The following is a 57,671-nucleotide window of genomic DNA, read 5'->3' as shown; positions in this document are numbered from 1 at the left end:
TAATGTCCTGCAGCTTATCGCGGTCCATGTTGTGTGCGGCCCACGCAGCGGGAGTTGCCTCGGAGTAGGCCACCGAAGAGACTACGCCGGCAGACTTTCCCTGCTTCTTCGCACGCTCCGACATGTTTTCTTCCTTCATGCCGTAGTGCGACATGCCGAGGATTCCGTTGTTGGTCTTAACGCCAGTCGCCATAGCTGTACCCGCGGCAGCAGAGTCCGTGATCTTGCCCTCCGTGACATACTCATGGGTCTTCCACGCCTGTTCCGGATCGTAGGAACCACCCATAGGGAACGTTGCCATGGACAGTCGGTTGAACTCCTCATAGGACTGAACCGGCTCGCCGTCCTTCTCTTTAAGTTCCTCATCGCCGAAGTCACCGTCGACGAGTTACTTCGACTGACCTGTCTCATAGAGATTGGTCAAAGCTAGGTGGCCATAGCCCATGCCATCACCAATCATGTAGATGATGTTCTTGGGGCCAGCGTGAGTATCCTCAGCGGCAACCGCTGGGCTCATACCCAGGGCAACAACGGAGGCAGAAGTTACAACTGCCACGGCAGAGGTGGCGAAACGCGAGAGTGTCATCTGTGAAGTTATCCTTGCGAAACGTGACGAGTAATGAACAGCTGGAAGATTAATATTCACGCGTGACAACCGGGCTACTGGTCTGTATATAGAAGACGAATAAATAAATAACAACTATCGCATTGGAGAGCGGAAGCCCCCAACCCCAGGGACGCACAAAGCCCACCTGCTCCCAGTGTATGGGAGCAGGTGGGCTCTGGATGACGCTTCTACGTCAGGTGCTTAGGCAGCCTTCGGAGCGTTGACATCCTCCGGCAGAGCAGCCTTTGCGGCCTCGCACAGTGCGGAGAAAGCCTCGAAGTCATTGACGGCAAGCTCAGCGAGGATCTTGCGGTCGACCTCGATCTCAGCCAGGCGCAGGCCGTGGATGAGACGGTTGTAGGTGATGTCATTCATACGAGCAGCAGCGTTGATGCGCTGGATCCACAGCTTGCGGAACTCGGACTTACGGGCGCGACGATCGCGGTAAGCGTAAGTCATGGAGTGCAGCCACTGCTCCTTGGCCTTACGGTACAGGCGGGAACGCTGGCCGCGGTAGCCCTTAGCGGACTTCAGGATCGCGCGGCGCTTCTTCTTGGCGTTAACTGAGCGCTTTACTCGTGCCACAGTAATACTTCCTTATCTTGATTGTGAGTGTGTGGGGATGGGGAGTTCGGCGCTAACTAGGCGCGGCCGAGAAGGCGCTTGATGCGCTTGGTGTCTGCCTTGGCAACGTCCTCGGTGCCCTTCAGGCGACGGGTGCGCTTGGACGGCTTGCCCTCCAGAAGGTGGCGGCGGTTAGCCTGCTCGCGACGCAGCTTGCCGGAGCCGGTCACCTTGATGCGCTTGGCGGTGCCCTTGTGAGTCTTCTGCTTCATGAGAATTAAATCCTTAAATCCTAAGTGGAGCGTGGTCTACTTCTTGCCCTTGCGGACGGGTCCCAGGACCATGGTCATGTTGCGACCATCCTGCTTGGGGCGCGACTCCACGACGCCGATGTCGGCGACGTCGTCAGCCAAGCGCTCCAACAGGCGGAAACCGAGCTCCGGTCGCGACTGCTCACGACCACGGAACATGATGGTCACCTTAACCTTGGAACCCTTCTCCAGGAAGCGCACCACATTACCCTTTTTGGTCTCGTAATCGTGATCATCAATCTTCGGACGGAACTTCTGTTCCTTCACCACAGTCTGCTGCTGATTCTTACGGGACTCGCGGGCCTTCTGAGCCTGCTCGTACTTAAACTTTCCGTAATCCATGATCTTGGCTACGGGCGGCTTCGCGTTCGGCGCAACCTCGACCAAGTCAAGATCCGCTTCGTACGCAAGCTTGCGAGCATCGTCAGTACGAACGATGCCCACCTGTTCACCACCGGGGCCAACTAGACGGACCTCGGGTACTCGGATGCGCTCATTAATGCGAGCTTCAGCGCTGATTGTGGTTCTCCTCGATTGTGGGGTTAGTAGTGTGCCTACCGTGACCACAAACGAATAAATCCCGGGTGCCACTGGCAACCGGGAGTTTCTAACAAGCACGCACCACTCACGTGGCACCTACTCTTTACCTTTATCCTGCACCTACACAAAGTGTGAAGCGCGGCTTCGGGTGGGAGAAACTCCGCTTGCGGCCCAAGTACCTCCTGGAGGAGGCGCTACGGGCGGTAGTGGGATCAACTCTAACACCCACGAGGCACGGAACCAAATCACCGCGCGGAGGTGCGTGTCGAGGCGGTGCTTGACGACGCCCCCGAGGTCATTGTCACGCTTGACCGAGCCCCCGTCGCCGTCGCCGCGCTGCTCACGGAACTGGTGGCACTCGTGGGTTTCGGTTCACACTCCTCCACTGGTTTCAGCGTACCTGCATCAAGTGCCTCCGTGACCACACGATCAACACCAGCCGCAAGGACGTTCAGGGCTGGGATAGCCTGTTCAGCACTTACTCCTGGCATGGTGACCTCGATTGCCAAGCCCACGGAGCCGCCATTTCCGGTATCGCGCACGCCAAGCTGGCGGTGAGTGTAGCTGTTGTCTTCCTCGGACAGGCCCCAGCCACCCTTGGCGCGCGTGTCTGGAAGTTTGTCCAAACCGTTGTCCTGCCACGCAACAATCTGATCCATCACTTCATAGACGTACTCCGCTTCGGGGATACACGGCAGATGCGACCCAAACACAGCTTGGTCCTTCAACAACCAGGTTGAGTAGCCGAACGGTTCTTCCAGTTCGCCGCGGGAATCGTACTCCGCCAACAGCTTTTTCACGGCTTGCCCGGCGTCTCCCTCGTTCCACCCCACGTGGGACCACAAGGCATACGCCGCGTCGTTATCAGATTCCTTAATGGCCAAGTCAACAAGGTCGGAACTGGCACCATCACGCAGCGCAGCAATGGCAATCGGCACTTTGACTGTGGACCATGTCGGCTCCTCTCCTCGAAGCCCTACCTGCACTGCACCGGTGCTATCAGCCACGGCCACGCCAGCGCGGATCTCATAGTCCTCAAAGTCGGTTTCGACCCCACGGATGACCTCGTTTAGTGCGGCCTTGATGTCATAATCCGAGGCCTGCCCAGTACGCATGACGCTGTGGTCCGTCTCCTCCATCGGCCCAGGCGCATTGTCAGGCCGCGAGCAGCCGGTTACTGCTGCGCATGCAGCAAGACTCACGGCTGTTAACGACGCACCGAGGCGCGGGGGCGTCATGGTGGTTCGGATCACAGCATCTCCTTGAGGAAGCCTCCAGTATAGGAACCTTGGACTTTGGCCACGTCCTCCGGCGTTCCCTGCGCCACGACGGTGCCGCCACCGGACCCGCCTTCCGGCCCCATGTCCACGATCCAGTCCGCCGCCTTGATGACGTCCAAGTTGTGCTCGATGATGATCACTGAGTTGCCCTTGTCCACGAGGCTCTGAATGACGAGCATAAGCTTGCGAATGTCTTCGAAATGCAGACCGGTAGTCGGCTCATCCAGGATGTAGACGGTGCGTCCCTTCGTGCGCTTTTGCAGCTCGGAAGCCAGCTTCACGCGCTGGGCCTCACCACCCGACAAGGTCGTTGCTGCTTGACCAAGACGCACGTAGCCAAGGCCCACCTCCGCCAAGGTGTCGAGGTATCGGTGGATAGAGCTAATCGGTTCGAAGAACTCAGCCGCCTCTGCGATGGGCATGTCAAGGACTTCAGCGATGTTCTTACCCTTATAGAGCACTTCAAGGGTTTCGCGGTTATAGCGCGCACCTTGACAGACCTCACACGGCACGTAGACATCCGGCAGGAAGTTCATCTCAATCTTGATGGTGCCGTCACCCTGGCACGCCTCGCAGCGCCCGCCCTTGACGTTGAAAGAGAAACGTCCTGGTTTATAGCCACGGACCTTGGCTTCCTGGGTCTCAGCAAAGAGGTTACGAATCTTGTCGAAGACACCCGTATACGTCGCTGGGTTGGAACGCGGGGTGCGGCCGATTGGGCTCTGGTCAACCTGCACAAGCTTGTCCAGGTGCTCGACACCTTCCACACGCTTGGCGCGTCCTGGTACCTGGCGGGCACGGTTTAGTTTGTTCGCCAGGGTCTTCGCCAGAATCTGGTTGACAACGGTGGACTTGCCTGAACCTGAGACGCCGGTGACACAGACGAGTACGCCAAGGGGAATCTCTACGTCAATGCTCTGCAGGTTGTTCTCGCGTGCGCCCACGACCTTGAGCATGCGCTCGCGGTCAATCTCGCGGCGCGAATCCGGAACAGCGAGTTCCTTCTTCCCGGACAAGTACTGGCCGGTGAGGGACTCTTCGACATCCTCAATACCTGCGGGCTCACCTTGGTAGACCACCTGGCCGCCGTACTCGCCAGCACGTGGGCCGACATCAACAAGCCAATCGGCTTCGCGGATGGTGTCCTCGTCGTGTTCAACGACAATGAGGGTGTTGCCAATATCGCGTAGGCGCTTGAGGGTCTTGATCAGACGTTGATTGTCGCGCTGGTGCAGACCAATAGAAGGTTCATCCAGCACGTAGAGCACGCCGGCGAGTCCGGAACCAATCTGGGTGGCCAGACGAATTCGCTGCGCTTCACCACCAGACAACGTCGAGGCGCCGCGGTCGAGAGTGAGGTAGTTGAGGCCGACGTCGAGAAGAAAGCGCAGGCGGGCCTGAATTTCCTTCAGAACAGCACCGGCAATGATCTCCTCACGGTGGCCCAGCACCAGCGAGTCCAAGAACTCCGCCGCGTCCTCGATGGACAGCGCGGTCAGACCTGCAATGGATTGCTCGCCGTGGGCAGTCGACGCCAAGCGCACCGCAAGAATCTCCGGCTTAAGACGAGTACCGCCACAGGCATGACACGGCACGCGGCGGGTGTACTGCAGCAGGCGGTCCTTCTGTGATTCAGAATCTGTTTGCTCCAGCTTGCGCTCCAGGAAGCCAATGGCTCCCTCAAACGGCGCGGACCAATTCCGCTGGCGGCCGTAACGGTTCTTGTAGCGCACCGTCACTTCCACATCCGAGCCATAGATCAGCGCGTGGCGCTGCTCCTTGCTGAGCTCGGAGACCGGCGTCTGTGGGTCAAAGCCGAGAGTCTTGGCTAGACCCTCGACAAGCTTGACAAAGTACCGGGCATTCGGGCTCGATGTCCATGGCTGAATCGCCTCCACCGCCGGTGCATCGGGGTCTGGGATAAGAAGGTCCACGTCCACCTCAAGGCGGGTACCCAATCCGTCACAGACGGGGCAGGAACCGAACGGTGCGTTGAAGGAAAATGCGCGCGGCTCATATTCCTCGATCGCCAGCGCATGACCGTTGGGGCAGGCAGCCTTTTCTGAATAGGTATGCGTCAGTTCTTCACGGTCAACGAAATCGAGGGTCACTAGACCGTCCGCTAGTCGCAGCGCCGTCTCCACTGAATCGGTGAGGCGCTGTTTTTGGGACGCCTTGACTTGCAAACGGTCCACCACGACATCAATATCGTGTTTAATCTGCTTCTTGAGCTTCGGCGGATCGCTGAGCTGGTGCAGTTCACCGTCCACACGCACGCGGGAGTAACCCTGCGCGGCCAAGTCCTTAAACAGGTCGACGAACTCACCCTTGCGGCGGCGGACCACAGGGGCCAACACCTGAAATTTCAGCTTCTCCTCATGGCCCAGCACTTCGTCGACGATTTGTTGTGGGGTCTGTCGCTCGATGACCGCATCACATTCCGGGCAATGCGGGGTACCCGCACGGGAAAACAGCAGACGCAGGTAGTCATAGATTTCCGTAATCGTGCCCACAGTAGAGCGCGGGTTGTGGTTAGTGGACTTCTGGTCAATAGACACAGCCGGAGAGAGTCCGTCAATAAACTCGACATCCGGCTTGTCCATCTGGCCGAGGAACATACGAGCATACGAGCTCAAGGACTCCACATAGCGGCGCTGGCCTTCGGCAAAGATGGTGTCAAAGGCCAAGGAAGACTTGCCTGAGCCCGACAGACCGGTAAACACCACCAGTTTATCGCGTGGGATATCGATATCCACGCCCTTGAGGTTGTGTTCACGAGCGCCTCGTACGACCAAACGATCAGCCACTGATTGCTGCCTTCCTACACAAGAGAATGTTCGTTCTAGGGGGTTCTGGATCAGAATCTACCCGTAAGGTGGGACACATGAACAACGCACTCGAGCTTCATAAAATTTCCGTCTCCGAGATGGACAACAATTGCTACCTGTTGTGTGCTGGCGATGAGGCGCTGCTTGTCGACGCCTCCGCCGACGCCCCCGCCCTCCTGTCCCTCGCGGCCGATCACGGCGCTTCTATCACCGCGGTGCTCACCACACACCGCCACTGGGATCACGTCCGTGCACTTGAGGAGGTCCTTGAGAAGACCGGTGCCACGCACTATGCCAGCTTCCTCGACTCCCCTGCCCTGCCGGCGGCTGTCGATGTCGAACTGGAGCATGGTGACACTCTGCCTTTCGCGGGCTATGAGTTTCCGGTCACGATTCTGCGTGGCCACACCCCAGGCGGTGCGGCCATCGCGGCGGACATCGACGGTGTGACCAACCTTTTTGTGGGCGATTCCCTGTTTCCCGGCGGAGTGGGCAAGACCACCTCGGAAGGAGACTTTGTTCGCCTGTACAAGGACGTGACACAAAGACTTTTTGACGTATTCCCTGACGAGGCCATTGTCCGGCCCGGACACGGTGATTCCACCACCCTTGGGGCGGAACGTCCACACCTCGAGGAATGGTGGGAGCGCCGGTGGTAACAGCGATTGCTGGGTGATCCGCGTACTATGGTGTGACGAACGTCTTTACATATCTAATGAATGGAGCACGTCATGATTCGTAAGCTTGCCCGTCCTATGCTGGCCTCCGTGTTTGTCTGGGATGGTGTGGATACCCTCCGCAACACCTCGGAGCACGTCGCGGACACCGAGTCCGTGCTTAAGCGCCTTCGCAAGGTACTGCCCCGTGAGTACGCAGGCTACATCCCGAATGACCCGGAGCTGGTTACCCGTGCACTTGGCGGTGCCAAGACCGCAGCTGGCACGTCCTTTGCGCTGGGCAAGGCTCCACGCACCTCGGCAGCTGTGCTGGCACTGACTCACATTCCGAATCTTGCGGGTAACTCTTTCTGGTCTGCTGATTCCAAGAAGGACAAGGAAGCCCAGCGCACCAACTTCATCACCAACACGGCGCTTCTCGGTGCACTGGCCATTGTCACCCAGGACACCGAGGGCAAGCCGTCCCTGCGCTGGCGCACCGCGAAGGCGTCCGAGCGCGCCAACAAGAAGATCCAGGCTGCCCTCCCGGGCAAGTCCGAGCAGCAGAAGTTCGCGGAGGACGTGTCCAACCGTGCGAGCGACATCTCCTCCGATGTGACTGCAAAGGCCACTGATTGGTTCGAGACTGCCAAGGACTACGTCGAGGACAACCGCGATGATTGGGAGTCCACCGGCCGTGACTTGCTTGATAACGCTCGCTCCTTCGTTGAGGACACCGCTGAAAGCGCCCGCGAGTTCTTCGACGACAACAAGGATGACTGGCTCAACGCCGCCCGCGATAACACCGAAACCGCTCGCAAGGGCCTGGTGAAGGCTGCTGGCAAGGCCCAGGATCGCGCCGATGTGGCCCTGGCCAAGGCAGATTCCATCGACAGCAAGCGTGCCAAGAAGAAGGCTCGTAAGCGCGCCGAGAAGCTGCAGAAGGTTGCGTCCAAGAAGCTGGACAAGGCCTTCAAGAAGTTCGGCGATAGCTTCTAAAAGCTTCCTGTACTGCGGATCTTTCCCGTAGACGCACCGCCAGCAATGAGGGCGGTGGAGAGGACAACGGCTCAGCGACTATGCTGGGCCGTTGTCCTTTTTCTATTACCTCCGTGTCGTCGAGAAGCCTTCACACGCACCCAAGGAGCCTCGTGTCTGATTCCTCTCCCACAACTCACGCCGATACCACGAACGAACTGAACTCTGAGATTGCCAAAGAGCAGGTTTATGTCGACGGCCTGTTTGCGCGCCTCGACAATGAGGTGCAGACGGCGAATGAGCGGCTTAATGAGGTCCAGGCGGCTGTAGATCCACACACACCTGATGCTGATGCGTTGGTGCGCCGCGAGACCGAGTACCACGGCTTGCAAGCCAAACTCGATCGCCTCAATCTTGCTCAACTGGGACTGGTGTTTGGACGTATCGATATCGATGCCCCCGGTGACAACCCCACTCCAGAAGGACTCGATCGCCGCTATATCGGGCGCATGGGCCTTGATGCCCGTGAAGAGGACTACCGCACTCTTCTCTTGGACTGGCGCGCGCCTATGGCTAGGCCTTTCTACCTCGCGACTACAGCACACCCGGAGGGTGTGCACATGCGTCGCCATATCCGAACAACGGGCCGAACCGTCACTGGGGTTAGTGATGAAGTTCTCGATGGCGAATCAGCTGTTGAGGATAGTGACGTGGCCAGTGAATCCGCACTACACCACGTCATGCAGCGCGCACGCACCGGCCACATGCCTTCCATTGTGGAAACCATCCAACGCGAGCAGGACGAGATCATTCGCGATAGCACGCGTGGCGTCATGGTGGTCGAAGGTGGCCCAGGCACGGGTAAGACCGCGGTAGCGTTACACCGCGTGGCCTACCTGCTGTACACCTACCGTGAGCAGCTCGCCGCCACCGGTGTGCTTATCGTGGGCCCCAATTCCACCTTCTTGGAATACATCTCTCGAGTGCTGCCCGAGCTCGGTGAGACCGGCGTGGTTCTGTCCACGATCGCTTCTCTCTTCCCCGGCATCGATGCAACTCACCCCGAATCCTTGCTCGCCCGCGAGATCAAGGGCTCTGAGGCTATGGCTGAGATCCTGAGCAACGCCGTCAAGGATTATCAGTGTCTTCCCGAGGAACCCCGCGTTATCGATATCGACCGCCTTGAGCTCACTGTCACGGCAGACATGGTCAAAGCCGCTCGTACCCGCGCGCGGCGCTCGAGAAAGCCTCACAATGATGCGCAAGGCGCTTTTGCCGAGCACCTCATCGAATCATTGGCTCAGCAGATGGCGGAGCGCATCGGTGCGGACCCACTCGGCGGAGCCAACCTGCTCTCCCGCGCTGACGTCGACCAACTCCACGATGATCTTGCTGAAGAACCGCTCATCACCGATCTCGTCGACGAGTTCTGGCCTCACTTGTCTCCCACCGAGGTCCTCGCAGAGCTGCTCAGCAACCGCGAGCGTATCGACTCCGCGGCGAGTGCCTATGACGAGGAGACACGCGGGGCGCTGTACCGCGTGAATGGTACAGCTTGGGCCGCATCGGACGCAGCGCTTCTCGACGAGCTCGCGGTGCTCATCGGCATGCCCGACCCTGAAGCCGAACGCGCCGCCGAAGACAGGCAATGGCGCGAACAAGTCGCCGAGGCTGAGGACGCTCTGGACATCCTGAGCTCCTCTGACTCGACCGATAATGACGATGACATGTTCGAGGCCGAAATTCTCTCTGCCCACGACGTCATTGACGCCGAGCATCTCGCCCGTCGTCACGAAGTGCGTGACTCCCGCACCACCGCGCAGCGCGCCCGGGAGGATTACACGTGGGCCTACGGACACGTCATCGTTGACGAAGCACAGGAGCTCACCCCCATGGAGTGGCGAATGATTTTCCGCCGCAGCCCGTCACGGTGGATGACTCTCGTGGGCGATACCTCCCAAACCGGCTCCCCCGCCGGCGTGGATGAGTGGGCAGCAACGCTGGAGCCTTTCGTGGGCCAGCGCTTCCGTCAACATGGACTCACGGTCAATTACCGCACCCCACGTCCCGTCACGGAACTAGCAAACCGCCTCCTAGCGGAGATTAACCCGGACGCCACGCCAAGTATTGCGGTGCGAGATGGGGATGATGTCACCTGGCATGCCAGTGCCCCTGATCAGGAGCCTGGAACCTTCACTGGCCCCGACGGACGCCTCCATGCCGTCATCACTGCCGCAAATGTCGAGGAAGTAAAAGGCCTCGAATTCGACCACGTCACGGTGATCAACCCCGACGATATTGTGGCGGCCTCCACGCAAGGTATCCACAACCTCTATGTGGCGCTGACCCGCGCAACCCAGACGCTGACGATCGCTGGGCGCTACTCGGAGGTTTTCGGATAATCTGGTGCGCATGGCACTTTCCGATATCGCCCGTAAGATTGAGTTCACCACTAATTCCGTGACGCTGAAGCGCTCAGCCCGCAAAGGCTGGCAGCCCTCCATTACCGGATATTCCGGGTATGGAAATGAGCATTTCGTCCATGTTTTGGGCCGAGTACTCATGCACGATCCCGAATCACAGGACACTGATACGTGGGCGCAACGCGGCTACCGCCAGTTCTTCACTATCCAGGTTCCACGTCACGAGGTAGAAGTCACCGTTGGCGGAAAGACTGTTGCCGGCACCAGCAATCACAACGGCTACATCGATGTTCTTGTCCATGACCATGGTCTCGAGCCTGGTTGGCACGAAGTCAGCATTCGCGCCAAGGGAGCGGAAGAAGTTACGGCTGAAGTCCTCATCGTGAGTGCGGACACTGAATTCGGCGTGGTCAGCGATATCGATGACACCATCATGGTCACCTGGCTCCCCCGCGCCATGATCGCGGCCTGGAACTCCTGGGTTAAGCGCACCAATACCCGCACTCAGGTAGAAGGCATGGCATCCTTCTACCGTGAGATTGCCGCGGAGCACCCTGGTGTGCCTTTCATCTACCTCTCTACCGGTGCGTGGAACACCTACGACACCTTGGTCACCTTCATGGAGGAGAACGGTTTCCCACGCGGACCGCTGCTGCTCACTGACTGGGGTCCCACTCCTACCGGGCTGTTCCGCAATGGCCAGGAGCACAAGCGCGTGCAACTTCGAAACCTGTTCATTGCCTTCCCAGCGCTGCGGTGGTTACTCATTGGGGATGATGGCCAGCACGATCCGCTGACCTATGCGGATGCTGTGGCCGAGCACCCAGACCGGGTGGCCGCGGTTGCTATTCGAAACCTCTCCCCGCAAGAGCAGCTGCTCGCGCACGGTTCATTGGCTCCACTTGCCAGGGTCAACGACCAAACGTCCTTCAACATCCCCCTTATCCAAGGCGCTGACGGCACGGCCCTCGCGCGTGCTTACCGCAAGCTACGTTTCTGACCCTGAGCCCAACAGACCCCTCGAAAACAAGAACCGCGCGGCCCCGGTAGGGAAACCGCGCGGTGGTTTTGTGGGGCCTAGTTGACCGTGTGAACGATCATGACGTCACAGTCGGATTGACGAGCCACGTCAGCCGGAACGGACCCCAGCAGGCGGCCGGTCAAGGAGTTGATGCCGCGGTTACCCACGACGAGCAGGTCAGCCTGATTGTCGTTGACGATAGACATCAGGGCCTGAACCGGGGTACCCGGGCGGACAGCGGTCTCGACGTTCTTCACGCCAAACTTCTCTGCATGCTCCTTGCCGGAGGTTAGGTTGGCCTGGGCCTTTTCATCACCGAGGATGGTGACGGAATCCTGGCGCAGAGTCTTGGACGCCTGCTCCTGGTTCTCGTAGTAGGCACAGCCGATGATGAGGGTGGCATCGAAGGCTGCAGCGATCTTGGAGGCACGCTCCACTGCGAGCAGGGAAGACTTGGAACCGTCGGTACCGACCACGATCTTGTTGTAATCGCTCATGATGACCTTTCTTCGCGAGCCTCCAATCACGGGAATCTCGCTTGACAATCAATTAAACTTTTCGCGCACCCGCTAGTTTAACAACGCGGGTGCCAACACGTCGATTGGAATCCTAATCTTCGGTCGTGTTGACCACGACCACGTCGGCGTGAGCCTTGCGGGTGAGCTCCGTAGCCACGGAACCAAAGACACGTCCACGCACGGAATGGATGCCCTTATTACCCACAACGAACAGGTCCACATCGTGGTCACGGCCGACCTCGATGAGCGCATTGACGGGGTCACCGGACTTGGCAATGATCTCGATGCGCTGAGCACCTTCGCTGTGCGCGATCTCGGCAGCGTTGTTGAGGTAATTCTCCGACATTTCCTCGCTCACCACGGGCACGCGAGCATCCTCGGCGTTCGGGGCACCCAACATCGAACCGGAGTGATTGTAGAACGCGGAAACAATGATCAGCGTTGCGTCGTAGGCACGTGCCATCGATGCGGCGGACTGCACCGCGCGTAGGGAGGTCTTCGATCCATCAGTGCCGACGGCGATAACGTTGTAGCTCAGCATATTTCTCCTTATAAGTGGTGTTTAATCTGTAAATAGTATGGCACGATACCGCGCTGCAGGCGCGAACATCCCCGCCTAAATTCCAGCTTCCTTAAGGCCGCGCTGTTCCTTCTTCAAATCAGCGATTTCATCGCGCAGACGCCCCGCCAACTCAAATTTGAGCTCACGGGCGGCATCACGCATTTGAGCCGTCAAATCGTCGATAAGCGCCTGCACCTCATCCGCCGCCATGGAGGACACATCGCGCTTTTCGACGATCGCCGTTGGATCGGCGTCCGCCCCTCCCTCGCCGTCCTTGTCAGCATCCTCATAGACCTGGTCGAGGATGTCCGCAATCTTCTTGCGCAGCGGCTGCGGGTCGATGCCGTGTTCGGTGTTATATGCAATCTGCTTCTCGCGGCGGCGCTCCGTCTCCTCGATGGCCTCTTGCATGGAATCAGTGATCTTATCCGCATACATGATGACCTCGCCCGACACGTTACGCGCAGCTCGACCGATGGTCTGGATCAATGAGGTGGTCGAACGCAGGAATCCTTCCTTATCGGCATCGAGGATGGCCACGAGGGACACCTCCGGAAGGTCCAGGCCCTCACGTAGCAAGTTAATACCAACGAGGACATCGAATTCACCCAAGCGCAACTGACGCAGTAACTCCACGCGCTGCAGAGTGTCGATATCGGAGTGCAGGTAGCGCACCTTGATTCCGTGCTCGAGGAGATAGTCCGTCAAGTCCTCCGCCATTCGCTTGGTCAGCGTGGTGACAAGCACGCGCTCTTCCTTGGCGGTACGGGCACGAACCTCATCAATGAGGTCATCGATCTGCCCCTTCGTGGGCTTGACCGTCACCTTCGGATCCACCAGACCAGTCGGGCGAATAACCTGTTCAACGAATTCTCCCCCCGAAGCCGTCATCTCAAAATCGCCCGGGGTGGCCGACATGTAAACGGTCTGCCCCACTCGTTCCTCGAACTCATCAAAGGTCAGCGGGCGGTTATCAACCGCCGATGGCAGCCGGAATCCAAACTCGACGAGGTTCCGCTTACGGGCCATATCACCTTCATACATGCCACCAATCTGCGGCACGGTGACGTGCGACTCGTCGATAATGGTGAGAAAATCTTCCGGGAAGTAATCCAAGAGGGTGGCCGGTGCGGATCCAGCTGGGCGGCCGTCGACATGGCGCGAATAGTTCTCAATGCCCGAGCAGAAACCTACCTGCTCAATCATCTCAAGGTCATATTCGGTGCGCATACGCAGGCGCTGCGCTTCGAGCAGCTTGCCGCGGTTCTCCAAATCCGCCAACCGCTCTGCCAGCTCCTCTTTGATGTCCTCGATCGCGCGTGCCATGCGTTCTGGGCCGGCGACATAGTGCGTCGCTGGAAAGATCCGGACCTCATCAACGCGCTCAATCACCTCACCGGTGAGCGGGTGAATGTAGTAGAGCTCATCCACGTCATCACCAAAGAACTCGATGCGCACCGCGCGTTCCTCATACGCTGGGATAATGTCCACGGTGTCGCCCTTGACTCGGAAGGTGCCACGGGTAAAGCCCACATCATTGCGCTCATATTGGATATCCACGAGAAGGCGTAGGAAGCGATCGCGGTCAATCTCTTCACTTTCTTCCAACACGACCGAGCGATCCAGGTAGGACTGCGGTGTACCCAAACCATAAATGCAGGACACAGAGGAGACTACGACGACATCGCGGCGCGAGAGCAATGCCGAGGTGGCGGAGTGGCGTAGGCGCTCCACGTCCTCGTTAATAGAGGAATCTTTCTCAATGTAGGTATCCGTCTGCGCGATATAGGCCTCAGGTTGGTAGTAGTCGTAGTACGACACGAAGTACTCCACCGCGTTGTGTGGCAGCAACTGCCTAAGCTCATTGGCTAGCTGGGCGGCCAGCGTCTTATTCGGCGCCATGACCAAAGTGGGGCGCTGCTGTTGCTCGATGAGCCACGCTGCGGTGGCAGACTTACCGGTACCGGTAGCACCCATGAGAACGACATCGCGTTCACCGCGGTTGAGGCGCTCGTCCAATTCCGCAATGGCGGCGGGTTGATCACCAGCAGGTTTATACTCAGACTCAACCTTGAATTCAGCCGAGCGGCGCTCGACTTCGCCCACAGGGCGGTGCTCAGAAACTGGCAGGATGGGGTGTTCAGCAGCAAAAGCCATGCCGACCAGTCTAACGCGCTCGTCACGGCATTGCGGCGCGCGTGGTGCGCAGCCAGTCCTCCAACTCGTCGGTGGTCTCCCACAGCGCATATATCGGTGATGAATCCGGCTCCATAGCTTTGTTCATACGCTTGCGAAGCCACGCCCTAGTTTGCGGGGTGCGCAGTATACGAACATCTGCCCCGCACAATCCGCCTGGGAGCTTCTCGAAAGGGGTTGAAGCGAGGGCGCCGAGCGCAATGATGGTTTCGGCATCATCCACATCAATGGGTGCCTCCGCGCAGCTTCGCTTAAAAGTTTCTAGGTCGAAAGAGCCATCACGAAGTTGCGCGAGCACTGCGCGCGCGGCGTGATTGTCGAATGGCCCGACGTCCCAGGTTCCCATGAGGAGTGAGGTTAAGCATCGAACATGAACGAGATGAGAGCGAAAGGTAAATTTTGTCTACCATGTCCTTTAAATGTTGCTGCGCTCCTTTAGAATCATCTGTCATGAAGTTTCGTTCCCTTGCTAGCGCAGTAACCGTTACCGCGCTTCTCCCCGTCGCCCTTGTTGCCCACGCCCCACAAGCCGTGGCCGCGCCCTGTATGCCATACTCCAAATCCGGAAGCTTCACATCGAAGCCGTCCGCGTCCGCCCCAGCCGGTGGTTCCTCACTCGGCGGGCTCAGCGCACTGTTGAGCGGCTCCTCGAAGCCTTCCCAGCCGGAGCGTGCCACTAGCGGTCAGCGCAGCAACTACAACCAGCGCCAGATCACTGGTGGGCCAACACAGATCATGCAGCTCATCACCGGTGCCGGCTCCCCTAACCGTACTGACCTCGACTTCGGTGTCTCGGGCACAGACCTCGGTATTGCTTACGCCGATGGCGCCGGCCACTCCTACTATGTCTTTGGTGACACCATGGACTGCGTCGGCGAGGGCGATGGCTGGCGCTCCAATGTCCTCTTGCGCACGACCGATGAGGACTACGGCGATGGTCTGCGCCTCGATGACGCTCTCACTGCTCGCGGCTGGTCCGCCACTGGCTATGCCAAGGAGTTCATCCCTTCTCAGAAGGTCGGTGACGCTGACATCAACGGCGAGCGCACCACCATTCCCACAGCCGGAATTGTGGTTGACGGCGTGCATTACATCGATTACATGTCAGTGCGTTCCTGGCATGATCCGAAGACCGGATGGTCCACCAACTATGCCGCAACTGTGGCATCGACCGATGGTGGCGTGTCATGGACGCCAGTCCCAGAAGCAACCCGCACGAACGCCAGCCACGGCGCGAACGCCCCAATCCCGGGTGGAGCTAACTATCGCCCGGGATTTGAAAAGCTTCAACAGTCGGCCTACATCGAACACGGAGACTACATCTACCGCTTTACCACCGGGCAAGGCCGCCGCGGTCCGGCATACCTCTCCCGTGCACTGAAGTCGCAGTTTCCCAACGAGAACGCCTTCGCGTACTACGCGGACGGCGGATGGGTCCACGATCCCTCCCAGGCCAGCGTTGTGTTAGATGGCAAAGTCTCTGAGCTCTCGGTGGCGTACAACGACTACCTGGGCAAATTCGTCACCATGTACGGTGTTGAGGGCGAGGGCATCGTCATGCGCACAGCGCCCTCCCCCGAAGGTCCGTGGTCCCCGCGCCGCAAGCTCGTGGACGCTGAAACAGCGAAGGTCATCAGCGGCGAGCCGCTCAATGACACTTACGCTCCTTACGTATTGCCTCATCAGGACGATCAGCACCTGTACTACACACTGACGTCGTGGCGCGACTACAACACCATGCTCATGCGCACGGATCTTGATTTCGTGGGCGAGGACATGGAGAACAACGACCACATCGCTGTCTCCGACGTGGTAGCAACGCGCTAATTAAAGCGGCGCTTTAGCTCTTCGACGACCCTCTCGACCTGCGCATCGAGCGCTTCGAGGGGGCCGTTGTTGTCTATGACATAATCCGCTGCAGCAAGGCGGACATCGTCAGGGATCTGCGCTGCAATGCGGCGGCGCGCGTCTTCTTCATCCAGTCCTCGAAACTCCACGAGGCGGCGTACGCGCTCTTCAATCTCAACATCGACAACGATGGTGACATCCATGCCCTTGTTGAGACCATTGTCCACGAGCAACGGCATGTCATAGACCAGGAACGCTTCGCCCGCCGCGCGCGCAGCCTCGAAACGGGCTTGGGTTTCCTCGTGGATACGCGGATGCGTGATGGAATTGAGCACGTCCGTTTTCTCGCGGCTCGCGAAGGCCCGCGAGGCCAGTAGCCCCCGGTTAAGGGAGCCATCGGCGTTGAGAATGTCCTCCCCGAACGCATCGGCCAACTCGGAGAGAGCCGGTTGGCCTGGTTCGACAATGTCGCGGGCGATCTGGTCGGCATCGACAAGCGCCCAGCCCTGCTCCACCAACAACTGAGCAACCGTGGATTTTCCGCTGCCGATACCGCCGGTGAGTCCAATGAGCTTCATACCCGCCCACGATACGCGAAAGACATGCACAAAGGCCGCCCCTCCCGAATTCAGGAGAGACGGCCTTGAGTACTCAGAACCTCAGGCGCTAACGCGCCCTGAGATTGCGGAGTGTGGCTTAGTTGCCAGCGAGCTTGTCGCGCAGCGCAGCGAGCTGCTCGTCAGATGCGAGGGAACCGCCAACCTCTGCCTCGGTCTCGGATGCCGGAGCTGCATCCTGGGACTCGGAGGAGTAGTTGGAGTTGTTTGCAGCGGACTCAGCGGCCTCAGCAGCTGCAGCACGGTTGCGCTCGATCTGAGCGGTGTGCAGGTTGAAGCGACGCTCGGACTCGGCGTAGCGAGCCTCCCAAGCCTGGCGCTGCTCGTCGAAGCCTTCCTTCCACTCGTTGGTCTCCGGGTCGAAGCCCTCGGGGAAGACGTAGTTGCCCTGCTCGTCGTAGGAGTCAGCCATGCCGTACTTGGACGGATCAAACTCTTCGGTGTAGTCCTCGTCTGCCTGCTTAACAGACAGGGAGATACGACGACGCTCGAGGTCGATGTCGATGACCTTGACCATGACTTCCTGGCCAACGGTGACAACCTGATCCGGAACCTCGACGTGGCGCTGAGCCAGCTCGGAGATGTGGACGAGGCCCTCGATGCCCTCCTCGACGCGAACGAAGGCGCCGAACGGAACGAGCTTGGTGACCTTGCCCGGGACGATCTGGCCCACAGCGTGAGTGCGGGCGAAGACGCGCCACGGATCTTCCTGGGTTGCCTTCAGGGACAGGGACACGCGCTCGCGGTCCAGGTCGACGTCAAGAACCTCGACGGTGACCTCGTCGCCCACGGTGACAACCTCGGACGGGTGGTCGATGTGCTTCCAGGACAGCTCGGAAACGTGAACCAGGCCGTCGACACCGCCGAGATCGACGAAGGCGCCGAAGTTGACGATGGAGGAGACAACGCCCTTGCGGACCTGACCCTTCTGCAGCTGGTGCAGGAACTCGGAACGGACCTCGGACTGGGTCTGCTCCAGGTATGCGCGGCGGGACAGGACAACGTTGTTGCGCTGCTTGTCCAGCTCGATGATCTTGGCCTCGAGCTCCTGGCCGATGTACGGCTCCAGGTCGCGAACGCGGCGCATCTCAACGAGGGAAGCCGGGAGGAAGCCACGGAGGCCGATGTCGAGGATGAGACCACCCTTGACAACCTCGATGACGGTACCGGTGACCGGCTCTTCCTTGGCGTGCAGCTCTTCGACGGCGCCCCAGGCGCGCTCGTACTGTGCGCGCTTCTTGGACAGGATCAGACGGCCTTCCTTGTCCTCCTTGGTGAGAACAAGTGCATCGATCTCGTCGCCGACCTCGACAACCTCATCCGGGTTGACGTCGTGCTTGATGGAGAGCTCGCGGGACGGGATGACGCCCTCGGTCTTGTAACCGATGTCGAGCAGGACCTCGTCGTGGTCAACCTTGACCACGGTGCCCTCGACGATGTCACCATCGTTGAAGTACTTGATGGTGGCGTCGACAGCTGCGAGGAAGTCCTCTGCGGTTCCGATGTCATTGATCGCAACCTGAGGGGTGTTAGAAGTTGGCATGTAGTTATGCTCCGAATAAACGTAGGAGATCGTATTTGGACAGTTACGTGTCTCTTGAAAAGCGTCATTAAGCAGCGCAAAAGCGCAAAACTTAAGATGGATTTCAATCCCGACTCGCGGTCCGGCTGAACCCTCCTACAGTGGCTCAGTGCGTCCCGAGTCATAGACACGCTCGTACCACACTACATTCATGCAGCTACAACGGCAAATGCGCCACGCGAAAGGACCCATGTTTTCTGCCTCACTCGCCAACCGCTCCTATTGGGATTCTGATGCCGATTCCTACCACGCCGCGCACCCGGAGTATTTGTCGTCATTTTACTGGTGCCCGGAGATGCTCCACGAATCCGAAGCGCAGTTGCTTGGCGACGTCTCCTCGGCCACCGTCCTCGAACTCGGCTGCGGCTCCGCGCCGTGCACGCAGTGGCTCCACGGCCACGCAAAGTTCGCTACCGGCTTTGATCTTTCCGCCGGAATGCTGTCTCATGCCGAACCAGGCCTCCCGCTAGTGCAGGCAGATGCTCTGACACTTCCCTACTGTGATAATGCTTTCGACGTCGCCTTCTCCGCCTTTGGGGCCCTTCCCTTCATCGCAGATCTTGACTCCGCACTGGCTGAGGTCCACCGCGTGCTGCGCCCTGGTGGTCGCTTTGTGTTCTCCGTGCCGCATCCCATGCGGTGGGTCTTCCCCGACGACCCTGACAATCTCACCGCCGAGTTGCCCTATTTTGACCGGGCCTACCTCGAGCACAATTCCGCGGGTGAGCTCACCTATGCCGAGTTTCACCGCACAATGGGTGACTGGCTGCGCGCCCTCCAGGTCAGAGGAAACTTCGAGATCCTCGACCTCATAGAGCCGGAGTGGCCGGAGGACCTCGACAGTACGTGGGGCCAATGGTCACCCAAGCGCGGTGCCCTGTTTCCTGGTACGGCTATCTTTGTCTGCCAGGCTACGGCCCCTGCATCTGGAGCCCCCGCTTCAGGGATGCAGCGCCGAGAGCACGTAAGCTGACGTCCATGCTTCTCGAACGCTTCGCAATAGCTTTGCGCCGGGTCGTGGCATGGTGGATTGATGCCTTCCTCGCTGCCGCCATCATTCTGGTGTTTAAGTGGCTCTTTAACTTCGCCACTGATGGCGCGCTCACCGGACGCACGGGCGAAATCTATGACATTACTGCGCTTGCCATAGTGTTTTACGTATACCGCGTGTGGGCAGAAGCGACGAAGAATACGTCTCTAGGCAAGTGGTCCCTCAAGCTCGAGGTCATCGCCCAACGGCCAGGTTTTGCTAGCGCCGCTATCCGCAACAGTTGGCTCCTTCTTACGCTGCTGGCACTAACAGGTCTGCCCATGGTTGAGGGCACAATCCTTACTGTCCTGGGACTTAGCGTTCTCGCATTCGGCCAAACACCTTTCGATGTACTCGCTGGCTGCTTGGTCGAGCGCCGCACGCCCACCGACGACGAGCGTGCAGTGGGCTTGTCCTAAGCGTTCGGGGCGAGCGCGGCCCCAGCGCTTAGTGTGCGGCTGCGTCCCAGTTCTTGCCCTCTCCAACAGAAACTTCGAGCGGCACGGTCAACTCGATAGCCTTGTCCATCTCACGCTCGAGGATGGTGTGAACCTTCTCCGCTTCGCCTGCAGCAACCTCGACAACAAGTTCATCGTGGACCTGCAAGAGCACGCGCGACTTCATTCCTTCGAGTGCCTTGTCCACGCGAATCATAGCTACCTTAATGATGTCGGCTGCAGTGCCTTGAATCGGGGCGTTGAGCGCGGCACGCTCGGCGTTCTCACGGGCAACGCGGTTATCGGAGTTGAGCTCCGGCAGGTAGCGGCGGCGACCGAACACCGTGGAGGTATAGCCATCTTTGCGTGCCTGAACTACGACGTCGTCCAAGTAGCGCTTCACTCCGCCAAAGCGCTCGAAGTAGCTTTCCATGATCTTTTTGGCCTCACCAGCTGGAATCCCCAGCTGCTGCGAGAGACCAAAAGCGGAGAGGCCATAGACCAACCCATACGACATGGCCTTAACTCGACGGCGCAATTCTGGGGTGACCTCATCGACGGGCACATCAAACACGCGCGAGCCGACGTAGTTGTGAAGGTCTTCGCCCTCACGGTAGGCCTCGATCAGGCCCGGGTCCTCCGACAGGTGGGCCATAACGCGCATCTCAATCTGGGAATAGTCCGCGGTGATGAGGGTATCGAAGTCTTCGCCCACCACGAAGGCTGAACGAATCTGACGGCCAGCTTCCGTGCGCACCGGAATGTTTTGAAGGTTGGGCTCCGTCGAGGACAGGCGGCCTGTGGAGGTGACCGTCTGGTTGAAGGTGGTATGAATGCGACCATCCGGTTGAATCGTCTTGATGAGGCCCTCCAGCGTAGTCTTCATCTTTTGGTACTCGCGGTGGGCCAAGAGATGGTCCAGGAAGGGATGCGGATGGCTCGCAGCTAGTTGTTCGATTTCCTTGGCAGCCGTGGAATAGCCCGTCTTGGTCTTCTTTGTCTTCGGCATATCGAAAGTATCGAAGAGCACAGACTGCAGCTGCTTCGGGGAATTCAGGTTGAGGGAGTCATCCCCCGCCAATTCGCGCGCGGCGCGCTCTTGTTCGTTGACCTGCTCGATGAAGGCATCACGCTGGGTTTCCAGAATGTCGCGGTCCACGGCGATGCCGGCGGCTTCCATACGTGCCAGGATTCCCACCAAGGGCAGTTCAAGGTCGGTATAGAGCTCGAAGGAGGCAATGTCCTGCAGCTGCTGTGTCAGCTCCGCTGCCAACTCCATGATGGCGCCAGCCTGATCTGCCAATGGGTTCTCATCGAGGATAGACAGCTGCTCGCTGGCCTGACCTAAAGACTTCTTCAAGTGGCGCTGATAGACATCACTCAGCTCATACGTGCGCTGGCCGGGGCGAAGTAGGTAGGCAGCAAGTGCGGTGTCATGAGCAATGCCGCGCAGCTCGATGCCACGGCCGGCCAGCATGTGGTAGGCGGCCTTGGCCTCGTGGAAGTATTTCGGCGCATCCGAGGACAGCCAAACAGCCAAGGCCGCATCCTCCTCCGCGGACAGGTCCGCGAGTTCGAGGTGGAGGCCTTCGAAGGAGTCGTCGACAAGCGCGATCGCCGCCGCGTCACCCGCACCAGGGGTGCCATCGCCCTGGACATACACCGCAACGTTTTCCTTGCCAGTTAGCCATTCCATCAGGGGCGTGTCGGTGATGCTCACGGATACATCCGGTGTCTCTACTGCCGCTGCAGCCTCCGCGTCAGCATCATGTGGGATAGCACCCAAGACACGCTCTCGCAGATTGGTACCGAACTCCAGCTCATCAAAGCGCGCGGCAACCTCGCTCGCTGCCGCACCTTTGAAGCTCAGGTCGGCCGGCCCCACTTCCAAGTCCATATCGGTCACCATCTGGGTGAGCTGGCGATTCAGCTTGACTTGCTCGATGCGGTCGCGGAAGTTTTGACCCGCCACACCCTTGATTTCGTCCGCGTGGGCAATAAGTTCATCGAGCGAACCATACTGGGTGATCCACTTAGTCGCGGTCTTTTCACCCACCTTCGGAACGTTGGGAAGATTGTCCGACGGGTCACCACGCAGGGCCGCAAAGTCCGGATACTGCTGCGGAGTTAAACCATACTTCTCCTCCACCGCATCCGGGGTAAAACGATGCAGGGTGGACACGCCGCGCATGGGGTACAGGACGGTCGTGGACTCGTTGACAAGCTGCAGATAATCGCGATCACCCGTCACGAGCAAGGTCTCATAGTCAGATCCCGCCTGCGTGGACAGCGTCGCCACAATGTCATCGGCCTCGAAGTTCTCACGGGACAGCGTAGTGATGCCGAGTGTCTCCAGTACCTCGCGGATAAGCTCCACTTGTCCGCGGAACTCTTCGGGTGCTGCTTCTCGCTGCGCTTTGTAATCCGGGAACATCTCCGTGCGGAAAGTCTTACGTCCCACGTCGAAGGCGACGGCGACGAAGTCCGGCTTCTCCTCGGCCAGAATGTTGGCCAACATCGAGAGGAAGCCGTACACGGCATTGGTGTGTTGGCCTCCTGAAGTGGAGAAATTCTCCGCAGGAAGTGCATAAAATGCGCGGAAGGCCATCGAGTGGCCGTCGATAAGCAAAAGTCGGGGCTGAGAAGTAGTCACCCAGCCCATCCTAACGTGTTGTCCGCGGCACCACCGCTCCCCCTCCGCCAGTGTCCCAAGCACTTTCACACCACGCCCTGACAGGCAATTAGGTTAGTGTCGCACCGCTGCGCTAATATCTTTGCCAGTGCGCCCCTGTAGCCCAATTGGCAGAGGCAACGGATTCAAAACCCGTGTAGTGTGAGTTCGAGTCTCACCAGGGGCACAAACCCACCCCACAGCAGAGTACGTTGTGGGGTGTTAGCGTTTTCTCGATCGAAAGGTTTCCCTGACCTATGCGCCGCACCATCATCGCCCTGAGCACTGCTGCTGCTCTTGCACTGTCTGGAACGACCGTGGCCACCGCCGCACAAAAAAGCTCCAACTCCAGCACGGGCACCACCATGTCGTCCAAGGTGGAGGAATCCTCCTACTACCAAAAGATCCGGGAAACTGCAGCATCCTCCGACGACCCCGACCTCAACCGCTTCTACGCCGTGCTACTCGATGGCTTGGTGGGCCTCGCCGCCTTCGCTGTCCTCGGCTCGGTTTATGGTGAGCTAGCCAAGCGCCTGCAGCTCTAGACGCGTTAGCGCATATCCTTCTCCCAAGTGAATAGTTTGCATAGGCCCGTGGTGCAGTGAGAGAATAGGAGTCATCTGCTCACCACCTTCGCCCCTCGGCACGGCATCCCCACCCCAGGGGCAGTCAAGGATAATTTCGGTTTATGCACTTTATTCTTAACGCCATTCGAGGCGCCCTCATTGGCATGGCCGAGCTGGTCCCCGGCATTTCCGGCGGAACCGTCGCGCTCATCGTCGGCATCTATGAGCGCGCCCTGCACAACGCCAATGACCTCATCTCCGGCCGATTCAAGAAGGTCGAATGGGGTTTCCTCCTATCTGTCGCCGTCGGCATGTTCATTGCTGTCTTCGGGTTCTCCACGCTGCTTCACAACTTTGTTGAGGGCCAAGTATCGCTCTCCAGCGCCCTCTTCTTGGGCATGGTGGCAGTTTCTATCATCGTTCCTTTGCGCATGATGTCGCGCTTCTCACCTGCCGCTATCGCCGCTTTCGTCATTGCAACGGTGGCCATCTTCATCGTTACCGGTTTCACGTCCACCCCAGTGGAGGATCCCAACCTCATCGTGGTGTTCTTCGCCGCCATGATTGCCGTGTGCGCCCTGATCCTTCCCGGCATATCCGGTTCACTCATCCTCCTGACTATGGGCCTCTACCAGCCGGTGATCGGCGCGGTCTCAGACCGCGACATGGTCACTGTCGGTGTATTCGCACTCGGTGCTGTGTGCGGCCTCGCGGCATTTGTCAAGGTTCTTAACTACCTGCTGGATAATCACCGCGACCCTACCCTTGCTGCCATGGCCGGTTTCATGCTCGGCTCGCTGCGCGCACTGTGGCCGTGGGGAGCGGACCAGGATGCATCGACCCCGATGATCCTGCTCATGCTCGTCATTGGCGGCGTCATTGTGTCCATTTTCATCGTTGCGGATTGGCGCAAAGCCGCAACCTACCAAGAGAGCTAGACCATGAAGAAAAGCACGGCCATCGTGGGCGCAGCCGGGCTGGCGTGGACCGCCACGCTAACAGCTTGCGTCACCAACGAGGAGCCAGCGCTACCGGAGGGCTGGTCCGCGCCTGATGTGGACGCGGTACCTGAGATCGCGGCCATGTACGACGATGCTGACGGCATCCTCACCGTGGGCACGAACCCTCCGTTTGCGCCCTTTGAGTTCAAAGACTCAGATGGGTCCATCATCGGTGTGGAGATGGATCTGGCGCATGCCGTGGCGCAGGTTCTCGGGCTGGAATTTCGCCCGGTGGAACAGGATTTCTCAATGATCCTCCCAGCCGTCCAGGCAGGCCAAATTGACCTTGGTGCTTCCGGCTTCACAGACACCGAGGAGCGCCGTGAGAACTTTGACTTCATCAACACCCTCTACGCGGGTATTCAATGGGCTGCGCTTGCCAAAGGCCCCCATGACGTCGACCCTTCCAACCCGTGTGGTCTCACCATCGCCGTTCAACGCACCACCGTCTCTGAGACGGATGACCTGCGCCCCAAGCAGGAAGCCTGTGATGGCAACCTGACTATCTTGCCCTATGACACGAGCGACAACGCCGCGTTGGCGGTCCTTATGGGTCGCGCCGATGCGCTGTCGGCCGACTCCCCTGTGTCCGCTTGGTCCGTAAACCGCTCCGATGGACGCATGGAGATGGTCGGCGAGATGTTTGATGCTGCTCCTTATGGCTTTGCCGTTCCCAAGGACTCCGACTTAGGTCCGGCCATAGCCGCGGCATTCCAGCACCTTATCGATACTGGCGTCTATGCAGAGATTCTTGCTCAATGGGGTGTTGACGAAGGCCTCGTCGACCACGCCATGATTAATGAAAGGCCGATCAATGACTAACTCTTCCTCTCCGGCGTCTTCGACCCCGCCGCCCAAGATTGAGGCCCGCCCCCTGCGACACCCGTGGCGCTGGGTTTTCGCCGCTGTTCTCGTGTTGCTGGCCGTGTGGTTCATCATTTCCTCAGCGCGCAACGAGGCCTTCGGGTGGAGCACCTACTTCCAGTACCTCTTCGATACACGCATCGCCACCGCGGCCCTCCACACCATCGCCATTACCATTTTGGCTATGGTTATCGGCGTCGTGGGTGGCGCCGCGCTAGCTGTGATGCGCATGTCCCCCAACCCCGTCCTTGGCGGTGTGTCCTGGGTCTTCCTGTGGCTCTTCCGTGGCACCCCCATCTATGTTCAGCTCGTGTTCTGGGGCCTGCTCTCCGCCCTGTACCAATCCATTAACCTCGGTTTCACGGAGATTTCACTCACTGCCGTGCTGACGAACGCCTTCCTGTTGGCCGTCCTAGGCCTAGGCCTCAATGAGGCGGCCTACATGGCTGAAATCGTGCGCTCCGGCATCTCCTCGGTGCCGGAAGGCCAAAAAGAGGCCTGCAAGGCCCTAGGCATGGGCTGGTGGATGACGATGCGCCGCACGATTCTGCCGCAGGCCATGCGCATCATCATCCCCCCAACCGGCAATGAGTTCATCTCCCTGCTCAAGACCTCTTCCTTGGTGGTGGCCATTCCCTACACTGCAGAAATCTTCGGACGCGCAACCGACATTTCGGCCGCCCTCTTCGAGCCGATCCCGCTGCTCATGGTGGCGGCTACGTGGTACCTCGTCATCACTTCCCTTCTTATGGTGGGACAGTACTTCCTCGAGCGTCGTTTTGAACGCGGTGCTACCCGTGAGCTGACCGGCCGCCAGCTCGCCGCGCTTGCCGACGCCGAAGGCACCATCCCCCGCAACGTTTCCGTCATCCCGGAGGTGAAGAACTAATGGCTACTCCCATGATTTCCGCGCAGAACGTGCACAAATCCTTCGGGCAATTAGAGGTGCTCAAGGGCATTGACATCACCGTCATGCCCGGCGAGGTTGCCTGTCTACTTGGCCCATCCGGCTCCGGTAAATCTACCTTCCTGCGCTGCTGCAATCACCTAGAGAAGGTCACGGCCGGCCGCCTGTACATCGATGGCGAGATCATTGGCTATCGCGAGCGCGACGGCGTGCTGTTCGAAATTTCTGAGAAGGAAGCTGCCGCCCAGCGCCAGGACATCGGCATGGTCTTCCAGCAGTTCAATCTCTTTAGCCACCGCACCGTCCTCGAGAACATCATTGAGGCCCCCATTCAGGTCAAGAAGCAGAACCCAGAACAGGCCAAGAAGAAGGCCATGGAACTGCTCGAGAAGGTTGGACTGGCACACAAGGCGGATGTTTACCCTGTCCAACTTTCTGGCGGTCAGCAGCAACGTGTGGCCATTGCCCGCGCCGTGGCAATGGACCCGAAGCTCATGCTTTTCGACGAACCCACCTCCGCCCTAGACCCCGAACTCGTCGGAGAAGTCCTGCGCGTCATGAAAGAGCTCGCTGCCGATGGTATGACCATGCTTGTGGTCACCCACGAGATGGGCTTTGCCCGCGAGGTTGCAGACAAGATCTTCTTCATGGACGGCGGCACCGTCGTTGAATCCGGCTCCCCGGAGCAGGTCCTAGAGAACCCGCAACATCAGCGTACGAAGGATTTCCTGTCGTCACTGCTCTAGCCCCACGCGACGAGCCCCAAGACAAAACTAAAGGTCCAGCCAGATCACATCGATCGTGGCCGGACCTTTAGTTGTGACTCGGCAGTGAGCGACTTACTCGCTGCCGGAAGACTTCTCAGACGCCTCTGCGGGGACCTCCGCTGCGGTGTCATCGTCTTCGGCGGCGTCCACCCCAGTTGCGGCGTCTGCCTCAGCAGAAGACACCATGGGACTGTCCGCTGACTGGGCTTGGATGACATCATCCAGCACAGCGTGAATGTACGGCGCGGCCTGGTGGTTGGAGTATTCCGACGCCAGCTCCACACCCTCGACCAGGGCAGTGGCGTTCGGAACCTCATCATTGAAGAGGATTTCCCACACCGACACGCGCATGATGGCGCGATCCACAGCCGGGATACGTTCCAGCGACCACTCATCGGAGAGGTAGCGAGCGATGGCCTCATCGATGGCATCGAGCTCCTCCGCAGCACCCGAGACAATCGCACGGGTGTACTCAGCAATGGGAGCAACACCGTTCTCCGGATCGCGGGCCAAGGCCACGCGGTCTTCCACGATGGCTACGGGATCCACGTCACGCGACTCTGCCTCAAAGAGGATATCGGCGGCGCGGCGGCGCGCACGATAGCGCGCCGTGTGGCGCTTATAATTCGGCTCAGGCTGGGTCATCTTAGTTGTTGACGCGGGAGAGGTACTCGCCGGTGCGGGTATCGATCTTCAGGACGTTGCCGATTTCGATGAACAGCGGAACCTGGATCTCAGCACCGGTTTCCAAGGTGGCCGGCTTGGTGCCACCGTTGGAGCGGTCACCCTGCAGGCCCGGCTCAGTGTGCTCGACCTTCAGGTCGACGGAAATCGGCAGCTCACCGAAGAGAGCCTCACCGTCGTGGAAGGAAACCTGCACGCGCATGTTCTCTAGCAGGAACTTGCCGGCGTCACCGAACTTGTCGAAGGGAAGCTCGTACTGCTCGTAGGTCTTGTCATCCATGACCACGTAGTTCGTGCCATCGTTGTACAGGTAGGTCATGTCGCGGCGGTCGACGTTAGCGGTCTCCACCTTGACACCAGCGTTGAAGGTCTTGTCCGTCACCTTGCCAGAGACCACGTCCTTGAGCTTGGTGCGTACGAAAGCGGGACCCTTGCCCGGCTTCACGTGCTGGAACTCAACGATCTGCTGCAGCTTGTTGTCGATCTTCAGAACGAGGCCGTTCTTGAAGTCAGTGGTATCTGCCATGTAATGACTCTCCTGAATACATTGAAATAGAAACTATGAAAACAGTGTCTAAGCATACCGTACGGCAGGCTCACACTGTGGAAAGGGGGTCGGTGCTCGCCGCGCCGACTCCCTCCCTGCGCTAGGCCCGTCTAGAGGACCTGAAGGTCCTTTGGATAGGCGGTGATAATTTTCGGAGCGCCGGAGGTGATGATGAGGCTGTCTTCAATGCGCACGCCACCTTTGCCCGGCACATAGATGCCTGGCTCAATGGTTAGCGTCATGCCTTCTGCTAGTTCGCCCTTACCAGTCTTGGCGGCCGAGGGTCCCTCATGGACGTCGAGACCAATGCCGTGTCCCGTAGAGTGCACGAAGTACTCGCCGTAGCCGGCCTCAGTGATGATGTCGCGGCAGGCCGCGTCAACGTCGACAAGCGCGGTGCCCGGCACCGAAGCCTTAACACCCGCCTCTTGGGCACGCAAGACGATGTCATAAATTTCCTTGGCGAACTCGGTGACCTCACCGATAGCAAAGGTGCGGGTGCAATCAGAGTTGAAGCCGCGCAGATGCGCACCGAAGTCAATGGTGACAAGGTCTCCGTTGCGCAGTTCACGGTCATCGGCACCGTGGTGAGGCTTCGCAGAGTTCTCACCGGATGCGACGATGGTATCGAAGCTCACGCGCTCAGAACCGAGCATGCGCATGCGGTACTCCAAGTCCGCAGCCACCTGGCGCTCGGTGCGACCAGCAGCGATTTCACCATTTTCTACAAGCTCGGTAAGAGCTTGGTTTGCCAATGCCGCGAGTTCCTCGAGCTTCTCCAGCTCAACACGATCCTTGACCAGGCGGATATCCTCTATCACTCCGCTGACTGGCACAAGGGTAACGCCTTCCGGAGCGGCCTTCTCCAGACGCTTGAGTTGAGACACGCTGACATAATCAGCCTCATACCCCACGCGCAACTCACCGGAGAGCTGGCTCAGCAAGTGCGGGCCAACGTCGCGACCGAGAACGGCCTCAATGTCCGGCACTTCCTCAGCGATCTGCGTGGTGTAACGGCCGTCGGTGGCCATGAGCGCGGAGAGGTCCTTGCGCAGCAGGAGGCCGCCGTTGGAGCCAGAGAAGCCCGTCAAATAGCGCATGTGTGTCAGATGCGTAATGACGACGGCGTCAATGCGCTGCCCAGACAACGTGGAGGCGAGCTTGCGACGGCGGTTACCAAAGCGAGTATCAGCTAAAGCCATGTGAGAACCACTCCTATCAATTTTTAGGCGATACTCCATCATAGCTAATCCGCCAGGAAGTACCCCAGAGCCGCGATATAGCCATAAGAGCCTAGACCGGCGATAACGCCGCGTGCGATAGGACTGAGATAGGAGTGCTGACGGAACTCCTCACGAGCATGCACGTTCGACAGGTGAACCTCTACGAAGCCGGCTCCGTCGGCGACCTCTGCCAACGCGTCGCGCAATGCCACCGAGGTGTGAGTAAAGCCGCCAGGGTTGATAATAACTGGCCATCCCTCGTCCGCCGCGCGGTGGACCTGCTCGATAAGTTCGCCCTCGTGGTTGGACTGGAAAAAAATGATCTCCTCCTGCCCCGCAGCCTCTCGAACTCGCTTTTCGACGTCCCCCAGACTCTCACTGCCGTAGATCTCCGGCTGACGTTTGCCCAAGCGGTTGAGGTTGGGGCCGTTGAGGACGAGGATCGTCATGACATTCTCCTGTACGTATGGTGGTTTTAAAGCCTAGGCGCTGAGCTTGGTGTACGCAGCTCGGAGGTCATCATCGGTGGCGTCTTCAATTCGAGTGGTTTCCCCGATTCCCGTGAGCGCTACAAAGCGGATGTGGCCACCGCGGTTCTTTTTATCGTGGCGCATGCCTTCCACCAACTCTTCGAAATGGCCTTGTTCATAGGTGGTGGGAAGCCCCACGGACTCCAGAATCTCGCGGTGGGTCTGCACGAGGTCGGCGCTTATCAACCCACGGGCGTGGGACAGGTGGGCGATGAACATCATTCCTACCGCTACCGCGCGGCCATGGCGCCAGATGTAGCGCTCACGCCGCTCCACTGCATGGCCGAAGGTATGGCCGTAATTGAGAGTTTCTCGCAGACCGGATTCCTTGAGATCCTGGCCCACAACGTGGGCCTTAACCGCGATAGAGCGCTCAATGAGTTCCGGTAGAATCCCGTCTGGATCAAGACACAAGGCTGGATTCTTGATGTAGTGCTCGATGATGACCGGATCATGAATAAATCCTGTCTTGATGATTTCGGCCGAGCCCGCCACGATTTCATCGTCCGGAAGGGTGCGCAAACGCTCAAGGTCCACGAAGACGGAGTCTGGCTCGTGGAAGGCGCCCACTAAGTTCTTGCCGGCAGACGTGTTGATACCGGTCTTTCCACCTACGGCAGCGTCCACCATGGCCAACAAGGTCGTCGGTGCTTGGATAACGGGAATGCCACGCATCCACGTTGCCGCTGCAAACCCCGCAAGGTCCGTGACGGCCCCGCCGCCCAAGCCGATCACCGCATCGCGGCGGCTAAAACCTGCCTGCCCTAGGACATCCCACAGATGGGCCAGTACGTCGAGCTGCTTCGCTGCTTCGGCATCAGGAACCTCTGCAAGAGTGGCCTCCACCCCGCGCTTCTCGGCTGCGGCGGCGAGGGCGTGTGCGGCCGCGAGAAGAGGTGGCTGGTGGATGATAGCCACCTTAGCCGCGCCGATGGACGCGGCGCGCTCCACAATGCTTTCGCTCAGGTCTGTGCCGATGGTCACCTCATAGGGCGAGGGGCCGTTAACCGGGATGATGTGCATGGTCGGGGCGCTCCTAGTGCGGTGAAGAAGGGATAGAACTTACAGGGTTTCGAGGAAGCTGAGGATATCGCCCACCACCTGCTGCGGGGAACGCACGCCGGTACGCACTTTGAGGTCAGCAACCTCCGCGTACAGCGGTCGGCGGGTCTCAAGCAGCTGGGCATAGTGTGCGAGGGGATCGGCCGAGTTGAGCACGGGACGGTTGGCATCCCCCAGCGTGCGAGCCACGCCCTCTTCCGGGGTGATGTCGAGGAAGACGACGGTGAGATTATCCAAAAGCGTGCGAGTGGACTCGGTCAGGACGGCTCCGCCGCCTAGGCTCACCACTCCTGGTGTGGTCAAAGCTTCGCGGACGACTTCAGCTTCAACTTCGCGGAAAGTGGGCTCTCCTAGCGCCGAGAAAACCTCGCCGCAGGGCTTACCTTCTCGAGCCTCAATGAGCTCATCGGAATCCACGAGCTCGCAGTTCAGAGCGCGCGCAAGGCGGCGTCCGATGGTGGATTTTCCGGCGCCGGGCGGGCCAACGAGGACAACGTGCGGGGAACTCATGCGTCACCCCACTCGAGGCGTCCAGCAACGTACTCCTGATAGGCAGAAATATTGCGCTTAGTCTCATCAAGGGAGTCACCACCGAATTTCTCCAGGACAGCGCGAGCCAACACGAGCGCCACCATGGCTTCTGCAACGACACCTGCGGCCGGCACAGCACAGACATCTGACCGTTGATGGATGGCGGTGGCCGCATCACCGGACGCCATGTCCACGGTCTTGAGAGCGCGCGGAACGGTGGAAATCGGTTTCATGGCTGCGCGAAGGCGCAGGGTCTGGCCATTGGTCATGCCGCCTTCAAGCCCACCGGCGCGGTTGCTTTCGCGTTCTACTCCCCCGTCCACGCGCACCATTTCATCGTGGGCCTCGCTACCACGGCGGCGTGCCTCCTCGAAACCATCACCAACTTCCACGCCTTTAATAGCCTGAATGCCCATGAGCGCAGCAGCAAGCTGTGCGTCCAGGCGGTCCTCGCCAGAGGTGTGAGACCCCAAACCGATAGGGAGGCCTTCGACGATAACCTCGACGATACCTCCGAGGGTATCGCCTTGTTTCTTGGCAGATTCGATCTCCGAAATCATCGATTCCTCCGCCGCTTTATCGCAAGCGCGGACCGGTGAAGCATCGATGGATTCGAGGTCAGCGAAGCGTGGGTGCGGACCCTCATAAGGATCAGATGGACCGATGGAAATGACATGGGACAGCACCTCCACGCCAAGAGTCTCGCGCAGGAAGTTGCGCGCAACGGTTGCTGCCGCCACGCGGGCAGCAGTCTCGCGGGCAGAAGAACGCTCGAGGATAGGGCGTGCCTCCTCGTGCCCAAATTTCACCATGCCAGCGAAGTCAGCGTGGCCCGGGCGTGGGCGTGTCAGGGGCGCGCCACGGCCAGAGGCCATGGCCTTGGCTACCTCGGGATCATCGACGTCAAGAGCGTCCGGAGACATGATGGTGGTCCACTTCGGCCACTCAGTATTACCGATCATGATGGCAATAGGGCTGCCCAGGGTCTTTCCGTGGCGAATACCACTAAGCAAGGTCAGATCATCAGCCTCGAACTTCATGCGGGCGCCACGGCCATAGCCCAAACGGCGACGAGAGAGCTGGAGAGCAATGTCATTCTGAGAGACGGGAACCCCGGCGGGCATGTGCTCGATCAGTGCGATGAGCGCTTGGCCGTGGGATTCACCTGCGGTAGTCCAACGAAGCATGCCGACCATTATCGCACGCCAGGTGTACTTTCGGTGCCACTGGGCTATCTATCACACCGTGTTGGTGCTAAACATCACTACAAGTGCGGCTGAGATCAGCATGCCAGGCCCGTGTGCAGGAGCTTTGTCCCTCACCACGATGCCCCACAGCACAGTGCTGAGCGCCGCCCCCATCATCGCCCCCAACACCCCCACCACTCCCCCAACGTGGGCAACCATCATGCCCAGCGGTAGCGCCAACTTCAGGTCACCGCCGCCGATGCTGCCAGTGCGGAAAGTCAGCGCCAACGCTAGGTACATTCCGGGCCACACAAGCCCAGCTGGACTAAACCACCACAGCGACACAGCTGCCGCGGGAAGTGTGAGGAAATTAGGCAGGCGTTTGTACCGCACGTCATAGACAAATAAGGCGCACCCCCACGCCAGGAATATAAGAATCCCCATGGGCCTTGACACTACAGTGCCGGGGCGCCTCGCGCCTGGTGACTAGGACAGCGCGGCGTTGAGAGCCGCAAGCATCTCCTGACGCGGTGCAGTGTGACCAGTGAATTGCTCGAACTGTGAATAGGCCTGGTTAGCCAACATGATGTGGCCACCCACGGTGGCAAAACCATCAGCGGCCGCATACACGGTCAAGGGTGTTGGCCAGGGATCATAAATCACATCAAACACAGGAGCTTGAGCCAGCTGTGAGAGGTGACCCTCAAGTGCAGCCGCGGGCACGGTCGACACGATGAGGTCTGCCGATCGAGTTAAGCCCATGAGGTCCTCGGTGAAGGTGGCGGCACGGAGGGTGATCCCGAGGGCGTCGGCAAGCGGGCTCAACTCGGCACGACGATCGGAACGATTGAGCACCGTAACGTGGGTTACTCCGCGCTGTGCTAGACCCCACAGGACTGGACGCGCGGTGCCCCCAGCCCCGATGAGCAACGCAGTGGCAGGCCTAGTTTCTCCCAACAGCTCCTCCAGCGCACCAAGAACACCTTCAGTGTCGGTGTTGTCCGCACGCCACCCAGAATCCGTGCGCACCAGAGTGTTAGCGGAGCCGATCAGCTCGGCTCGCTCGCTAACGATATCGGCGCACTTCAAAGCATCAAACTTGAGCGGCATGGTGACGGAGAAGCCGCGATAGTCCTCCCCGACCGTCTCCAAGAAGGAGGGCAAATCGGTCACCTCATGCTTGGTGTATCCCCAATCCTCAAGCATCAGCGCGGCATAGCCGGCATTGTGGAGAACTGGGGACAGCGAATGGGCAATGGGACTGCCTAGAACCGCGGCGCGGGGCATGAGCCTACTGCCCCTCAGCCGGTGCATCGGCAGGTGCCTCGTCGGCGCCCTCCGCATCACGCTGGCTATCCAGAATGCCCGAGCGTACTGCCTCATCCACGTTGGCAAGGTGCTCGTCGTAGTTGTCCGTAAATACCGTGGTGCCCTGGCTATCTACGGTAACGAAGAAGAGCCAGTTGCCCTCCACCGGGTTTTCCATAGCCTCAATGGCCTCGTTCGATGGCGACGCAATTGGGGTATCCGGCAAACCATCCTTGGCGTAGGTGTTCCACGGTGTCTCGCGGCCGCGGTCATCATCTGTGGTAGCCAGCTCGACGTCCTCAAGCCCGTAGTTCACCGTGGAATCAAGTTCCAAGCGCATCGGCTCATCGAGGCGGTTAAGGATAACGCGGGCGACCTTATCGAACTCTCCGGCCGGGGACTCACGCTCCACCAAGGAAGCGGAGGTGAGCAGCTCATACGGAGACAACCCAACGGCCTCGGCGCGCTCGACGATGTTCGTGTCGTTGTACTTCTTCGTCGAACGACTAATGAGGTCGGTGAGAATTTCCTGGGCATCCATGTTCGGGTCAAGAACGTACTGGCCTGGTGCGATGAGGCCCTCGAGGCGCTTTGGATCTTCACCACGCGCACGGACGGCATCCAGAGCCCACTCAGGAGCGCCCAACTCTGCAGGGTCTACAGTGGCAGCAATCTTCTCAAGTTCCTCCGCCGAAACACAGCCGCCCTCCTTGCAGGAGACCTGGGAGATCAACGAGTAAATACCGTAACGAACATCGCCGCCGAGCACGTTGACGTCACTCAACGTAGCGCCTCCCTGCACATCCAGGAGATCAACCATGTTGGCATCATCGAGAAGAGCCTCCACGGCAGACTTTGCACTCATCTCCTCTTGGAGACGGTAGAAGCCCGGCTTAACTTGACTCGCGCGGGGGTTACTATTGGCCGCGGAGGAGAAGGCTTCCGCAGTCTTGACCACGTTTCTTTCGGCGAGCTCAGGGGCCAGATGGCTCATGGACGATCCCTCGGGAACTTCAACGAGCTGGACAACACCATTGCCCTGTCCTTCGTAATCCAAACTGCTTCCTCCTCCCAGAAGGCGGAATCCGATGTAACCCAGTGCACCGATGATGAGAACTAGGCTGGCGATAAGTACTGCCAGTCCTCGCTGGCGGCGCTTAACGTGGTGGGGCTCCATCGAGCGTCCAATGCGTGATGGTTTACGGCTCACGTACTTCGTCTCCTAGGTTTGAAGTTTGGTGGCCGTTCAACGCGAAATGGCGCGCATCCAGCCAGGATTGCAAAATTTCCACCGCAGCCGCTTGGTCAATGACCGAGCGGCCACGTTTTTCTGACACGCCGGAGGCTCGCAGCGCGGAGGTAGCCACCACTGTAGTCAGGCGTTCATCCACCAAACGCACGGGCGGAGTTGTCTTCATCGTGTCATCTTTTGCCAAGCGGCGGCGGATACGAAACGCTATTTCCTTGGCATGTTTCACACTCTTTGAGCCATTGCCCTTCAGATCGCGCGGCAGTCCGACGGCCACCTCCACGGCTTCATATTCACGAATGATTTCAAGGATGCGATCAATGTCGCCCTTATCGCGGTCCTTGAAACCGGTTTCGCGTTGCACGGTTTCAACCGGCATGGCCATGCGTGCCTCTCGGTCCGACACCGCCACGCCGATACGCACGGTGCCCACGTCGAGTCCAAGACGACGGCCTGGGCCTGGGTCATCTACTCCTGGCTTATCCGGTTCAACGGCCATGCAGTTCCTCCTCCGAGTGGTCCTCGTTGCTATAGAGCAGAAAGCTCGTCTCGAACAGCGTTGAAGGCCGCATCCAGGCCGGCTGCAGTGGCACCGGAGCCCTGAGCCATATCCGGCTTACCGCCGCCCTTGCCATCAACGTAACCAGAAATAGTCTTGACCAGGTTACCGGCCTTGACGCCTCGCTCATTCGCGGCCTTGGTGGCGCCAACGATGAACGGCAGCTTGCCGCCCTCGTTCTCGGAAGCGAGCACCACGATTCCGGCAGCGTCTCCGAGGCGGTTCTTGATGTCAGAAGCCAACGTGCGCAGGTCACCGCCGTTAACTCCATTCGGCAACTTGGCGGACACCACGGTGAAACCGTTGACGTCGGTCGCCCCCGCAATCATGTCCGCGGTCTGGGACATGAGCTGGGCCTTGTGCAGGTCAGCGATCTGCTTTTCTGCAGCCTTAAGCTTTTCAGTGAGCTGGGCGATGCGCTCCGGCAAGTCTTCTGTCTGCACCTTGAGCTCACGGGATACGCCCTCGACAAGGGCCGTCTCCTTGGAGTAGTAGCGGAAGGCATCCAAACCCGAGTAGGCCTCGATGCGGCGCGCGCCCGAGCCCACGGAGGACTCGCCCAAGACGGAGACCGGCCCGATTTCGGAGGTGTTCGCCACGTGGGTACCGCCACACAGCTCGATGGAGAAGGGGCCGCCCATCTCAACAACGCGGACCTCAGAGCCGTAGTTCTCACCAAAGAGCGCCATGGCGCCCATTTCTTTAGCCTTGTCCAGGGAAGTCTCGATGGTATGAACCGGGAAGTGCTGGTCCACGGCCTGATTGGTAATGAGAGCAATCTCTTCGAGCTGCTCCTGGCTGAGCTGCTCAGTGTAGTTGAAGTCAAAACGCAGGTAACCCGGACGGTTCAAGGAGCCAGCCTGGACTGCGGTGGGGCCGAGCACCTGACGCAAGGCGGCGTGGATGAGGTGCGTCGCAGAGTGCGCCTGGACGGCACCGTGACGCCACTGCTGATCTACCTCGGCGGTTACGCCGGTTCCCAGCTCCAGTCCGCCGGAGGTCACCGTAGCTTTGTGAACCCAGAGCTTCTTGCCCACCTTTTGAACATCGCCGACCTCGAGCAGGGTCTCGCCGGAGATGATGCGGCCACGGTCAGCAGTCTGACCGCCGGACTCGGCGTACAGCGGCGACTGGTCAAGGATGACCTCGACGGTGTCTCCCGCCTGTACCTCGGTGACCTTCTCACCGTCGCGTACAAGGCCAATCACCTTGGCATCGGACTCTAGGGTGTCGTAGCCGGTGAAGACAGTTGGGTTGTTGTCCACCCACTCGCGGTAAATAGAGAGGTCGGCATGACCATGCTTCTTGGCTTGGTTATCAGCCTTCGCGCGGCGGCGCTGCTCGCCCATGGCGGCATCGAAGCCGTCCATATCAACGCTCAAACCTGCTTCCTGGGCCATCTCCAGAGTGAGGTCAATCGGGAACCCGTAGGTATCGTGCAGCTCAAAGGCCTTCGCGCCGGAAAGGACCTTCGGGGTCGCCGCACGCGAGGTGTGCTTGAGCTGGTCCACGGCTTCGTCGAAAAGCTTGGTGCCAGACTCCAAAGTCTTGAGGAAGGCCTTTTCCTCAGCCACGGCGACGCGGAGGATGCGCTCGCGGTTCTCCGCAATCTCCGGGTAGGACGGGGTCATGGTGTCCATAATGGTGTTCATCAAACGCTCCATGGTCTCGCCCTGTGCACCCAGCAGCTTGGCGGAGCGAATGATACGGCGCAGCAGGCGGCGCAGGATGTAGCCACGGCCCTCGTTGCCCGGGGTGACGCCATCCAAAATGAGCATCATTCCGGTACGCGAGTGATCTGCCACCACACGGAATCGAATGAGGTCTTCTTTCGGCGCATCCGGAGTGTACGTGGCACCGGTTAGCTCTTGGGCTACGTCGATGACTGGGCGCAGGAGGTCAGTCTCGTACACATTGTCAACGTCCTGCAGGATGCACGCCACACGCTCGATGCCCATGCCGGTATCAATGTTCTTCTTCGGCAACTCGCCGACGATCTCAAAGTTGCCCTTACCAATGCCTTCGCCGCGCTCGTTCTGCATGAAGACCAGGTTCCAGATCTCCATGTAGCGGCTATCGTCCGCGATGGGGCCGCCGTCCTTGCCGTACTCAGGACCACGATCATAGTAAATCTCGGAGCAGGGGCCGCACGGTCCGGGGATACCCATGGACCAGTAGTTGTCCTCCATGCCGAGGCGCTGGATACGCTCGCGGGGCACGCCGATCTTCTCGTGCCAAATATCGGCAGCCTCGTCATCGTCGAGGTACACAGTGACCCACAGACGCTCCGGATCAAGCCCCAGTCCGCCATCGTCCACCGAGCCCGTTAGCAGCGTCCACGCGTGGGTAATAGCTCCTTCCTTGAAGTACTGGCCGAAGGAGAAGTTACCGGCCATCTGGAAGAAGGTGTTGTGGCGAGTGGTAATACCCACCTCTTCAATGTCCAGCGTGCGCACGCACTTCTGGATGGAGGTAGCAGTGCCGTTGGGGAACGGCGGGTTCTGTTGGCCCAGGAAATAGGGCTTGAAGGGAACCATGCCGGCGTTGACGAAGAGCAGGTTCGGGTCATCCAGGATCAGCGACGCGCTGGGAACGGCCTCGTGACCGTTCTTGACGAAGTGCTGGGTAAAGCGTTCCCGGATCTCATGAGTCTTCACGAGCAAAAGTCCTTCACTGTTGAGTGGTTTCTAGTCAGCGCTCAACTTTACCTGCCACGGGCTACGCTTATCGACGCCGCCCCCGAATGATGTCCCGCAAGCGACCTAAATAGTCACGCACGCGCTTTTCCGCGCCGTGGTCGGTGGGGTGGTAATAGGTGGCGTCAACAAGCGCGTCTGGCAAATACTGCTGCGCCACCACGCCGCGCGGATCATCGTGCGGGTACGCATAGCCCACCGCATTACCTAGGCGCTTCGCACCTTCGTAGTGCCCATCACGCAGGTGTGCCGGCACGTGCCCAATCTTGCCGGCCTGGACATCGGCTTGTGCGGCGTTGATAGCGTTGATAACAGAATTGGATTTGGGCGCTGTGGCCAGGTGGATGGTGGCTTGTGCCAGTGGTATACGCGCTTCAGGTAGCCCAATGAGCGCGGCTGCTTCAGCAGCGGCCACAGCTGTAGGAAGGGCCGTCGGATCCGCCATGCCAATGTCCTCAGACGCATGCACTATGAGGCGGCGGGCAATAAAGCGCGGGTCCTCCCCTGCCTCCACCATGCGGGCCAAGTAGTGCAAGGCCGCATCGACATCGGAGCCACGGATCGACTTGATAAATGCAGAGACGACGTCATAATGCTGGTCTCCGTCACGGTCGTAGCGAACAACGGCCCGGTTGACGTTGGCGGTGAGAATGTCCGTGGTAAGTTCCTCGCCATCGGGAACAGCCTCAGCAGCCGCTTCCAGATACGTCAGAGTGCGCCGAGCATCTCCCCCGGCGAGCAGCACGAGTTGGTCAAGGGCTTCATCACTCGCAGTGATTCTTCCGTTGAGGCCTCGCTCGCTTGCCAGGGCGCGCTCGGCAAGGGTGCGAAGCGCAGCGTCATCGAGTGGCTGCAGATGGCACAACAAGGAACGCGAAAGTAGCGGAGCAACGACAGAGAAGGACGGGTTCTCCGTGGTGGCGGCAACAAGGAGGACAGTGCGGTTCTCTACCGCAGCGAGGAGCGCATCCTGCTGTGTCTTGGAAAAGCGGTGAACCTCATCAATGAAAAGAACGGTGCGGCGTCCCTCAATAAGCTCGCGGCGCGCGTGGGTAATGACTTCACGGACTTGCTTAACACCGGAGTCCAGCGCAGACAAACCCACGAAATTGTCTCCCAGCGAAGCCGCGATGAGGGAAGCCAGAGTGGTCTTGCCGGTACCGGGCGGGCCGTACAAGATAACGGAGGCGTCGCCAGAGCCCTCCACCAGCCGCCGCAGCGGAGTTCCCGGCTCCAGCAAGTGCTGCTGCCCCACCACCTCGTCCAAGCTCTGGGGCCGCATGCGCGCAGCCAACGGCGAACCGGAATGCGTAGCGAACATATCCGCACCGGCGGCAGCTGGAGGTTGGGCGGCGGGCTCATCGCCGAAAAGCGACCCTTGACCCATCAGGACTCCCGCAGACGCCCGGCTACCTGCCGGCCAAACTCAGACACAGAGTCGCAACCATCACTCTGGCACTGTGCGGCAAAGCGCGACAATGCCTCAAACGTTTCATAAAGATCACGACGGATGAGTACTTCATCTTCAGTGAAAGGGCCGTGGTCCGAAGGCCGCAGGAGTGAGCGCTGCGGGTCGTGGTAGACATCCGCATTGCCCTCGGCCAATGCCACCACACCTTCAATACCGCCGGCATACATGGTGGTAACACTGGACAGAGCCCAGCCGATAATGCAGGCGACGATGAGCTCATGCAGCGTCTTTTCATCCGCGAGCTGCGGCCAGACATCCACGATGCGGCGCTGCCAGGCGTGGATAAACACCTCTGCTTCGTCATCCGTGATGGGACGAGTAAAGAGAAACTGCGGGAACCCGGCTACCACGCAGGCGACGTCGAAGCCCACATTCCGAAAGCCTGCCCATTCATAGTCTAGGAACGTCACAGTCTCGCCCACAATGATGTTGTCCGGAGACAAGTCAAAGGGGGTGAAAGCGCGATTTCGGCCGGAGCTCAGGTTCTTCGTCGCCTCGCGGGCACGTTCCAGCACATGTTCCGAGGGCTCAAGGCCTGCCTCGCGGAGGATTTCGGCGCCGATAAGGATGGATCTTTGCAGCGAATCATCCCGCAATGCCTGGTGCTCAGCATATTCCGGATGATGACGCAGCTGACGGTTGAGCAGCGCGTCGTAGTCTTCCTTGCGGCTGGCTGTCCCAGCATGCATTTTGCCCAGCGCACTGCCAAGACCTCGGAGCAGGTCACGACGCTCATCCTCGCCGCTGCGGGCAAGAGTGTCGGCAAAAGTGTCGCCATCACCGGCGTCAGACAGCACGAGAATGCGCTTGTCGACGTCGTGGGCGAGCAACACCGGCCCCGGCCGCACCTCCTCAGACAGAGAGGTGGTGAACTGATATGCCACGACTTCCCGAAGCAGTGCTGCGTCGTCGATGGTGTGGCCAGTGACTGGGTTGTATTTAATAACAACAGAGCGGTACGGAAAGAAAGCACTGGGGGCGGTACGCGCGCGGACCACGACGGCATTACCGGAGCCGCTGAGGGACTCAATATCGCTCAATTCCGGTTCGCCGCCAAAGCGGCGCGAGAGCATCTGCGATGCCTCCGCCACCACGGTACTTTCGACTGATCCCTGCTCCACAGCATTCACTGGCTCGTCTGCCTCCACTTGTCTTTGGCTCATCGATGGTACTCGCCTCACAGCTGACATGTGCGACGCACCTACACATAGATGCGTCGCACTAGCATGGCTCGAGGCCGGCCTCAAGACTTTTGGCTGCTATCGCAGCCTGCCGTCACTTATTCTGCCTTTACCTCTATTGTGCCTCTACCTCGTCCTTTGCGGACTTATCAGCTTTCGCAGCCTTTTCTGGGTTGAAGTCCACGCCGGTTTCCTTGCGCTGCGCCGCCGGGATGGTGCCAGGGGCATCGGTCAGCGGGTCGACGCCGCCGCCGGACTTCGGGAAAGCGATAACGTCGCGGATGGAATCGAAACCACCGAGCAGGGAGACGATGCGGTCCCAGCCGAAAGCGATACCGCCGTGCGGCGGTGCACCGTACTGGAATGCGTCCAAGAGGAAACCGAACTTCTCCTGAGCTTCCTCCTCGCCGATACCCATGACGTCGAAGACACGCTTCTGTACATCCTGGTTGTGAATACGGATGGAGCCACCACCGATCTCATTGCCGTTGCAGACAATGTCATAGGCGTACGCCAAGGCCTCGCCCGGCTCCTTATCAAAGGAGTCCATGTACTCCGGCTTCGGAGAGGTGAAAGCGTGGTGGACAGCGGTCCACGTGGAGTGTCCCAGAGCCACGTCGCCAGAAGCAGTTGCGTCGGCGGAGGGCTCGAACAGCGGGGCATCTACAACCCAGGTGAAGGCCCAGTCGCCGTCCTTGATGAGGTCAAGCTTCTTAGCAATCTCGCCGCGGGCAGCGCCGAGAAGAGCGCGGGAAGACTTGGTGTCGCCTGCGGCGAAGAAAATAGCGTCACCCGGCTTCGCGCCAACGTGCTCAGCGATGCCCTCACGCTCGGCATCGGTGATGTTCTTTGCCACCGGACCGCCCAGGGTGCCGTCCTCAGCGATGGTGATGTAAGCCAGACCCTTAGCGCCGCGCTGCTTGGCCCACTCTTGCCAGGCATCGAACTGGCGGCGCGGCTGGGAGGCACCACCATCCATAACTACTGCGCCAACGTACTCATTCTGGAAGACACGGAAAGTCGTGTCCTTGAAGAACTCTGTGCACTCGGTGATCTTGATGTCAAAACGCAAATCCGGCTTGTCAGAGCCGTAGTACTTCATGGCATCGGCGTAGGTCATACGCGGGATCGGAGTGGTGATCTCGTAACCGATGAGCTTCCACAGGGCAGACACGATTTCCTCTGCCAACGCGATAACGTCATCCTGGTCCACGAAGGACATCTCAACGTCAAGCTGAGTAAACTCCGGCTGGCGGTCTGCGCGGAAATCCTCATCACGGTAACAGCGGGCGATTTGGTAGTAACGCTCCATTCCGGAGACCATGAGCAGCTGCTTGAACAGCTGCGGAGACTGCGGCAAGGCATACCAGCTGCCCGGCTTCAAGCGAGCCGGAACGAGGAAGTCGCGAGCACCTTCCGGGGTGGAACGCGTCAGGGTCGGAGTCTCGATCTCGGTGAAATCGTGGCTGTCGAGTACCTGGCGGGCGGCGCGGTTGGCGGCCGAGCGCAGACGTAGAGCCTCAGCCTGACGCTCGCGACGCAGGTCCAGGTAGCGGTATTTCAGGCGGGTTTCCTCGCCTACCTCACCGGAGGAGGACGGGTCATCGATCTGGAACGGCAGTGCTGCAGACTTGTTAAGCACCTCGAGTTCGGTGACGTTGATCTCAATCTCACCGGAAGCCAGGTTGGGGTTCGCGGAACCTTCCGGACGCGGCTCGACTACACCGGTGACCTTGACGCAGTACTCGGAGCGCAGATCGTGGGCGCGCTCGGCCACGTCAGTCTCGCGGAAAACAACCTGGGCAACACCAGAGCGGTCACGCAGGTCGATGAAGATAACACCGCCGTGGTCGCGACGGCGAGCCACCCAACCCGTCAGCGTGACGGTCTCCCCCGCCATCTCCTTGCGCAGTTCGCCTGCCAAATGTGTACGCAGCACGTTTGTTCAATCCCTTCTCATTGTTGACGCTCATGCCCACCCACGCCACGCGTAAACAGCACGCGCCGAGGAGCACAAGAACTTGAACGGCCCAAGTCTACCGCCCCTACCGGACGCGCTCAGCGCTGGGGGCAGGCGAGGCTAGTGGCGCTGCTCCCCGCGAAGTCCCACTCGGTTGCGTTCCTTGTGGCAAAATCTTGTCCATGACTTTCAAATCTGGCGCAAGTTTTGACGGCAAGCGGGCCAGCTCCGGCGGACGCGGCCGTGGCGGAATGATTGCCACCGGTGGCGGCGTTGGCTCCCTCCTCCTCATCGGTCTCTACCTCCTCCTCGGTGGCGATCCGGGTGCTATCACCGGTAGCCAGTCCCAACCGGACCAAACCCAGGTCGGCCCTGAGGAAAGCGGCGAGGATGCATTCGCACACTGCAAGACGGCGGAAGATGGCAACGAATACGATGACTGCCGCGTGATGTTTGCCGCCCAGTCCGTCGACAAGGTCTGGGAAACTGTACTGCCGGAGCAGGCGGGACTGGATTACGTCGAACCCGGCCGCGTCATTTTCAGCAACACCACGGTGTCTGGCTGCGGCCAGGCCTCCGGCGCAACGGGACCTTTCTACTGCCCAGCCGATGAATCGGCCTACTTCGATACCGCATTCTTTGACCAGCTCCGCAACTTCGGAGGTGAAAACGCTCCGCTCGCACAGATGTACATCGTGGCCCACGAGTTTGGCCACCACATCCAGAAAATCGAGGGCACTCTAAGTCTTTCCAATTACAACGACCCCGGCGAGGACTCTAACGCCGTCAAGATTGAGCTGCAGGCGGATTGCTACGCAGGCCTGTGGGCGCACTATGCCGATAAAGGCGAAGACGCCCTGCTGGAGACCATTACCGAGCAGCAGGTGACGGACGCTGTGAACACCGCCCGTGCGGTGGGCGATGACAACATCCAGCGCCGCTCTGGTGGCGAGGTCCGCCCAGATACGTGGACCCACGGATCCTCCGAAGACCGCGCAAAGTACTTCTTGGCGGGCTATGAGTCAGGCAAGATGGAACAGTGCGATACCTTGGAACGCGGTGTCTACAAGTCTTAAGCAGACTATAAGTCTTAATCATCTGTGAGCGGCTCCCGAGCCACCCACCACCCCAGTGCGCAGCCCCATTCGTGCAGTGCTGCGCACTTTTTTATACCCACAGAGATGGGCGCCACAGCACATAAGTTCGCACAGCGAGCAAAGGGTCAAATACTTAAAAAGTTTAAGGCCCTAGCTACGAGTTGTTCATCTGTTGTCCACTTCGGTTCTTTACGCTATTCGCGGCCCCGCCGAACTGTGGCGGGTACCTCTCTATCTTTAATCACTCAGAAGGGTCTGCGCGCGATGCCGCGACGAGGCTCACTTGCAGAAAGGAACGACGTTTTGAGCACCGCCACACCGACGATGCCGGACCTAGAGAAGGTGAACGGCAAGAACACGGATTGGATCTGGCACCTGTTCTTCGGCATCCTCACCGCCGCCACCCTCGTCTTCTTCATCGTGTGGGGCAACGGAGAGATCGCCGATGGATCCAGCAGCATCCTCCTCGTTACCGCCATTATTTTCGCCCTCTTCATGGCATTCAACATCGGCGGCAATGACGTCGCCAACTCCTTCGGTACTTCCGTTGGCGCCGGCACCCTGTCTATGAAGCAGGCCCTTGCAGTCGCCGCCATCTTCGAGGTCTCCGGCGCCATCCTGGCCGGTGGCGAGGTGACGGATACCGTGCGCTCCGGCATCGTGGATCTCAATGCCATCGACGGCCTCGACCCGATGGAATTCGTCTACATCATGATGTCTTCCCTGCTGGGCGCTGCAATCTGGCTGCTCGTTGCCACCCGCATGGGCTGGCCGGTGTCCACCACCCACTCCATCGTCGGCGGTATCGTCGGTGCTGCGCTTACCGTTGGTTTCATTACCGGCAAGGGCGGCATGGACATGGTTCAGTGGGGCGGCATCGGCAAAATCGCTATCTCCTGGGTCCTTTCCCCGGTCCTTGGCGGTATCGCTGCCTACCTGCTCTTCAAGTGGATTAAGACCTCTATCCTTGTCTACAACGAGTCTGCTGACCAGCGTCTGCGTGAGATTAAGACTCGCCGCGCTGAGCTCCGCAAGGAGCACAAGTCTCGCTTTGAGCGTATGAACGAGCTGCAGCAGATTTCCTACACCAATGCGATGGCCCGTGACGCTGCCCTGACCTCCGAGGAGGACTACGACCCGGAGGCCCTCGAGTCCGAGTACTACCGCGAACTTCACGACATCAACAAGGATTTGGATGATGTCGATGCCCACCGCGCGTTGGAGAACTGGGTTCCGGTGCTCGCTGCATTGGGCGCCATCATCATTTCCGCAATGGTTCTCTTCAAGGGTCTCAAGCACACCGGTGTTGACTTCTCTACCCTGCAGAACCTCCTCGTCATGGGCATGGTGGGTGCCGCAGTCTGGATGGCTGTGTTCATCTTTGCTCGTTCCTTGAAGAAGAAGTCCCTGGATCGTTCGACCTTCCTCCTCTTCTCCTGGATGCAGGTCTTTACCGCATCTGCCTTCGCGTTCTCCCACGGCTCGAACGATATCGCTAACGCCATCGGCCCATTCGCTGCGGTCTTTGACGTTCTGAAGACCAACCAGATTTCTGATGAGGTATCCGTCCCGCTGCCCGTCATGGTGTGCATGGGTATCGCGCTGATTTCTGGCCTGTGGTTCATCGGCCGCTTCGTTATTCAGACCGTGGGTTCTGGTCTGACTCAGATGCACCCGTCCTCTGGCTTCGCCGCTGAGCTGGCTGCCGCCGCCGTAGTCATGGCTGCATCCCTGCTGGGTCTGCCGGTCTCCTCCACCCACATCCTCATTGGTGCTGTTCTGGGTGTCGGTATCGTCAACCGCGCTGCCAACTGGAACCTCATGAAGCCCATTGCCCTGGCGTGGGTTATCACCCTTCCGGCTGCAGCTGCTATCGCCGCTGTCACCGTCTCCGTGCTCCGCGTGGTCTTCTAAACCACCGCTCGGTTCCACACCGCTTCGAGCCCACGTGGGCGCTCGGGGCGGTGTCGCCGTTTTCACCCGTACACTGGAATGTCATGAGCGACAACTCCCTAGCGCGCTTCTTTGCCGCCTTCAACGACATCGAACAGTTCCTCCGTCAAGCTATCGGCGCGAAGAATTCCGATTCCTTTTGGTGGATTGTGGACCGCGCGCATGACAAACACCTCATGAGTAAACGCCAGGCCGAACAGCTCAAGGACTTTTCCAACCTGCGCAATGCCATCGCACATGGGCGCTATTATGACGGCGACCCCATTGCTACCCCGCATCCGCAGGTCCTTGAGCAACTTGAGAACCTTCAGCGTCTCCTAACGGATCCGCCCACTGCTCAGTCTCTGCTCGCCGGCCGCGAGGTCACCACCCTGGGCCCCGACGCGGACATCCTTGATGCCCTCGCGCTCATCGATAAGACGGGTTACTCCCAAATCCCGATCTATGATTCTGGAGTCTTCCAAGCACTTCTCACCACCAATGTCATTGCGCGCTGGGTGGCCGCGGACTTGGGGGATGATGGGGTGGTCAATGGGGCGTCGATAAGCGCGGTGCTCACGATGGCTGAGAGCAAGGACCGTGCCGAGTTCTTGCCGCGCACCGCTACCGCGCAAGAGGTCGTCGATGTCCTCACCGACGTTGCCGCGGATGGCACTCACCCCAGCGCTGTCCTCCTCACCGAGGACGGCGAGCGCTCGCAGCGCCCGCTGGCCATTGCCACTCCCGCCGACCTTGCCACGCTTGTCGACGCCCTCGAGTGGGAATAACCCAGCCTCCGTTACTGTTGATGCGTCACAGGAAGGAGAAGCCATGCGTTCACTAGTCATCGTCACTGCGGGACTGTCCACGCCGTCAACGACGCGTGCGCTTGCCGACGCCCTCTCCACCGCCACCAGCGCGCACCTCCATGCGCGGGGCGACGAGGCGCAGGTGACCGTCATCGAGCTCCGTCAACTCGCGGCCGAGCTGGCACTCGCCATGACGGACTGGCTGGCTCCCACTCCGCTGCTCGATGCGGCCAAGGAGTCACTTGTTGCTGCCGACGGTCTGATCGCGGTGAGCCCCGTTTTCCAAGGCAGCTATTCGGGACTATTCAAGATGTTTTTCGACACCCTCGATCCCCACGCACTGGACGGACTCCCTACGCTCATCGCCGCGACGGGTGGTTCACATCGTCATGCTCTCGTGCTGGATTACGCGCTGCGCCCGCTACTTAATTACCTGCATGCCACCGTCGTGCCAACCGGTGTATACCAAGCCGCCGAAGAGCTCGCCGCTGCCCCGGAGGTGGCAAACCCTGCGCTTGCCGCACGCATTGACCGGGCTTCTGGGGAGCTCACAGATCTCATGGCAGCACGGCATATGCACTCTGTACTATAAGGGGCGCTAACCACAAAGATTTTTCAGGAGGTTTCCATGACTATTAGCGTGACCGATATCTTCTCCATCGGAATCGGACCGTCCTCCTCGCATACCGTGGGCCCCATGCGAGCGGCCACGGCCTTCTTAAAGTCCCTGCCATCGCATCCGGCCAAAGTTCACACGGAGCTGCGCGGCTCGTTGTCTGCTACCGGACGCGGCCACGCGACCGATCGTGCCGTGATCCTTGGTTTGGCAGGCTGGAACCCGCTCACCGTTCCTCTCGATGCGGAGCCGCGCGCCGATGCTTTTATCCCCGCCGAAGGCTCCATCTCGGGCCCCGCGGGCGAGGTCGAGTACAGCATTTCCTTCAACAACGAACCGGTTCCCGAGCATCCCAATTGCCTCATCTTCACCGCGTGGGACGCTGACGGCTCTGTCCTGGCCGAAGGCGCGGAATATTTTTCTGTTGGCGGCGGCTTCATCCTTTCCCGAGAGGAGTTTGACGCCGAGTTGGAAACCGATTCCGGTGTCCCTGCCGGCGTTGCCGCCGCTACCACGGAAGACACCGTTCCCTATGACTTCCAGTCGGGCGAGCACCTCCTCGATCTCTGCGCAGCTAACGAGATGGCCATCTGGGAAGTTGTGGCCGCGAACGAGGCCGTCCTGCACCGCGAAGAGGGTGGCCTAGACTATGTCTACCACCACCTCGACCTCGTGTGGGACATCATGCGTGAATGCGTCACCGAGGGAATTTCCACCAAGGGCATCCTGCCTGGTGGCCTGCGCGTGAACCGCCGCGCACCGAAGATGTACCAACAGCTTCTGGACAAGCAGAACGATGAAGCCTGCGGCCTGTCCGCTATGGAATGGGTCAACCTCTACGCGCTGGCCGTCAATGAGCAGAACGCGGCCGGCGGCCGCGTTATCACCGCTCCGACGAACGGTGCCTGCGGCATCATTCCTGCCGTGCTGCATTATGCACGTGACTTCATGGCGGATTTCACCCGTTCTGACGCTCGCCGTTACTTGCTCACCGCGGGTGCCGTCGGCATCATCATCAAGTCCAACGCCTCAATTTCGGGTGCGGAGGTGGGCTGCCAGGGAGAGGTCGGCTCGGCCTCCTCGATGGCCGCCGCCGGCATGGCTGAACTACTTGGCGCCACCCCGGCGCAGGTCGAAAACGCCGCGGAAATCGCCCTTGAGCACAATCTCGGCCTCACCTGCGACCCGGTGGGTGGTCTCGTGCAGATTCCCTGCATCGAGCGCAACGCCATCGGTGCGGTCAAGGCCATCAACGCCGCTCGCCTCGCCCGCATGGGCGAGGGCACTCACTACGTCACCCTCGACAACGCCGTGCGCACCATGGCCGAGACCGGCCGCGACATGCTCTCCAAGTACAAGGAGACCTCGCTCGGCGGCCTGGCCAAAACGATGGGGTTCAGTGTGTCCCAGGTGGAGTGCTAAACCAGCTGGCTGAGCTGCGTGACGACATCCCCCGCAGGGATGTCGCGCTGCTCGTGCGCGCGCAGGTCCTTGAGAGCCACCGTTCCGGCCTCAAGCTCCTGGTCACCTAGGACAAGGGCGAAACGAGCATTGGCGCGGTCTGCGCCCTTCATCGCACCCTTAAGGCCGCGGTCACCAAAGGACATGTCTGCAGAAATACCTGCCTTGCGCAGGTCATTAATAATGACGGCCATTTTCTGCTTCGCCGCAGCGCCCATGGCGACGCCGTAGACGGCCACGCGCTCCTCGACGCCCTCGAGTTCCACGCCCTCTGCCTCCAGCGCCAACACTGTACGGTCTACGCCAAGGCCATAGCCGATGCCAGAGAGCTCCTGGCCACCTAGTTGGGACATAAGGCCGTCATAGCGGCCACCGCCGCCGATTCCAGACTGGGCACCGAGCCCATCGTGAACAAACTCGAAACACGTCTTGGTGTAGTAATCCAGGCCGCGGACCATGCGCGGGTTAATCTCATAAGCCACGTCCATGTCATCGAGCAAACCGGTGACGGTCTCGAAATGCTCTCGGCACGCGTCGTTGAGGTGGTCAAGCATGAGGGGGGCATCGACAAGCTGCTCTTGGACCTCCGGACGCTTGTCATCTAACACGCGCAGCGGATTAAGCTCAGCGCGGGCCTTCGTTTCTTCGTCAAGGTCCAGCTTGAACAGGAAATCCTGCAGCTTCTCCCGGTAGGCCGGGCGGCAATCGTGGTCACCCAGGCTTGTCAGCTCAAGGCGGAACTGGCTCAGACCCAGGGAGCGGTAGGAACGATCCGCCAGTGCGATAACTTCCGCGTCCAAGGCAGGATCATCGACGCCGATGGCCTCCACACCCACCTGCTGAAGCTGGCGGTAGCGGCCCGCCTGTGGGCGCTCATAGCGGAAGAAGGGGCCAAAGTAGTTGAGCTTCACCGGCAACTGGCCACGGTCAAGGTTATGCTCGATGACCGCACGCATGACACCCGCGGTACCTTCCGGGCGCAGGGTTACCGAGCGATCACCACGATCCGCGAAGGTATACATCTCCTTCGAAACCACATCCGTGGACTCGCCAACACCACGGGCAAACAGCGACGTGTCCTCGAACACGGGGAGCTCGATGTGCTGGAAGCCGGACAGATGCGCCTGGTGCACGAAGGTCTCACGCACCTTGGCAAAGATAGCCGATTGCGGCGGGACGTAGTCCGGCACGCCCTTAGGCGCGGACAGGGCTTTGAACTGCTTCTTATCACTCACGCCCTTTAGAGTACATCCCCCGCCGCCACCAGAAACGGATTAGTCGCGCGTTCGCGCCGCATCGTCGATGTCGGGCCATGACCTGGAAGGATGGCAAGGGCATCATCTAGCGCCCACACGGGACCACGGAGCGAGCGCTGCATCGCCGCATGGTCTGAGTGGGGTAAGTCTGTGCGACCAATCGACCCCTTAAACAGGACATCCCCTGTCAAGGCCACATCTTCTGCAACCAGCATGACACAGCCCGGCGAATGGCCTGGTGCATGCACAATCTCAAAGTCGAGCCCTGCCAAGGTCAACGTTTCGCCACCAATGAGGTCGCGCCGATCCGCAACCTGCTTCATCGAGGCTGCGTCAAACAGTAACTGTGATTGAGGGGATACCCCGGAGCCGTCGACAAGCATGAAGGCGTCATCGGGGTGGATGTACACCGGAAGGTCAAACTCCGCGGCATCCCTCGTGTGGTCAATGTGGCCGTGCGTGAGCACCACGGCTTCAAAGGTTAAGCACTGCTCCTCCGCGAGCTGTTCGAGGCGCTCACGGGTATCCATGCCGGGGTCCACGATAAACGCCCGGGAACCGTTAGCAACCACATATGTGTTGGTCTGATAGGGCCCAGCGGCAAACCCGTAGATTTCCGGAGAGCTCATCTACTTCAGCGCAGCCAGAGCCGCGTCATAATCCGGCTCAGTCGTCACTTCCGGGACGAGCTCGGTGTAGACCACCGTGTGGTCCTCATCCGTCACAATAACCGCGCGGGCAAACAGACCCTTAAGCGGAGAGCCTTCCAGAACCAGGCCAAGTTTATCGGCGAAGTCAGAGCGGAAATCAGAGGCGCTCACCACGTTCTCGATGCCCTCAGCAGCGCAGAAACGCTGTTGCGCAAAGGGAAGATCACGCGATACGGACAGGACGACCGTGTTGTCCAGACCTGCGGCCTTCTCGTTGAAGGTGCGCAGCTGGGCGGCACATACGCCAGTATCCACGGACGGGAAGCAAGACACCACGAGGCGCTTGCCGGCAAAGTCGGCCTTCGTGAGCTCTTCCATGTCGGTGCCGACGAGGGTGAAGTCCGGGAGGGCCTCGCCTACCTTGGGAAGCTCGCCATTGGTGTGGGTGGGTTCATTCTTGAAATTAGTAGTAGCCATGACACCCGAGCGTACTGACGGGTGGGGCGGCGCGCCATAGAGAATGCTCATGCGGTTAAGATGAGTGGGTCGAAAAATCAGACCCCCTGTGGAGGAAACAAAGGTGTCTACCAACAGCCAGCGCATGGATGATGCGCTCAACCAGCTCGATCGCGAGCTGAAATCCCGCGACCGCAAGCAGAAGACCCGCCCGCTGGGCGTCGTCATTGCCGCGGCAGTCGTCATTATCGCCCTCGTTGGCGGTATTTGGTTCCTGGCAACGCGCTCGGGCGACGAAGAAGAGATCCAAGCCCAGGACAGCTCTGAGGTTGAGACCACCACCGAAGCCCCAACTGCCGAAGCACTCAGCGGCAAGCGTGAGAAGCCCTTGGACGAGACCGTGACGTGTGAGTACCCGGAGGCTGGCGACGCATCCCGCGAGGTCCCCACCCCGAAGGGTAAGAACATCCCGGCTAAGGGTGAGGTCACCGTGAATTTCGCCACCAAGCAGGGCGACATCGAGATGACCCTCGACCGTTCCCTAGCTCCTTGTACCGTCAACGCCATCACCGACATGATTTCGGCTAAATACTACGACGACACCGTCTGCCACCGTATGACGCAGGGCGGACTTTCGGTTCTTCAGTGCGGCGACCCGACCGGCCAGGGCGCCGGCGGTCCAGGCTTCCAGTTCGCTAATGAGTACCCGACTGATGAAGCTGACGACGCCGCACTGGCGCAGTCTGCCATCTATCCGAAGGGTTCCATCGCCATGGCTAACGCTGGTGCAGACACCAACGGTTCACAGTTCTTTATCAACTATGATGACTCCGAACTGCCACCGGCTTACACCTACTTTGGCAACCTGACCGACAAGGGGCAGAAGACCATCGATGCCATCGTAGCAAAGGGCGTCAAGGACGACGCTCCGGATGGCGCTCCCGCAGAAGAGGTCCGAATCACTAAGGCGACCATCAAGAGCTAAGCTTTCACCCCCGATACGGTGATTCACCCCCGCTCACCCTGGGTGAGCGGGGGTTCCTTGTGTGGAGCGGGGGCCTCCCCGCCGCTACTGAGAATTTCTTAGTGTTGAGCTGTTGCTTTACCTCGCCTTAACCGCACCTGTCGCATGCACATTTGGAAACCGCAGCTCACACGTAGCAGGCAGCTTCTACACAGAGTAAAAAACTTTTTGATTATTCTCTTGCAAATCGAGGTCAGGCTCAGTAGCATCTGTGAGGTCTTTGAAATTCCCGAGAACACAAAGGAACGAGAATGAAGTTCTTCTCCCGCAAGGCGCTCGTCGCAGCCGCTACTGCAGCGACCGTTTCCCTGACCGGTGTATCCGTCGCGTCCGCTGAGACCACCGCAGATGGCACCACCTCCGAGACCACGACCACCTCCGAGACCACCTCCACGACCTCGGAAGCACCTTCCAAGACTGCAGAGCCCACCCCGGAGAAGAACGAAGAGTCCTCCAGCGAAGAGGGTTCCTCCAGCACTGACATGAAGCCGAGCGAGATCCGCGACTGGATCGCTGTCTTCACCGCTGTTATCGGCGCTCTGGGCACTGCCTTCGCATTCTACGACCGCTACTTCAGCCCGAACGCCAAGAAGTAATCTTCTCATTCACCCCAACAAAGATAGGACGCTCACCATGAAGTTCTTCTCCCGTAAGTCCATCGTTGCCGCTGCTACCGCCGCAACCATCGCTTTCTCCGGTACCGCTGTTGCTTCCGCTGCTCCGGTCGAGGAGTCCGGCTCCTCCAGCGACATCTTCTTCCTCTCCTCCGACGACGAGGGCAACGTAAGCCCGAAGGAAATCCGTGAGTGGATTAAGGTTTTCACCTCCATCATTGGCGCCATGGATGACGCAATGCGTCTCGGCGACAAGCTGGCTGGCAAGTAAGGCCTTAAGCCTTTTCTCCCCCGCTCCGTGCGGGGGATTTTTTCGTTTTCGAGTTGCGGGATTGGTGGGCCTGTTTTAAGCTTCGTGGCCATGGGGGTACTAGAAACCTACTTCCACTACCGCAACTCGGGGATCGCGCTAGTGGAACAAGCCACCAGCTCACCCGATGAGCTCCGCGCGCTCGGCGCCTTCCCAGCCGATGCCACTGAGCTTTCCCACCTCCACCGCACCTACTTCGGGCAAACCCGCTTCACCGGAAAACAACGCAAAGCACGCGCCGCCGCGATGGCACAACAACATAGCCTTAGCATTCTCACCCTGATCGAGTCCTACACCGCCAAAGTCAAAAAAGACCTCGATGCCTGGAACCTACGCATCAAGCTTGCCGGCACCCCCGCCCACAAAATCCGCCACGTCGCCACCAAGCTTTTAAAGGAGCTTAAGTCCAAGCGCACCGCCAAACCCGGAGTCCGCTTCACCTACCGCTCTAAGGGACCTAACTCCATCACCATCACCGACGCCCCGACCGTCATCGCCGACATCCGCGGAACCCTAGAATCCGTTAATAAAACAAACCTGCTTGATGCTGCCCGCACCGTCATTGTCACCGGTGGTATTGGCACCAAACCCGCCGTACATGCTCAAGTCGTTGTCACCCTCAACGAGCTCGACCAAATCATTAACGGTGATGGGGAGGAAATAGAACTTAACCTCACCAACGGCGCAAGCATGACCGGAGCAGAATTCTTAGCCTACAAGTTTGCCGAGATTGGCTACGCCACCATCATCCACCCCCTTGAAGGCCCAGTGAACTCTTATCGGATTAAGCGGCATGCCAGCTGGAAACAACGCATCAGCCTGGCTGCCGAATTCCAAACCTGCTCTAGGCCCGGCTGCAACAAACCAGCTGATTACTGCGAAGTCCACCACCTCATCCCCTGGCAGGCAGGAGGATTCACCAACCTCAAAAACCTCACCTTCCTATGCGCCTACCACAACGGCATTAACGACGATGACCCCAAACGCCCCACCGGGCGTGGTTACATGTTCCGACTGAACACCGGGGTGAGCTACATCCCACCCTGGGGTGCACCGATAACCGCCATGCCCGAATACCAAGAAGCCACAACCAGACTCGCCGCCGAACAAACAACAGGACAAGCCACAGGGCAACCACCCGACCCACCGGGTGCAGGCTAAACGCTCGCAATTAGGCAACGCGAGCACCGGAACGCCAAAACACGCACCCGCACCGCAACGCTGAAACCCGCCAACCACACCATGGTCAGCGGGCACATCAGCGATCCCACAGCTAGTGGAGGCACGCGCAGAGACGGCGAAACCCGCCAACCAGAGGAGGTTGGCGGGTCCGTCGGTATTCGCTACAGCTCCCCTAGTTGTGAGAGTCGTCCTCCTCGACCTCTTCGATGCGTTCAGAGCCAAGGACGTCTTTGAAGACAGAGGCGTCGACAAGCTGGCCACGTCGAATGACTGAAATCTGCCCAGTAGGTTCGAGAATCATGAGCTGGACGTCCGTACGACGGCCGAGCCCTGCCTTACGCACCGCTGAATTTACATCACGATCCGTGATGTGAGCGAAGGCCATATTGTCCTCTTGCAGTTCTCCCTTATAAACGAGGAGCACTGGGCGACGATCGATGAACTTCGACCACCTAACGAACTGGCGGAAAGTACCAAAAGCAGCCTCAAGCAGCATGAGAGTGAAGAGGCCGATGACGCCCGCAGCCAGCGTCGGTGGATTTCCCACGATGACTCGCCCCGCCACAGCACCGAACATAATGATGATGACCGCATCCGACGCAGTCATTGAAGTCAACACGCGGCTGCCAAAGAGTTTGACCAGAATCATGAAGGCTAGATAAATGCCGAAGGTTGCAACCATCACCACCGGAATGCGGTGAGGTTCAATACCGAGCTGGTACATCGCTTCGCGTCCAAAAAGCCTCAAAGTTTCCACGGTGCTTAACCTTACCTTTCCCTGGCAGCCACGCATGCAAAAAGCCCACACCGAAGTGTGGGCTCACTGCGTTTAACGATCTAGATGTTGAACTGCTTGCGCAGCTCCTCAATCATCTGCTGGATCGGGGCCGGCAGTGCGGTGGTGACGAAGCCGACGGTGGCCAGAACAGTCGCAATAGCTGCGGCCACTGCGGTGGTAATGCCAAGACCCAGGCCCAGGCCAAAGGAGGAACCATCGAATTTGGAGCTAGCGTCCTTCTTCGGCTCGGTGGTCGGCTTCGGGGTCTCAGACGGCTTCTCGGTCTCCGAAGGCTGTTCCGACTTCTTCTCCAGAGCGATCGGCAGTACTGCCTCGGTGCCGGCATCGGTGGTGATGGTCAGCTTCTGGTCGCCCTCGAGGCCCTCCGGCAGAGTGAGCTTGACAGTCGCGCGGCCACGCTCACCGAAGCCCTTGTCGTCTTCCTGAGCAGCGTTGTCGATGTCAGCCTCAGCCTTCACATCACCGAGAGCAACGGTAACCTTCTTTGCCTGCGGCTCCTCCTCATTGGAGTAGTTGAGGGAGGACAGGTCGATGGTGATTTCCTCGCCAGCCTTCAGCTCACCGGAAATGTGTGCACCAATCTGGCCCTGGCCGGTGCGCACCTTCGACTCGCCAGAAGCGATGTAGTCAATCATGGCCTGGGTATCCATGTAACCGACGTCGTTACGGTTCTTGATCGAACCCGGCACGAAGAAACCGTCACCGCCTTCCTCAGTATCGCTCGAAGCAAGGAAGGAAGACAGAGCAACGGTGTAGTTCTTCTTCGGGTCGATAGGCTCGCCGTCGATAGTGACAGACTTGACGCGCTCGCCCTGCTCAGCCTTCTGGTCATAGACCACGGAAACATTGCTGGACAGGCCCAACGCCAGACGCGGGCGGGACTGACCCGGCTTCCACTGATTCTCCAGTGCCTTGATGAAGTCTTCGCCGCTAACCTCAGCCGTGATGACGGAGTTGCCGAACGGCTGGACGGCGAAGATGTCCTTGTAGGTGACGTCGCCTTCCTTGAGGTCAGCGCGAACACCACCGGCATTCATGACGCCAAGGTCGATTTCCTTGTTGGTCTGCTTCGACAAAGCGTAGCGCTGACCATCAGCAATGAAGTTGTTGAGGGTGGACTCCACGCCGCGGTTGGTACCAGTATCTTCACCATCGTTAGAACCGCGGTACATTGCCTTTTCAGTGGTGCCAGCTGTCTTGGAGCCCTCTTCGTCAGCTACCTTCTTGGCCTCGGCGACGACGGAGGCAACCTCTGCATCATCCTCCAGCCCCTTGAGAAGTTCGAAGGTCTCTGCATCCGCAACGTCGTACTGGGTGAGCTCGACCTTGGTGATCTTGTTCTCTGCCTTGTCGAAGGTGATGTCGGCGTCGTTAAGCACCTTGCCGTACTCGTAGCCCTGTGCCCAGTACAGCGGCAGTGCGCCCTCACGGGCGACCTCGCCCTGGGTCTTCACGTGGGTGTCGCCGCCGAAAAGCAGGTCGACGTCCTTGTTGAAGCCCTCTGCAAACTGCTGTGCGTCCTCGTGCATGAGTGCGACAACAACGTCGGCCTCGCCGGATTCCTTCAGACGGGTGGCTTCCTCATTCGTAGCCTTAACTGGGTCGGTGAACTTAATGCCCGGAATGGCAGCGGCGGATACCTTGAACTTGGTGTTCTCAGTGACGGTGCCGACGAAGCCGATCTTCACGCCATCGACTTCCTTCACGAAGGAAGGCTCGAGGAGAGGCTTGCCGTCTTTGGTCACGTTCGCACCGATAATCGGGAACTCAGACTCCTTGACGATGCGGTCCATCAGGTCCTCAGTGCCCTTGTCGAACTCGTGGTTACCCACGGCAGTGACATCGAGGTTCATGGTGTTGAGGGCCTCGTTGGTGTACTTATCCTCAGAAATAGCCGATACGAAAGCGGAGCCGCCCACGTTGTCACCGGAGGACGTCAGAGCGTACTCCTGATCTTTGTTGACGTGCTTGATCAGGGCAGCCATGCGCGCAGCGCCCATCTCGGTGTAACCGCTCAATTCCTTAGTGTCCTTGTCAAACTTCTCAGCCAGCTCGAGGTGGCCGTGGAAGTCAGTGAAGTTGGTGACAGAGAAGGTCACCTGGTCAGCCTCAGCAGCGAAGGCAGGCGCGCCGGATACGGCAACGGCGGTGACGGTGGTTGCGGCCAGCAGCTGGCCAAAGCGACGGAAGTTCACGGGAGTCTCCTAAGTATGAGAGGAATCTTACTCTCGTGTTTATAACGCATCGGTCACAATGACGCAGTGCTTCACGACGCCTCCACCAGCCCCTTCACTCAACATTCATCCACGCGTTACCCAGGGGACAGCAAGGGTTTAAGCTCGACCCCCTGACGGGGGTGGAGACCTATGCGGTTACGCGGTAAACGTCAAAGACGCCTTCGGTGTTGCGCAGCGTCGTCATGAGCTGGCCAAGTTGCTTCGTGTCCGAGACCGAGAAGGTGAATCGCACCGTCGCAATGTGGTCATCGCCGCGGTTGGAGGTC

56 protein-coding genes and 1 tRNA gene (2 of these 57 cut by a window edge) are annotated in these 57,671 nt (G+C 59.5%); 22 read left to right on the top strand and 35 right to left on the bottom strand.

The features are described 5' to 3' along the window. From M5J09_RS04145 to uvrA, 7 genes are all read right to left on the bottom strand, one after another. Positions 1-301 carry the 5' end (the start) of an alkaline phosphatase gene (locus tag M5J09_RS04145; protein WP_257157044.1) on the bottom strand. The gene continues 1,073 nt to the left of window position 1, outside the view, so 301 of the gene's 1,374 nt are visible here — the first part of the coding sequence; its start codon is at positions 299-301; the stop codon falls past the left edge of the window. 87 nt (positions 302-388) lie between these two features. Further along, positions 389-586: a hypothetical protein gene (locus tag M5J09_RS04140; protein WP_257157043.1), complete on the bottom strand. Its 198-nt coding sequence runs from the start codon at positions 584-586 to the stop codon at positions 389-391. A gap of 222 nt (positions 587-808) precedes the next feature. Next, positions 809-1,192: a 50S ribosomal protein L20 gene (rplT, locus tag M5J09_RS04135; RefSeq protein ID WP_005323264.1), complete on the bottom strand. Its 384-nt coding sequence runs from the start codon at positions 1,190-1,192 to the stop codon at positions 809-811. Positions 1,193-1,248: 56 nt separating this feature from the next. After that, complete coding sequence (rpmI, locus tag M5J09_RS04130; protein WP_039675593.1) at positions 1,249-1,443, bottom strand: 50S ribosomal protein L35; 195 nt, start codon at positions 1,441-1,443, stop codon at positions 1,249-1,251. A 36-nt stretch (positions 1,444-1,479) separates the two neighbouring features. Further along, positions 1,480-2,049, bottom strand: coding sequence for a translation initiation factor IF-3 (infC, locus tag M5J09_RS04125; protein WP_084226182.1), 570 nt, complete (start codon positions 2,047-2,049; stop codon positions 1,480-1,482). 218 nt (positions 2,050-2,267) lie between these two features. Next, positions 2,268-3,275, bottom strand: a complete 1,008-nt coding sequence (locus M5J09_RS04120; protein ID WP_257157042.1) for an S-adenosylmethionine synthetase — start codon at positions 3,273-3,275, stop codon at positions 2,268-2,270. Continuing rightward, positions 3,272-6,109 carry an excinuclease ABC subunit UvrA gene (uvrA, locus tag M5J09_RS04115; protein ID WP_257157041.1) on the bottom strand — a complete coding sequence of 946 codons (2,838 nt, stop codon included), beginning with the start codon at positions 6,107-6,109 and terminating at the stop codon, positions 3,272-3,274. Before uvrA ends, M5J09_RS04120 begins: the two co-directional genes overlap by 4 nt. A 77-nt stretch (positions 6,110-6,186) precedes the next feature. Between uvrA and M5J09_RS04110 the strand changes: the two genes are divergently transcribed. From M5J09_RS04110 to M5J09_RS04095, 4 genes are all read left to right on the top strand, one after another. Further along, positions 6,187-6,789, top strand: a complete 603-nt coding sequence (locus M5J09_RS04110; RefSeq protein ID WP_257157040.1) for an MBL fold metallo-hydrolase — start codon at positions 6,187-6,189, stop codon at positions 6,787-6,789. Positions 6,790-6,861: 72 nt separating this feature from the next. Beyond that, a complete protein-coding gene (locus tag M5J09_RS04105; RefSeq protein ID WP_042531012.1) occupies positions 6,862-7,785 on the top strand; it encodes a DoxX family protein in 924 nt (307 codons plus the stop codon). An 80-nt stretch (positions 7,786-7,865) separates the two neighbouring features. Beyond that, positions 7,866-10,166, top strand: a complete 2,301-nt coding sequence (locus M5J09_RS04100) for an AAA family ATPase (RefSeq protein ID WP_144403124.1) — start codon at positions 7,866-7,868, stop codon at positions 10,164-10,166. 10 nt (positions 10,167-10,176) lie between these two features. Then, positions 10,177-11,187: an App1 family protein gene (locus tag M5J09_RS04095; RefSeq protein WP_257157039.1), complete on the top strand. Its 1,011-nt coding sequence runs from the start codon at positions 10,177-10,179 to the stop codon at positions 11,185-11,187. 77 nt (positions 11,188-11,264) lie between these two features. Here the strand turns inward: M5J09_RS04095 and M5J09_RS04090 are convergent, their stop codons facing one another. The 4 genes from M5J09_RS04090 to M5J09_RS04075 form a co-directional block, all read right to left on the bottom strand. Then, a complete protein-coding gene (locus tag M5J09_RS04090) occupies positions 11,265-11,705 on the bottom strand; it encodes a universal stress protein (protein ID WP_042531016.1) in 441 nt (146 codons plus the stop codon). Positions 11,706-11,817: 112 nt separating this feature from the next. Further along, positions 11,818-12,267, bottom strand: a complete 450-nt coding sequence (locus M5J09_RS04085; protein WP_042531017.1) for a universal stress protein — start codon at positions 12,265-12,267, stop codon at positions 11,818-11,820. 75 nt (positions 12,268-12,342) lie between these two features. Beyond that, a complete protein-coding gene (gene uvrB, locus M5J09_RS04080; protein WP_257157038.1) occupies positions 12,343-14,445 on the bottom strand; it encodes an excinuclease ABC subunit UvrB in 2,103 nt (700 codons plus the stop codon). A gap of 22 nt (positions 14,446-14,467) precedes the next feature. Next, positions 14,468-14,830 (bottom strand): DUF4259 domain-containing protein, encoded by a 363-nt coding sequence (locus M5J09_RS04075; protein ID WP_042531022.1) that lies wholly within the window; start codon positions 14,828-14,830, stop codon positions 14,468-14,470. Between the two features lie 104 nt (positions 14,831-14,934). Between M5J09_RS04075 and M5J09_RS04070 the strand changes: the two genes are divergently transcribed. After that, positions 14,935-16,311, top strand: a complete 1,377-nt coding sequence (locus tag M5J09_RS04070) for a DUF4185 domain-containing protein (RefSeq protein ID WP_257157037.1) — start codon at positions 14,935-14,937, stop codon at positions 16,309-16,311. Here M5J09_RS04070 and coaE read toward each other — a convergent pair. After that, positions 16,308-16,910, bottom strand: a complete 603-nt coding sequence (gene coaE / locus M5J09_RS04065; protein ID WP_257157036.1) for a dephospho-CoA kinase — start codon at positions 16,908-16,910, stop codon at positions 16,308-16,310. The two genes, M5J09_RS04070 and coaE, sit on opposite strands and share 4 nt — an antisense overlap. Positions 16,911-17,028: 118 nt before the next feature. Further along, a complete protein-coding gene (gene rpsA / locus M5J09_RS04060) occupies positions 17,029-18,492 on the bottom strand; it encodes a 30S ribosomal protein S1 (protein ID WP_042531028.1) in 1,464 nt (487 codons plus the stop codon). A gap of 229 nt (positions 18,493-18,721) precedes the next feature. Here rpsA and M5J09_RS04055 point away from each other — a divergent pair, with 229 nt between their 5' ends. After that, positions 18,722-19,504: a class I SAM-dependent methyltransferase gene (locus M5J09_RS04055; protein ID WP_257157035.1), complete on the top strand. Its 783-nt coding sequence runs from the start codon at positions 18,722-18,724 to the stop codon at positions 19,502-19,504. A gap of 5 nt (positions 19,505-19,509) precedes the next feature. Continuing rightward, on the top strand, positions 19,510-19,980 hold the full coding sequence (locus tag M5J09_RS04050) for an RDD family protein (protein ID WP_042531032.1): 471 nt from the start codon (positions 19,510-19,512) through the stop codon (positions 19,978-19,980). 28 nt (positions 19,981-20,008) lie between these two features. Here the strand turns inward: M5J09_RS04050 and polA are convergent, their stop codons facing one another. After that, entirely contained in the window at positions 20,009-22,660 is a 2,652-nt protein-coding gene (gene polA / locus M5J09_RS04045) for a DNA polymerase I (protein ID WP_257157034.1), read from the bottom strand. A gap of 122 nt (positions 22,661-22,782) precedes the next feature. On the opposite strand from polA, the gene M5J09_RS04040 reads away from it, so the two are divergent. The 6 genes from M5J09_RS04040 (at position 22,783) to M5J09_RS04015 (ending at position 26,753) form a co-directional block, all read left to right on the top strand. Further along, positions 22,783-22,856: transfer RNA gene (locus M5J09_RS04040), tRNA-Leu, on the top strand. A gap of 70 nt (positions 22,857-22,926) precedes the next feature. Continuing rightward, positions 22,927-23,214, top strand: a complete 288-nt coding sequence (locus tag M5J09_RS04035; RefSeq protein ID WP_257157033.1) for a hypothetical protein — start codon at positions 22,927-22,929, stop codon at positions 23,212-23,214. Positions 23,215-23,357: 143 nt separating this feature from the next. After that, entirely contained in the window at positions 23,358-24,173 is an 816-nt protein-coding gene (locus M5J09_RS04030) for a DUF368 domain-containing protein (protein ID WP_257157032.1), read from the top strand. 3 nt (positions 24,174-24,176) lie between these two features. Continuing rightward, positions 24,177-25,058 (top strand): ABC transporter substrate-binding protein, encoded by an 882-nt coding sequence (locus M5J09_RS04025; RefSeq protein WP_257157031.1) that lies wholly within the window; start codon positions 24,177-24,179, stop codon positions 25,056-25,058. Further along, entirely contained in the window at positions 25,051-25,989 is a 939-nt protein-coding gene (locus M5J09_RS04020) for an amino acid ABC transporter permease (RefSeq protein ID WP_257157030.1), read from the top strand. The genes M5J09_RS04025 and M5J09_RS04020 overlap by 8 nt, the downstream gene beginning before the upstream one ends. Beyond that, entirely contained in the window at positions 25,989-26,753 is a 765-nt protein-coding gene (locus M5J09_RS04015; protein ID WP_042531044.1) for an amino acid ABC transporter ATP-binding protein, read from the top strand. Before M5J09_RS04020 ends, M5J09_RS04015 begins: the two co-directional genes overlap by 1 nt. 93 nt (positions 26,754-26,846) lie before the next feature. On the opposite strand, the gene nusB is transcribed toward M5J09_RS04015, so the two are convergent. The 15 genes from nusB to aspS form a co-directional block, all read right to left on the bottom strand. Continuing rightward, positions 26,847-27,419: a transcription antitermination factor NusB gene (gene nusB, locus M5J09_RS04010; protein ID WP_257157029.1), complete on the bottom strand. Its 573-nt coding sequence runs from the start codon at positions 27,417-27,419 to the stop codon at positions 26,847-26,849. Position 27,420: 1 nt separating this feature from the next. Continuing rightward, entirely contained in the window at positions 27,421-27,984 is a 564-nt protein-coding gene (gene efp / locus M5J09_RS04005; RefSeq protein WP_042531048.1) for an elongation factor P, read from the bottom strand. Between the two features lie 131 nt (positions 27,985-28,115). Continuing rightward, positions 28,116-29,207 (bottom strand): Xaa-Pro peptidase family protein, encoded by a 1,092-nt coding sequence (locus M5J09_RS04000; protein WP_257157028.1) that lies wholly within the window; start codon positions 29,205-29,207, stop codon positions 28,116-28,118. A gap of 44 nt (positions 29,208-29,251) precedes the next feature. Next, positions 29,252-29,677 (bottom strand): type II 3-dehydroquinate dehydratase, encoded by a 426-nt coding sequence (gene aroQ / locus M5J09_RS03995; RefSeq protein WP_239181132.1) that lies wholly within the window; start codon positions 29,675-29,677, stop codon positions 29,252-29,254. Between the two features lie 33 nt (positions 29,678-29,710). Further along, the gene (gene aroB, locus M5J09_RS03990) at positions 29,711-30,781 is read right to left on the bottom strand and encodes a 3-dehydroquinate synthase (RefSeq protein WP_257157027.1); all 1,071 of its coding nucleotides are present in this window, start codon (positions 30,779-30,781) and stop codon (positions 29,711-29,713) included. Positions 30,782-30,820: 39 nt separating this feature from the next. After that, positions 30,821-31,330, bottom strand: a complete 510-nt coding sequence (locus M5J09_RS03985) for a shikimate kinase (protein WP_042531056.1) — start codon at positions 31,328-31,330, stop codon at positions 30,821-30,823. Further along, positions 31,327-32,538 carry a chorismate synthase gene (gene aroC / locus M5J09_RS03980; RefSeq protein WP_257157026.1) on the bottom strand — a complete coding sequence of 404 codons (1,212 nt, stop codon included), beginning with the start codon at positions 32,536-32,538 and terminating at the stop codon, positions 31,327-31,329. The genes M5J09_RS03985 and aroC overlap by 4 nt, the downstream gene beginning before the upstream one ends. A 51-nt stretch (positions 32,539-32,589) precedes the next feature. Then, positions 32,590-32,982 (bottom strand): A24 family peptidase, encoded by a 393-nt coding sequence (locus tag M5J09_RS03975; RefSeq protein WP_257157025.1) that lies wholly within the window; start codon positions 32,980-32,982, stop codon positions 32,590-32,592. Positions 32,983-33,024: 42 nt separating this feature from the next. Next, a complete protein-coding gene (locus tag M5J09_RS03970; RefSeq protein ID WP_257157024.1) occupies positions 33,025-33,825 on the bottom strand; it encodes a shikimate dehydrogenase in 801 nt (266 codons plus the stop codon). Positions 33,826-33,829: 4 nt separating this feature from the next. Continuing rightward, positions 33,830-35,023 carry an endolytic transglycosylase MltG gene (gene mltG / locus M5J09_RS03965; RefSeq protein ID WP_257157057.1) on the bottom strand — a complete coding sequence of 398 codons (1,194 nt, stop codon included), beginning with the start codon at positions 35,021-35,023 and terminating at the stop codon, positions 33,830-33,832. Between the two features lie 22 nt (positions 35,024-35,045). Further along, on the bottom strand, positions 35,046-35,594 hold the full coding sequence (ruvX, locus tag M5J09_RS03960; protein ID WP_042531066.1) for a Holliday junction resolvase RuvX: 549 nt from the start codon (positions 35,592-35,594) through the stop codon (positions 35,046-35,048). A gap of 29 nt (positions 35,595-35,623) precedes the next feature. Beyond that, positions 35,624-38,311, bottom strand: a complete 2,688-nt coding sequence (gene alaS, locus M5J09_RS03955; RefSeq protein WP_257157023.1) for an alanine--tRNA ligase — start codon at positions 38,309-38,311, stop codon at positions 35,624-35,626. 67 nt (positions 38,312-38,378) lie between these two features. Continuing rightward, positions 38,379-39,737, bottom strand: coding sequence for a replication-associated recombination protein A (locus M5J09_RS03950; protein WP_042531070.1), 1,359 nt, complete (start codon positions 39,735-39,737; stop codon positions 38,379-38,381). Continuing rightward, positions 39,737-40,984 (bottom strand): phosphotransferase family protein, encoded by a 1,248-nt coding sequence (locus M5J09_RS03945; protein WP_374982096.1) that lies wholly within the window; start codon positions 40,982-40,984, stop codon positions 39,737-39,739. The genes M5J09_RS03950 and M5J09_RS03945 overlap by 1 nt, the downstream gene beginning before the upstream one ends. Positions 40,985-41,117: 133 nt before the next feature. Further along, complete coding sequence (aspS, locus tag M5J09_RS03940) at positions 41,118-42,941, bottom strand: aspartate--tRNA ligase (RefSeq protein WP_257157022.1); 1,824 nt, start codon at positions 42,939-42,941, stop codon at positions 41,118-41,120. Between the two features lie 203 nt (positions 42,942-43,144). On the opposite strand from aspS, the gene M5J09_RS03935 reads away from it, so the two are divergent. The 5 genes from M5J09_RS03935 (at position 43,145) to M5J09_RS03915 (ending at position 48,838) form a co-directional block, all read left to right on the top strand. Next, positions 43,145-44,038, top strand: coding sequence for a neutral zinc metallopeptidase (locus M5J09_RS03935; protein WP_257157021.1), 894 nt, complete (start codon positions 43,145-43,147; stop codon positions 44,036-44,038). A gap of 345 nt (positions 44,039-44,383) precedes the next feature. Next, the gene (locus M5J09_RS03930; RefSeq protein WP_257157055.1) at positions 44,384-45,973 is read left to right on the top strand and encodes an inorganic phosphate transporter; all 1,590 of its coding nucleotides are present in this window, start codon (positions 44,384-44,386) and stop codon (positions 45,971-45,973) included. Positions 45,974-46,056: 83 nt separating this feature from the next. After that, entirely contained in the window at positions 46,057-46,779 is a 723-nt protein-coding gene (locus M5J09_RS03925; protein ID WP_257157020.1) for a hypothetical protein, read from the top strand. 43 nt (positions 46,780-46,822) lie between these two features. Further along, the gene (locus M5J09_RS03920; protein ID WP_257157019.1) at positions 46,823-47,392 is read left to right on the top strand and encodes a CE1759 family FMN reductase; all 570 of its coding nucleotides are present in this window, start codon (positions 46,823-46,825) and stop codon (positions 47,390-47,392) included. Between the two features lie 36 nt (positions 47,393-47,428). Then, positions 47,429-48,838, top strand: coding sequence for an L-serine ammonia-lyase (locus M5J09_RS03915; protein WP_257157018.1), 1,410 nt, complete (start codon positions 47,429-47,431; stop codon positions 48,836-48,838). On the opposite strand, the gene hisS is transcribed toward M5J09_RS03915, so the two are convergent. The 3 genes from hisS to tpx are packed head-to-tail and all read right to left on the bottom strand — an operon-like array spanning position 48,835 to position 51,260. Beyond that, positions 48,835-50,112, bottom strand: a complete 1,278-nt coding sequence (gene hisS, locus M5J09_RS03910; protein WP_257157017.1) for a histidine--tRNA ligase — start codon at positions 50,110-50,112, stop codon at positions 48,835-48,837. The genes M5J09_RS03915 and hisS overlap by 4 nt on opposite strands. 5 nt (positions 50,113-50,117) lie before the next feature. Continuing rightward, positions 50,118-50,762: an MBL fold metallo-hydrolase gene (locus tag M5J09_RS03905; protein ID WP_257157016.1), complete on the bottom strand. Its 645-nt coding sequence runs from the start codon at positions 50,760-50,762 to the stop codon at positions 50,118-50,120. After that, positions 50,763-51,260 (bottom strand): thiol peroxidase, encoded by a 498-nt coding sequence (tpx, locus tag M5J09_RS03900; protein WP_042531089.1) that lies wholly within the window; start codon positions 51,258-51,260, stop codon positions 50,763-50,765. A 103-nt stretch (positions 51,261-51,363) separates the two neighbouring features. On the opposite strand from tpx, the gene M5J09_RS03895 reads away from it, so the two are divergent. From M5J09_RS03895 to M5J09_RS03880, 4 genes are all read left to right on the top strand, one after another. Next, on the top strand, positions 51,364-52,224 hold the full coding sequence (locus M5J09_RS03895; RefSeq protein WP_257157015.1) for a peptidylprolyl isomerase: 861 nt from the start codon (positions 51,364-51,366) through the stop codon (positions 52,222-52,224). A 290-nt stretch (positions 52,225-52,514) separates the two neighbouring features. Beyond that, complete coding sequence (locus tag M5J09_RS03890; protein WP_257157014.1) at positions 52,515-52,859, top strand: hypothetical protein; 345 nt, start codon at positions 52,515-52,517, stop codon at positions 52,857-52,859. A 37-nt stretch (positions 52,860-52,896) separates the two neighbouring features. Continuing rightward, the gene (locus M5J09_RS03885) at positions 52,897-53,148 is read left to right on the top strand and encodes a hypothetical protein (RefSeq protein ID WP_257157013.1); all 252 of its coding nucleotides are present in this window, start codon (positions 52,897-52,899) and stop codon (positions 53,146-53,148) included. Between the two features lie 90 nt (positions 53,149-53,238). Then, on the top strand, positions 53,239-54,348 hold the full coding sequence (locus tag M5J09_RS03880; protein ID WP_257157012.1) for an HNH endonuclease signature motif containing protein: 1,110 nt from the start codon (positions 53,239-53,241) through the stop codon (positions 54,346-54,348). A gap of 193 nt (positions 54,349-54,541) precedes the next feature. Here the strand turns inward: M5J09_RS03880 and M5J09_RS03875 are convergent, their stop codons facing one another. From M5J09_RS03875 to M5J09_RS03865, 3 genes are all read right to left on the bottom strand, one after another. Then, entirely contained in the window at positions 54,542-55,093 is a 552-nt protein-coding gene (locus M5J09_RS03875) for a DUF421 domain-containing protein (protein ID WP_257157054.1), read from the bottom strand. Between the two features lie 113 nt (positions 55,094-55,206). Next, positions 55,207-57,363: a bifunctional UDP-sugar hydrolase/5'-nucleotidase gene (locus M5J09_RS03870; RefSeq protein WP_257157011.1), complete on the bottom strand. Its 2,157-nt coding sequence runs from the start codon at positions 57,361-57,363 to the stop codon at positions 55,207-55,209. A 169-nt stretch (positions 57,364-57,532) separates the two neighbouring features. Then, positions 57,533-57,671: the 3' portion of a bifunctional (p)ppGpp synthetase/guanosine-3',5'-bis(diphosphate) 3'-pyrophosphohydrolase gene (locus tag M5J09_RS03865; protein ID WP_257157010.1), read on the bottom strand. Its footprint extends 2,156 nt past the window's final position; only the last 139 of its 2,295 coding nucleotides appear in the window; its start codon lies off the right edge, out of view; the stop codon is at positions 57,533-57,535.

It is taken from the genome of Corynebacterium sp. BF-R-2 (genome assembly GCF_024586525.1).
Taxonomy (GTDB): domain Bacteria; phylum Actinomycetota; class Actinomycetes; order Mycobacteriales; family Mycobacteriaceae; genus Corynebacterium; species Corynebacterium singulare.
Note: the sequence above shows the minus strand (reverse complement) of the source record. Positions and strands in the feature narration are given on the sequence as shown.

Bases quoted from the DNA above. Each gene is read 5' to 3' on its own strand.
- M5J09_RS04140 (WP_257157043.1), bottom strand. From the start codon at position 586: ATGACACTCTCGCGTTTCGCCACCTCTGCCGTGGCAGTTGTAACTTCT.
- rpmI (WP_039675593.1), bottom strand. From the start codon at position 1,443: ATGAAGCAGAAGACTCACAAGGGCACCGCCAAGCGCATCAAGGTGACC.
- M5J09_RS04110 (WP_257157040.1), top strand. From the start codon at position 6,187: ATGAACAACGCACTCGAGCTTCATAAAATTTCCGTCTCCGAGATGGAC.
- M5J09_RS04105 (WP_042531012.1), top strand. From the start codon at position 6,862: ATGATTCGTAAGCTTGCCCGTCCTATGCTGGCCTCCGTGTTTGTCTGG.
- M5J09_RS04100 (WP_144403124.1), top strand. From the start codon at position 7,866: ATGCTGGGCCGTTGTCCTTTTTCTATTACCTCCGTGTCGTCGAGAAGC.
- M5J09_RS04095 (WP_257157039.1), top strand. From the start codon at position 10,177: ATGGCACTTTCCGATATCGCCCGTAAGATTGAGTTCACCACTAATTCC.
- M5J09_RS04090 (WP_042531016.1), bottom strand. From the start codon at position 11,705: ATGAGCGATTACAACAAGATCGTGGTCGGTACCGACGGTTCCAAGTCT.
- M5J09_RS04085 (WP_042531017.1), bottom strand. From the start codon at position 12,267: ATGCTGAGCTACAACGTTATCGCCGTCGGCACTGATGGATCGAAGACC.
- uvrB (WP_257157038.1), bottom strand. From the start codon at position 14,445: ATGGCTTTTGCTGCTGAACACCCCATCCTGCCAGTTTCTGAGCACCGC.
- M5J09_RS04075 (WP_042531022.1), bottom strand. From the start codon at position 14,830: ATGGGAACCTGGGACGTCGGGCCATTCGACAATCACGCCGCGCGCGCA.
- M5J09_RS04070 (WP_257157037.1), top strand. From the start codon at position 14,935: ATGAAGTTTCGTTCCCTTGCTAGCGCAGTAACCGTTACCGCGCTTCTC.
- coaE (WP_257157036.1), bottom strand. From the start codon at position 16,910: ATGAAGCTCATTGGACTCACCGGCGGTATCGGCAGCGGAAAATCCACG.
- rpsA (WP_042531028.1), bottom strand. From the start codon at position 18,492: ATGCCAACTTCTAACACCCCTCAGGTTGCGATCAATGACATCGGAACC.
- M5J09_RS04055 (WP_257157035.1), top strand. From the start codon at position 18,722: ATGTTTTCTGCCTCACTCGCCAACCGCTCCTATTGGGATTCTGATGCC.
- M5J09_RS04050 (WP_042531032.1), top strand. From the start codon at position 19,510: ATGCTTCTCGAACGCTTCGCAATAGCTTTGCGCCGGGTCGTGGCATGG.
- polA (WP_257157034.1), bottom strand. From the start codon at position 22,660: ATGGGCTGGGTGACTACTTCTCAGCCCCGACTTTTGCTTATCGACGGC.
- M5J09_RS04035 (WP_257157033.1), top strand. From the start codon at position 22,927: ATGCGCCGCACCATCATCGCCCTGAGCACTGCTGCTGCTCTTGCACTG.
- M5J09_RS04030 (WP_257157032.1), top strand. From the start codon at position 23,358: ATGCACTTTATTCTTAACGCCATTCGAGGCGCCCTCATTGGCATGGCC.
- M5J09_RS04025 (WP_257157031.1), top strand. From the start codon at position 24,177: ATGAAGAAAAGCACGGCCATCGTGGGCGCAGCCGGGCTGGCGTGGACC.
- M5J09_RS04020 (WP_257157030.1), top strand. From the start codon at position 25,051: ATGACTAACTCTTCCTCTCCGGCGTCTTCGACCCCGCCGCCCAAGATT.
- M5J09_RS04015 (WP_042531044.1), top strand. From the start codon at position 25,989: ATGGCTACTCCCATGATTTCCGCGCAGAACGTGCACAAATCCTTCGGG.
- nusB (WP_257157029.1), bottom strand. From the start codon at position 27,419: ATGACCCAGCCTGAGCCGAATTATAAGCGCCACACGGCGCGCTATCGT.
- efp (WP_042531048.1), bottom strand. From the start codon at position 27,984: ATGGCAGATACCACTGACTTCAAGAACGGCCTCGTTCTGAAGATCGAC.
- M5J09_RS04000 (WP_257157028.1), bottom strand. From the start codon at position 29,207: ATGGCTTTAGCTGATACTCGCTTTGGTAACCGCCGTCGCAAGCTCGCC.
- aroQ (WP_239181132.1), bottom strand. From the start codon at position 29,677: ATGACGATCCTCGTCCTCAACGGCCCCAACCTCAACCGCTTGGGCAAA.
- aroB (WP_257157027.1), bottom strand. From the start codon at position 30,781: ATGCACATCATCCCGGTTAACGGCCCCTCGCCCTATGAGGTGACCATC.
- M5J09_RS03985 (WP_042531056.1), bottom strand. From the start codon at position 31,330: ATGAGTTCCCCGCACGTTGTCCTCGTTGGCCCGCCCGGCGCCGGAAAA.
- aroC (WP_257157026.1), bottom strand. From the start codon at position 32,538: ATGCTTCGTTGGACTACCGCAGGTGAATCCCACGGCCAAGCGCTCATC.
- M5J09_RS03975 (WP_257157025.1), bottom strand. From the start codon at position 32,982: ATGGGGATTCTTATATTCCTGGCGTGGGGGTGCGCCTTATTTGTCTAT.
- M5J09_RS03970 (WP_257157024.1), bottom strand. From the start codon at position 33,825: ATGCCCCGCGCCGCGGTTCTAGGCAGTCCCATTGCCCATTCGCTGTCC.
- mltG (WP_257157057.1), bottom strand. From the start codon at position 35,023: ATGGAGCCCCACCACGTTAAGCGCCGCCAGCGAGGACTGGCAGTACTT.
- ruvX (WP_042531066.1), bottom strand. From the start codon at position 35,594: ATGGCCGTTGAACCGGATAAGCCAGGAGTAGATGACCCAGGCCCAGGC.
- M5J09_RS03950 (WP_042531070.1), bottom strand. From the start codon at position 39,737: ATGGGTCAAGGGTCGCTTTTCGGCGATGAGCCCGCCGCCCAACCTCCA.
- M5J09_RS03945 (WP_374982096.1), bottom strand. From the start codon at position 40,984: ATGAGCCAAAGACAAGTGGAGGCAGACGAGCCAGTGAATGCTGTGGAG.
- M5J09_RS03935 (WP_257157021.1), top strand. From the start codon at position 43,145: ATGACTTTCAAATCTGGCGCAAGTTTTGACGGCAAGCGGGCCAGCTCC.
- M5J09_RS03930 (WP_257157055.1), top strand. From the start codon at position 44,384: ATGCCGGACCTAGAGAAGGTGAACGGCAAGAACACGGATTGGATCTGG.
- M5J09_RS03925 (WP_257157020.1), top strand. From the start codon at position 46,057: ATGAGCGACAACTCCCTAGCGCGCTTCTTTGCCGCCTTCAACGACATC.
- M5J09_RS03920 (WP_257157019.1), top strand. From the start codon at position 46,823: ATGCGTTCACTAGTCATCGTCACTGCGGGACTGTCCACGCCGTCAACG.
- M5J09_RS03915 (WP_257157018.1), top strand. From the start codon at position 47,429: ATGACTATTAGCGTGACCGATATCTTCTCCATCGGAATCGGACCGTCC.
- M5J09_RS03905 (WP_257157016.1), bottom strand. From the start codon at position 50,762: ATGAGCTCTCCGGAAATCTACGGGTTTGCCGCTGGGCCCTATCAGACC.
- tpx (WP_042531089.1), bottom strand. From the start codon at position 51,260: ATGGCTACTACTAATTTCAAGAATGAACCCACCCACACCAATGGCGAG.
- M5J09_RS03890 (WP_257157014.1), top strand. From the start codon at position 52,515: ATGAAGTTCTTCTCCCGCAAGGCGCTCGTCGCAGCCGCTACTGCAGCG.
- M5J09_RS03885 (WP_257157013.1), top strand. From the start codon at position 52,897: ATGAAGTTCTTCTCCCGTAAGTCCATCGTTGCCGCTGCTACCGCCGCA.
- M5J09_RS03880 (WP_257157012.1), top strand. From the start codon at position 53,239: ATGGGGGTACTAGAAACCTACTTCCACTACCGCAACTCGGGGATCGCG.
- M5J09_RS03875 (WP_257157054.1), bottom strand. From the start codon at position 55,093: ATGTACCAGCTCGGTATTGAACCTCACCGCATTCCGGTGGTGATGGTT.